The 57,671-nt window shown below is 67.5% G+C and carries 51 protein-coding genes, 1 tRNA gene and 1 other RNA gene (2 of these 53 cut by a window edge); 15 read left to right on the top strand and 38 right to left on the bottom strand.

Annotation, left to right across the window (positions count from 1 at the left end):
- From ACU6XJ_RS05725 to ACU6XJ_RS05805, 17 genes are all read right to left on the bottom strand, one after another.
- A protein-coding gene (locus ACU6XJ_RS05725; RefSeq protein WP_476307363.1) for a Pls/PosA family non-ribosomal peptide synthetase crosses the window boundary here: on the bottom strand, positions 1-1,196 show its 5' end (the start). The gene continues 2,974 nt to the left of window position 1, outside the view; the window shows 1,196 of its 4,170 coding nt (coding positions 1-1,196); its start codon is at positions 1,194-1,196; the stop codon falls past the left edge of the window.
- A 405-nt stretch (positions 1,197-1,601) separates the two neighbouring features.
- Positions 1,602-3,458 carry an ArnT family glycosyltransferase gene (locus ACU6XJ_RS05730; RefSeq protein ID WP_476307364.1) on the bottom strand — a complete coding sequence of 619 codons (1,857 nt, stop codon included), beginning with the start codon at positions 3,456-3,458 and terminating at the stop codon, positions 1,602-1,604.
- Positions 3,459-3,567: 109 nt separating this feature from the next.
- Complete coding sequence (locus ACU6XJ_RS05735) at positions 3,568-3,870, bottom strand: hypothetical protein (RefSeq protein WP_476307365.1); 303 nt, start codon at positions 3,868-3,870, stop codon at positions 3,568-3,570.
- A gap of 12 nt (positions 3,871-3,882) precedes the next feature.
- Positions 3,883-5,121, bottom strand: a complete 1,239-nt coding sequence (locus ACU6XJ_RS05740; protein ID WP_476307366.1) for an ATP-grasp domain-containing protein — start codon at positions 5,119-5,121, stop codon at positions 3,883-3,885.
- 25 nt (positions 5,122-5,146) lie between these two features.
- Entirely contained in the window at positions 5,147-6,454 is a 1,308-nt protein-coding gene (locus ACU6XJ_RS05745; RefSeq protein WP_476307367.1) for an MFS transporter, read from the bottom strand.
- Positions 6,451-7,671, bottom strand: a complete 1,221-nt coding sequence (locus ACU6XJ_RS05750) for an ATP-grasp domain-containing protein (protein ID WP_476307368.1) — start codon at positions 7,669-7,671, stop codon at positions 6,451-6,453. Before ACU6XJ_RS05750 ends, ACU6XJ_RS05745 begins: the two co-directional genes overlap by 4 nt.
- A 16-nt stretch (positions 7,672-7,687) precedes the next feature.
- On the bottom strand, positions 7,688-8,632 hold the full coding sequence (nudC, locus tag ACU6XJ_RS05755; RefSeq protein ID WP_476307369.1) for an NAD(+) diphosphatase: 945 nt from the start codon (positions 8,630-8,632) through the stop codon (positions 7,688-7,690).
- Complete coding sequence (ectB, locus tag ACU6XJ_RS05760; RefSeq protein WP_476307370.1) at positions 8,622-9,932, bottom strand: diaminobutyrate--2-oxoglutarate transaminase; 1,311 nt, start codon at positions 9,930-9,932, stop codon at positions 8,622-8,624. The genes nudC and ectB overlap by 11 nt, the downstream gene beginning before the upstream one ends.
- 5 nt (positions 9,933-9,937) lie before the next feature.
- Entirely contained in the window at positions 9,938-11,248 is a 1,311-nt protein-coding gene (locus ACU6XJ_RS05765; RefSeq protein WP_476307371.1) for an ATP-grasp domain-containing protein, read from the bottom strand.
- On the bottom strand, positions 11,245-12,597 hold the full coding sequence (gene purD / locus ACU6XJ_RS05770) for a phosphoribosylamine--glycine ligase (RefSeq protein ID WP_476307372.1): 1,353 nt from the start codon (positions 12,595-12,597) through the stop codon (positions 11,245-11,247). The genes ACU6XJ_RS05765 and purD overlap by 4 nt, the downstream gene beginning before the upstream one ends.
- Positions 12,598-12,602: 5 nt before the next feature.
- The gene (locus ACU6XJ_RS05775) at positions 12,603-13,619 is read right to left on the bottom strand and encodes a fatty acid desaturase (protein WP_476307374.1); all 1,017 of its coding nucleotides are present in this window, start codon (positions 13,617-13,619) and stop codon (positions 12,603-12,605) included.
- A 170-nt stretch (positions 13,620-13,789) separates the two neighbouring features.
- Positions 13,790-14,572 (bottom strand): HalD/BesD family halogenase, encoded by a 783-nt coding sequence (locus ACU6XJ_RS05780; protein WP_476307375.1) that lies wholly within the window; start codon positions 14,570-14,572, stop codon positions 13,790-13,792.
- On the bottom strand, positions 14,569-15,366 hold the full coding sequence (locus ACU6XJ_RS05785) for a methyltransferase (RefSeq protein ID WP_476307376.1): 798 nt from the start codon (positions 15,364-15,366) through the stop codon (positions 14,569-14,571). Before ACU6XJ_RS05785 ends, ACU6XJ_RS05780 begins: the two co-directional genes overlap by 4 nt.
- Positions 15,367-15,492: 126 nt before the next feature.
- On the bottom strand, positions 15,493-16,041 hold the full coding sequence (locus tag ACU6XJ_RS05790; protein ID WP_476307378.1) for an acylphosphatase: 549 nt from the start codon (positions 16,039-16,041) through the stop codon (positions 15,493-15,495).
- Positions 16,042-16,096: 55 nt separating this feature from the next.
- Entirely contained in the window at positions 16,097-17,107 is a 1,011-nt protein-coding gene (hypE, locus tag ACU6XJ_RS05795; protein ID WP_476307379.1) for a hydrogenase expression/formation protein HypE, read from the bottom strand.
- A 54-nt stretch (positions 17,108-17,161) separates the two neighbouring features.
- Positions 17,162-17,608, bottom strand: a complete 447-nt coding sequence (locus tag ACU6XJ_RS05800; protein WP_476307382.1) for a cysteine hydrolase family protein — start codon at positions 17,606-17,608, stop codon at positions 17,162-17,164.
- A 76-nt stretch (positions 17,609-17,684) separates the two neighbouring features.
- Positions 17,685-18,932 carry an APC family permease gene (locus ACU6XJ_RS05805; protein WP_476307383.1) on the bottom strand — a complete coding sequence of 416 codons (1,248 nt, stop codon included), beginning with the start codon at positions 18,930-18,932 and terminating at the stop codon, positions 17,685-17,687.
- A gap of 967 nt (positions 18,933-19,899) precedes the next feature.
- On the opposite strand from ACU6XJ_RS05805, the gene ACU6XJ_RS05810 reads away from it, so the two are divergent.
- Positions 19,900-20,781 (top strand): LysR family transcriptional regulator, encoded by an 882-nt coding sequence (locus tag ACU6XJ_RS05810; protein ID WP_476307384.1) that lies wholly within the window; start codon positions 19,900-19,902, stop codon positions 20,779-20,781.
- Here the strand turns inward: ACU6XJ_RS05810 and ACU6XJ_RS05815 are convergent.
- The gene (locus tag ACU6XJ_RS05815; protein ID WP_476307386.1) at positions 20,778-21,278 is read right to left on the bottom strand and encodes a nuclear transport factor 2 family protein; all 501 of its coding nucleotides are present in this window, start codon (positions 21,276-21,278) and stop codon (positions 20,778-20,780) included. The two genes, ACU6XJ_RS05810 and ACU6XJ_RS05815, sit on opposite strands and share 4 nt — an antisense overlap.
- A gap of 8 nt (positions 21,279-21,286) precedes the next feature.
- Positions 21,287-21,805 (bottom strand): nuclear transport factor 2 family protein, encoded by a 519-nt coding sequence (locus tag ACU6XJ_RS05820; protein ID WP_476307387.1) that lies wholly within the window; start codon positions 21,803-21,805, stop codon positions 21,287-21,289.
- 281 nt (positions 21,806-22,086) lie between these two features.
- Here ACU6XJ_RS05820 and ACU6XJ_RS05825 point away from each other — a divergent pair, with 281 nt between their 5' ends.
- Entirely contained in the window at positions 22,087-23,046 is a 960-nt protein-coding gene (locus ACU6XJ_RS05825; RefSeq protein ID WP_476307389.1) for a helix-turn-helix domain-containing protein, read from the top strand.
- Positions 23,047-23,720: 674 nt separating this feature from the next.
- The gene (locus ACU6XJ_RS05830) at positions 23,721-24,722 is read left to right on the top strand and encodes a metal-dependent hydrolase (RefSeq protein WP_476307391.1); all 1,002 of its coding nucleotides are present in this window, start codon (positions 23,721-23,723) and stop codon (positions 24,720-24,722) included.
- Between the two features lie 177 nt (positions 24,723-24,899).
- Here ACU6XJ_RS05830 and ACU6XJ_RS05835 read toward each other — a convergent pair.
- The 4 genes from ACU6XJ_RS05835 to ACU6XJ_RS05850 form a co-directional block, all read right to left on the bottom strand.
- Positions 24,900-24,975 (bottom strand) — tRNA-Ala (locus ACU6XJ_RS05835).
- A 108-nt stretch (positions 24,976-25,083) separates the two neighbouring features.
- Positions 25,084-25,851, bottom strand: coding sequence for a DsbA family protein (locus tag ACU6XJ_RS05840; RefSeq protein ID WP_476307393.1), 768 nt, complete (start codon positions 25,849-25,851; stop codon positions 25,084-25,086).
- A 174-nt stretch (positions 25,852-26,025) separates the two neighbouring features.
- Entirely contained in the window at positions 26,026-26,841 is an 816-nt protein-coding gene (locus tag ACU6XJ_RS05845; protein WP_476307394.1) for a DsbA family protein, read from the bottom strand.
- A 3-nt stretch (positions 26,842-26,844) separates the two neighbouring features.
- A complete protein-coding gene (locus ACU6XJ_RS05850) occupies positions 26,845-27,363 on the bottom strand; it encodes a DoxX family protein (protein WP_476307396.1) in 519 nt (172 codons plus the stop codon).
- A gap of 125 nt (positions 27,364-27,488) precedes the next feature.
- On the opposite strand from ACU6XJ_RS05850, the gene ACU6XJ_RS05855 reads away from it, so the two are divergent.
- Positions 27,489-28,208, top strand: a complete 720-nt coding sequence (locus ACU6XJ_RS05855) for a VIT1/CCC1 transporter family protein (RefSeq protein ID WP_476307397.1) — start codon at positions 27,489-27,491, stop codon at positions 28,206-28,208.
- Here the strand turns inward: ACU6XJ_RS05855 and ACU6XJ_RS05860 are convergent.
- Complete coding sequence (locus tag ACU6XJ_RS05860) at positions 28,205-29,521, bottom strand: MFS transporter (RefSeq protein WP_476307399.1); 1,317 nt, start codon at positions 29,519-29,521, stop codon at positions 28,205-28,207. The two genes, ACU6XJ_RS05855 and ACU6XJ_RS05860, sit on opposite strands and share 4 nt — an antisense overlap.
- Before the next feature lie 118 nt (positions 29,522-29,639).
- Here ACU6XJ_RS05860 and hrpB point away from each other — a divergent pair, with 118 nt between their 5' ends.
- Positions 29,640-32,042 carry an ATP-dependent helicase HrpB gene (gene hrpB / locus ACU6XJ_RS05865; protein WP_476307401.1) on the top strand — a complete coding sequence of 801 codons (2,403 nt, stop codon included), beginning with the start codon at positions 29,640-29,642 and terminating at the stop codon, positions 32,040-32,042.
- 410 nt (positions 32,043-32,452) lie between these two features.
- Here the strand turns inward: hrpB and ACU6XJ_RS05870 are convergent, their stop codons facing one another.
- Positions 32,453-33,445, bottom strand: a complete 993-nt coding sequence (locus tag ACU6XJ_RS05870; protein ID WP_476307404.1) for a helix-turn-helix domain-containing protein — start codon at positions 33,443-33,445, stop codon at positions 32,453-32,455.
- A 118-nt stretch (positions 33,446-33,563) separates the two neighbouring features.
- Positions 33,564-34,853: a DUF6801 domain-containing protein gene (locus ACU6XJ_RS05875; protein WP_476307407.1), complete on the bottom strand. Its 1,290-nt coding sequence runs from the start codon at positions 34,851-34,853 to the stop codon at positions 33,564-33,566.
- Positions 34,854-35,377: 524 nt separating this feature from the next.
- Here ACU6XJ_RS05875 and ACU6XJ_RS05880 point away from each other — a divergent pair.
- Entirely contained in the window at positions 35,378-36,058 is a 681-nt protein-coding gene (locus ACU6XJ_RS05880) for a TetR/AcrR family transcriptional regulator (protein ID WP_476307409.1), read from the top strand.
- Positions 36,059-36,062: 4 nt separating this feature from the next.
- Here ACU6XJ_RS05880 and ACU6XJ_RS05885 read toward each other — a convergent pair whose 3' ends face one another.
- Complete coding sequence (locus ACU6XJ_RS05885) at positions 36,063-37,214, bottom strand: lipase family protein (RefSeq protein WP_476307411.1); 1,152 nt, start codon at positions 37,212-37,214, stop codon at positions 36,063-36,065.
- Positions 37,215-37,481: 267 nt separating this feature from the next.
- On the opposite strand from ACU6XJ_RS05885, the gene ACU6XJ_RS05890 reads away from it, so the two are divergent.
- From ACU6XJ_RS05890 to ACU6XJ_RS05905, 4 genes are all read left to right on the top strand, one after another.
- Positions 37,482-39,770: a LuxR C-terminal-related transcriptional regulator gene (locus ACU6XJ_RS05890; RefSeq protein WP_476307414.1), complete on the top strand. Its 2,289-nt coding sequence runs from the start codon at positions 37,482-37,484 to the stop codon at positions 39,768-39,770.
- A 242-nt stretch (positions 39,771-40,012) separates the two neighbouring features.
- Positions 40,013-41,074, top strand: a complete 1,062-nt coding sequence (locus tag ACU6XJ_RS05895; RefSeq protein WP_476307416.1) for a serine hydrolase domain-containing protein — start codon at positions 40,013-40,015, stop codon at positions 41,072-41,074.
- A gap of 307 nt (positions 41,075-41,381) precedes the next feature.
- Positions 41,382-42,452 (top strand): oxygenase MpaB family protein, encoded by a 1,071-nt coding sequence (locus ACU6XJ_RS05900; protein WP_476307418.1) that lies wholly within the window; start codon positions 41,382-41,384, stop codon positions 42,450-42,452.
- An 8-nt stretch (positions 42,453-42,460) separates the two neighbouring features.
- Positions 42,461-43,285: an NUDIX domain-containing protein gene (locus tag ACU6XJ_RS05905; protein ID WP_476307420.1), complete on the top strand. Its 825-nt coding sequence runs from the start codon at positions 42,461-42,463 to the stop codon at positions 43,283-43,285.
- A 280-nt stretch (positions 43,286-43,565) separates the two neighbouring features.
- Here the strand turns inward: ACU6XJ_RS05905 and ssrA are convergent.
- The 4 genes from ssrA to ACU6XJ_RS05925 form a co-directional block, all read right to left on the bottom strand.
- Positions 43,566-43,934: a transfer-messenger RNA gene (gene ssrA / locus ACU6XJ_RS05910) on the bottom strand.
- 70 nt (positions 43,935-44,004) lie between these two features.
- Complete coding sequence (locus ACU6XJ_RS05915; RefSeq protein ID WP_476307422.1) at positions 44,005-44,889, bottom strand: EamA family transporter; 885 nt, start codon at positions 44,887-44,889, stop codon at positions 44,005-44,007.
- A gap of 105 nt (positions 44,890-44,994) precedes the next feature.
- Positions 44,995-45,471, bottom strand: a complete 477-nt coding sequence (gene smpB / locus ACU6XJ_RS05920; protein WP_476307425.1) for an SsrA-binding protein SmpB — start codon at positions 45,469-45,471, stop codon at positions 44,995-44,997.
- Positions 45,472-45,604: 133 nt separating this feature from the next.
- Entirely contained in the window at positions 45,605-46,516 is a 912-nt protein-coding gene (locus ACU6XJ_RS05925) for a threonine ammonia-lyase (protein ID WP_476307427.1), read from the bottom strand.
- A gap of 69 nt (positions 46,517-46,585) precedes the next feature.
- On the opposite strand from ACU6XJ_RS05925, the gene ACU6XJ_RS05930 reads away from it, so the two are divergent.
- A complete protein-coding gene (locus ACU6XJ_RS05930) occupies positions 46,586-47,080 on the top strand; it encodes an Lrp/AsnC family transcriptional regulator (protein ID WP_476307430.1) in 495 nt (164 codons plus the stop codon).
- On the opposite strand, the gene ftsX is transcribed toward ACU6XJ_RS05930, so the two are convergent.
- The 5 genes from ftsX to ACU6XJ_RS05955 all read right to left on the bottom strand — a co-directional run bounded on the left by ftsX (position 47,057) and on the right by ACU6XJ_RS05955 (position 51,988).
- On the bottom strand, positions 47,057-47,959 hold the full coding sequence (gene ftsX / locus ACU6XJ_RS05935; RefSeq protein ID WP_476307432.1) for a permease-like cell division protein FtsX: 903 nt from the start codon (positions 47,957-47,959) through the stop codon (positions 47,057-47,059). The two genes, ACU6XJ_RS05930 and ftsX, sit on opposite strands and share 24 nt — an antisense overlap.
- A 68-nt stretch (positions 47,960-48,027) precedes the next feature.
- Entirely contained in the window at positions 48,028-48,717 is a 690-nt protein-coding gene (gene ftsE, locus ACU6XJ_RS05940) for a cell division ATP-binding protein FtsE (RefSeq protein WP_476307433.1), read from the bottom strand.
- A gap of 116 nt (positions 48,718-48,833) precedes the next feature.
- Positions 48,834-49,943 (bottom strand): peptide chain release factor 2, encoded by a 1,110-nt coding sequence (prfB, locus tag ACU6XJ_RS05945; protein ID WP_476307436.1) that lies wholly within the window; start codon positions 49,941-49,943, stop codon positions 48,834-48,836.
- 53 nt (positions 49,944-49,996) lie between these two features.
- On the bottom strand, positions 49,997-50,494 hold the full coding sequence (locus tag ACU6XJ_RS05950; protein WP_476307439.1) for a PadR family transcriptional regulator: 498 nt from the start codon (positions 50,492-50,494) through the stop codon (positions 49,997-49,999).
- 129 nt (positions 50,495-50,623) lie between these two features.
- Positions 50,624-51,988, bottom strand: a complete 1,365-nt coding sequence (locus ACU6XJ_RS05955; protein ID WP_476307441.1) for an APC family permease — start codon at positions 51,986-51,988, stop codon at positions 50,624-50,626.
- Positions 51,989-52,156: 168 nt separating this feature from the next.
- Between ACU6XJ_RS05955 and ACU6XJ_RS05960 the strand changes: the two genes are divergently transcribed.
- The 3 genes from ACU6XJ_RS05960 to ACU6XJ_RS05970 all read left to right on the top strand — a co-directional run bounded on the left by ACU6XJ_RS05960 (position 52,157) and on the right by ACU6XJ_RS05970 (position 54,713).
- A complete protein-coding gene (locus ACU6XJ_RS05960) occupies positions 52,157-53,815 on the top strand; it encodes an ABC transporter family substrate-binding protein (protein WP_476307442.1) in 1,659 nt (552 codons plus the stop codon).
- 118 nt (positions 53,816-53,933) lie between these two features.
- On the top strand, positions 53,934-54,152 hold the full coding sequence (locus ACU6XJ_RS05965) for a hypothetical protein (RefSeq protein ID WP_476307444.1): 219 nt from the start codon (positions 53,934-53,936) through the stop codon (positions 54,150-54,152).
- Positions 54,153-54,242: 90 nt separating this feature from the next.
- Positions 54,243-54,713: an SET domain-containing protein gene (locus ACU6XJ_RS05970; protein ID WP_476307447.1), complete on the top strand. Its 471-nt coding sequence runs from the start codon at positions 54,243-54,245 to the stop codon at positions 54,711-54,713.
- A 13-nt stretch (positions 54,714-54,726) separates the two neighbouring features.
- Here the strand turns inward: ACU6XJ_RS05970 and lhgO are convergent, their stop codons facing one another.
- Complete coding sequence (gene lhgO, locus ACU6XJ_RS05975; protein WP_476307450.1) at positions 54,727-55,917, bottom strand: L-2-hydroxyglutarate oxidase; 1,191 nt, start codon at positions 55,915-55,917, stop codon at positions 54,727-54,729.
- Between the two features lie 109 nt (positions 55,918-56,026).
- On the opposite strand from lhgO, the gene ACU6XJ_RS05980 reads away from it, so the two are divergent.
- A complete protein-coding gene (locus ACU6XJ_RS05980) occupies positions 56,027-57,268 on the top strand; it encodes an MATE family efflux transporter (protein WP_476307453.1) in 1,242 nt (413 codons plus the stop codon).
- Positions 57,269-57,316: 48 nt separating this feature from the next.
- On the opposite strand, the gene ACU6XJ_RS05985 is transcribed toward ACU6XJ_RS05980, so the two are convergent.
- Positions 57,317-57,671: the end of a glycosyltransferase gene (locus ACU6XJ_RS05985; RefSeq protein WP_476307456.1), read on the bottom strand. The gene runs 539 nt beyond the window's last position; only the last 355 of its 894 coding nucleotides appear in the window; the start codon falls outside the window, past its right edge; its stop codon occupies positions 57,317-57,319.

Here is a 57,671-nt window from a genome sequence, read left to right on the forward strand (position 1 = left end):
ACGCATTCGGCGACGGTGGTGTTGACGGTGGCTTCCGTTGGTCCGTAGACGTTCAGGATGCGCAGATCGTCGCGGGCCCACCGCTGCACCAGTTCCGGCGGGCAGACCTCCCCGCTGAGCACCACCGTCCGCAGACTCGGCACATCCTCGGCGATGGTGGTCAGCATGGTCGGCACCGTGGAGAAATAGGTGATTCCCAGCTTCCGCAGATACTCGCCGAGGTCATCGCCGAAACGCGGCGCGTCCCGTTCGGGCACGACCAGCGTGGAGCCGTTCGAGAACGCCATCCAGATCTCCTCGACCGAGCCGTCGAAACTCAGCGAGAAGCCTTGGTAGACACGGTCTTCCGGCCCGGTCGCGCATTCGGCGTTGAAGGCGTCCACGAACAGCGAGACGTGCCGGTGTTCGGCCATCACGCCTTTCGGCCTGCCGGTGGTTCCCGAGGTGTAGATGACGTAGGCCAGATCCGCGGGCGACACCCCTGATTCGGCCCGATCCAGCCGGGTGTCCGGGAGCATGTCGATCTCGGGCCGGTCCTCGTCCAGGACCGAGATCTTCGCCCCGGTGAAGTACCCCTCAGCCCGCTCGGACAGTGCCCGTTCCGTGAGGCACAGCGATATCCCCAGCTCATCGACTATGTGCTGGATCCGCTCGCCGGGGTAGCTCGGATCGATCGGCACGTAGGCGACACCGGACTTGTGGCAGGCCAGGATCGCGACGACGGGCAACTCGGACCGCTCGAAATAGAGGGCGACGAAGTCACCGGGTCCCATTCCGTACTGTCGTATCCAGCGAGCCAGCCGATTTGCTTTCCGGTCGAGCTCGGTATAGGTGAGAACCGTGTCGCCACAGATCAGCGCGGGCCTTTCCGTGGATTTGTCTACTTGTCTTTCGAATAATTCATGAAGGCAGAGTTCGCCCATGCGACTCAAATGAAGCACTCCCTCCGTGCACACTCTATTCGCGCCCAGAAACCCCCCGGGGGCGCTAAAGCCCACGATCATCGGAGTAGCCACCACCAGCAATCCACCGGCCGGTCGACCGCCATCCGGTCGCCCGCCACTCGGGTGTACCGAAGGGAACCGATGGATGAGTGCGGTTCTTACGAAGCTCCCAATCGAGTTTCCTCCGACAAAACGACAATTGGACGTTTCAGCACACTGATTGTGGAAACAATCGAACCGCTCCACGGACATAAGTGCCGCAGCCTGCCCAAACAACACTTAACGATCGGTTGTGAATCCACTTATGCCTGCGTTGGAATTCCGTAATGCATCTCCACCAAATCGTGTCATGCCAGTGCAGGATAGGACGTCAATAATGTGAAACATGTGAATTGTCGCCACAGAATTGCGGTAACACGTCAGTTGCTACCCGCCACAAGGAGTAACGCCGCACATCGGTCTCTCCCCCTCCAGTCCTCGACGGGCCACGGGCAGCACGTTTCCCACTCGGATCGGCGCCTGCGGCCACACACCGCGTTGATCCGCCAGACCGATTGCCGAAACCGTCAAACGCCGTCGACGACGCAATTCGGCGCCCGCGCCGCATCGGCGAAGAAGCTGAATAAGAAATGGTGCGGATTCAGCGATCCAACGGCGTTACCCGGAAGTCCCAGTGGCCGAAACCGGGCGCGTCAAGTCGTAGACCGTGGTGTCGTCCACTGTGGATGACGTGAAGTTGCGGGCCACCCATTCGGCGATGCGCTGGGCGGCGTCGCTGCCGCCGGTGTCGACCGTCATCGGCATCGCCTCGCCGAGGAAGTAGCGGATCCGGCCCGCCGCGACGTGTTGTTGGAACTGCTCCAGCGTCGGCGCCGGATCGGTGCCGTTGAACCCGCCGACGGCCATCACCGGACGGCCCGAGGCCAACTGGTGGCTCGCCGCCGGGTTGGCGCCCACGGTGGCCGCCGCCCAGCGGTACCCGTCCGTGTTCTTCAGCAGCGACACCAGCCCGTCGCCGGGCGTGTGCCCGCTGAGCAGGCCGCCCATTCCGCCGCGCGTCCCGCCCTGCGATACCCCGCCCGGCCCCATGATCACGATGCCGCCACCGCGCGCCCCGAGACCGGGCCCCGCGGCGGGCAGCGCGCCCGAATGCGTCGTGGCCGCGGTCGCGACGGTGTACGCGCCGCTGCCCGCCACCACGGCGACCAGGGCCAGCACCGCCACCCCGGGACGGGCCTGCCGCGGCAGCCCGTCCACCACCGCGACCAACACGGCGGCAACACCGGCGAGGACAAGCACGGTGACCCCGAGCCACGGCAGCCACTCGTACTCGCGGTCCAGCAGCAGATACGCCGTCACCCCCGAAAGCCCCACCCCGCCCGCGAGCAGCCCCACCGCCACCGGATGGCTCCGGGAACGCCACAGCGGCGGCGCCGCCAACCCCACCAGCGCGGCGACGGCGGGCGCGAGTGCCACCGTGTAGTACGGGTGGATGATCCCCCGCATGTAGCTGAACACCCCTGCGGTGACCACCAGCCAGCCGCCCCACACCATGGCGCTCGCGCGCAGCGCATCGGTCCGCGGCCGCCGCCAGGTCAACCAGACCAGCGCGCCGAGACCCAGCACCGCCGCCGGGAGCAGCCACCCGATGCCGCCCGCCATCTGCCCGTCCAGCAGCCGCGCCCAGCTTCCTGAGCTCATCCCGCCGCCGAGGCTGCCCACTTCCTCACCGGTGAGCCGCCCGACGCCGTTGTAGCCCAGGGTGAGCTCGAGGATGCTGTTGCGCTGAGAACCCCCGATGTAGGGCCTGCTCGCCGCGGGCCACAACTCCACCGCCGCCAGGTACCAGCCCGCGGACACCACCAGGGCGCCCAGCGCCCCGCCCAGGTGCAACACCCGCCGACCCACCGAGACCGGCGCCGCGACCAGGTAGGCCAATCCGAACGCGGGCAGCACCAGAAATGCCTGCAGCATTTTGGTCAGGAACCCGAACCCCACCGCGGCCGCCGCCAGCGCCAACCACCACGGGTTGCCCCGCTGCACCGCCCGCACCGTGCAGTAGGCCCCGATCACCAGCAGCAACACCAGCAACGCGTCGGGATTGTTGAACCGGAACATCAACGCCGCCGCGGGCGTGAGTGCCAACAGCGCGCCCGCCAGCAGCCCCGCGCCCGCGCCGCCGACCCGCCGCACCGCGGCATGCACCACCGCGACCGAGGCGACCCCCATCAGCGCCTGCGGCACCAACACGCTCCACGCGTTCAGGCCGAAGAGCCGCACCGACAGCCCCATCACCCACAGGGCGGCGGGCGTCTTGTCCACGGTGATCGCGTTCGCCGGGTCGGTCGCCCCGAAAAACCAGGCCCGCCAACTTTCCGCACCCGCCTGGGCGGCCGCCGAGTAGTAGGCGTTGGCCCACCCCGAATCGCCCAGCTTCCACAGATAGAGCACCCCAGTGGCAACGAGCAGACAAATCAGGGCGGGCCGCACCCATCCCGCGTCACGGTCGGTCATGGCCCTCACCGTGGCCCCGGTACCTAGGCCACCGCTGAGCCCTCCCTGTGAGCGGGCTGTGCCCGGGCCGACCACCGCACCAAGCCCGCCAGAGGTGGTCGGCCGGGACTCACACTTCCGCCTTCACCGCCACGGCCAGCCTGCGGAACAGGGCGGCCATATCGTCAGGGCAGTCGTCGAGCTTGCCCGCCAGCGCCTCACAGGCCAGCTTGGCCGCCCTGGTGAGGAGCCGGTCCTTGGGCGGCTCGAGGTAGTAGTGGAACTGCAGGATCTCCAGCGGTGCGGCCGCAGCGACCAGCACGTGGTCGGGGACGACATCGAGCCAGGTGTCGAAGCCCGAGGCGTCCATCATGTCCCTGACCGCGGCCCGCACCAGCGAGTGGTCGATGTCCTTGTCGCGTCGAAGCAGCATGTGCTTTTCCGCTCATGCTTCCTTGTAGATGATGGGCGTGTAGGTCGCCAGCCGCTTGAAGTCGCGGTACGCGGTCTCATAGTCCTTGTTGAACACCAGGAACGTCCCCCCGTTGTCGATCAGCGAGGCGCCGTCGGCGATGACATCGCCCGGTGCCACCTTCCACTTCATCTCCACCCGGCTCTCAAGCTCGGGCTCCACCAGCTTCTCGATCACGCCCGCGCGCTTGGGGATCACACCGTCGTAGCAGTAGATCTGCTCCTGGTCCCACGGATGGCTCTTCAGGCCAGCCTCGATCTCGAAGGCCAGGTTGAGCAGCGCCACCTGGTAGTTGATCTGCATGCCCGCGAGCCCGGCCAGGCCCTTGAACCGCGCGCCGACCTCGAGGAAGACGAGTTCGTCCGCTTCGGTGTGGAAAAGCTCCAGGTGACACGCGCCGTCCAGCCAGCCGAGCGCGGCCAGCACCTGCTCGGTGAACTTGATCATGCGCGGCACCCGGGGGTCGCTGTCGATCAGGTTGATGTCCGCGTTGGGCCTGCACTCGTCCTGCACCTGGGTGGAGTTCACCAGGTACTCGGTGACGCCGCCGAAGATCGTCTTCTGGTCCTTGGACACCAGGTTGACGCTGAACATCGTGCCCTTGATGAACTCCTCGTACTCATACGGCCGACCGAGGTCCGCGGGCAGCGCGGCGAAGTCGTCGAACGAGCTGATCTTGTACACCCCGTCCGCGGAGGCGGCGTCGGTGGGCTTGAGGATGAAGGGCAGACCGACATCGGCGACGATGGCGTCCATGTACTGGGCCTGGTTCTCCGCGAACCGCGCGGGCTCGAACAGGCCGAACTTGGGCACCCGCAGGCCCGTGCCCGCGAGCTTCTCCTTCATCAGGCACTTGTCCCGGTACGGCAGCAGGTCGTTGTAGGTAGGACCCGGCAGCCCCAACTCCTCCCGCATGGAGCCGACCAGCAGCAGGTTCCGCTCGTCGAAGGAGTGCAGCGTGAGGTTCTCGGGACCGACCTCGGCGAAGACCTCGCGCACGATCGCCCGCGTCGCCGCCTCATCCACAATGGACGATTCGGTGTAGGAGGCGCCCGGCTTGCCACAAGGCACGGTGTGGATGCGGTGGAAGTAGGCGCGTTCCTCGGCGGTGACGTTCTTGGCGTCCTCCTCGGCGAAGATGCCGATGAACCGCACGCCGTCCGGGTCGATGAGCAGATCGTGGCGGAACACCCCGAAGCCACGAGTGGACACTACGATGACTGTTTTCATTGTTCCTTCACAGACTTTCCGGCTGGGTAGTGGACAACGCGGTGGCGGCGGCTTTGCGCTCGGCAACGCGCCTGGACATCCGCTCGAGCACCGCCGTCAACGGAATCGCCAGCGCGCTCAGTGCGAGCAGGAAGATCATCGGCAGGGTTGCCGACAGGGCCAGCAACGCGGTCAGGATCGTCGGCGCCACGACCTCACCGACGGTCCAAGAAAGCTGGTATACGGCGAGGTAGCGGCCGCGAATGTGCTTGGGGGCGAAGGAGACGCTGAGATTGTCGATCACCGGCAGCCCCACCATCTCGCCGAAGGTGAAGACGAGCATTGCGAGCACGAGCCCGGCGATCACGATCTCGTCGGGTGCGACGTAGAGCAGCGCGAAGATCGCGAAGGCGATCGCATTGAGCAGTGCGCCCAGCGCGAGAGCCCTGGTCGTCCGCATCGGCTCGATCTGCCTGCTCGTCTTGGTCTGCATCAGGGCGACCTGCACGGTGTTGAGCACCAGCAGCGCACCCGCGATCCAGGCGTCCAGCTTGAGCGCCTCCACGATGTAGATCGCGAGCAGGATCTTGATCAGCATCTGCGCGAACACCATGGAGACGTTGACCAGCATGAGCACCGCGTAGCGCCGGTCCCGCAACACCGTCATGTACCGCGCGGGCTCCAGTTCGGCGGGCTCCGCCGCGGTCGCGGCGGGCTCGGGAGCGTGCTGCGGCGGTCGCCACCACAGCAGCAGGCAGGCGGCCAGCACGAAGCTCACCGCGTTGCCGACCACGATGATGTGCAGTCCGGACACGTCGCCGATTGAGACGGCGAACGCGCCGAGGGCGCTGCCGATGCCCATGCCGGAGTTGCGCAGCGCGTGCACGAACCCGAACCAGCGGGTCCTGCGGTCCTCCGGTGAGGCCAGCGCGACCAGCGCCGCGTTGGAGGTCCAGTACGTGGTGTGGCCGACCTGCACCAGGAACACCACGAGCACGATGGACCACAGCTGGTCGGCGAACAGGAAGCCGACGTATCCCACGGTGGAGATCAGGTTCCCGCCCGCGGCCACCCGCTGCGCGCCGTAGCGGTCCAGCAGCGGGCCGACCGTGACCGAGGTCGGCAGCGCGAGCATCCTGGCGGCGGTCATGGCGACGCCGATCAGCGGCAGCGACACCTCGGTGGTCTTGGCGAAGTAGATGACGGTGAACGCCAGGATCAGGCCGGTGCCGATGCTGTCGATGCTCGCGGCGGAGACGAACTTGCCGTTGCCGGTCAGGCTGGGGATGCCCAGCCTCGACCACAACGGCTCACGCTGCTGCTGTCCGGTGGTCACGCCGCCCCCTCGCCGGTCACGATGCGGACCTTCGCCGCCAGCGTCTCGCTCAGCCGCACGGCCTCCGCCACGTCCTTGGCCCGCACCAGGATCTGGCCCGGCCGGTCGAAGTTGTCCCGCACATCCCGGACCTCGCCGCCGACCGCGGCGCTGACCTCCAGGTCGATCACGTCCGGATGGCCGCGCACCTCGTCGACACCCTCGACCGCTCGGACGGTGCCGGGTGCCGCGGCCAGGAAGCGGGTCGCCGCCGCGTCCCGGGGAGCGGGCCGCAGCGGGAGTTCGGGCACCAGGCCGAAGGGCAGCCCGACCGCGTACTGCTCGAGGTCGATGTCGTAGACCGCCCGCACTAGGTCCATGATCCGGTCACCGGCGACCCGGTCGTGCGACTCGATGATGCGGGGGCCCGCCGAGGTCAGCTTGAGCTCGGTGTGGGAAACCCCGTCGCGGAGTTCCATGGTGTCCAGGAACGCGCTCACGTAGTCGGCGATCTCGTCCGCGGCGGGCACGTCCGCCGGCATGGCGTGCCCGATCTCGATGGTGGCATCGGTCAGCTTCTGCGTGATCGCGATGATGCTGTGCTTCCCGGCGGAGGAAAACGCCTCGACGCTGTACTCGGGACCGTCCAGGTAGTACTCGGCCAGGTAGCGGTCCACCGGGTAGAACGTCGCCATCGGCAGGTCGTCCCTGCCGCGCAGGGCGCGGGCCTGCTCCCACACCCGGTCGATCTGCTCTGGCCCGTCGATCCGGCTCACTCCGCGGCTGGCGGTGCCGTCCGCGGGCTTGAGGATGAACGGATAGCCGTGTTGCGCACCGAACGCGCGCAGTTCCTCGGCGTCGGTCACCACCTCGGCGGGCACGTCCTCGAAGCCCGTCTCGGCGAGCCTGCGCCGCATCGCCCGCTTGTCGTGGAAGCGGCGCGCGACTTCATACGAGGTGCCCGTCAGGCCGAGCAGATCGTTGATCCGCCCGACCAACTCCATCGCCTGTTCGACCAGGGAGACGACGCGGGTGAAGCCGTAGGCCTCGTGGGCGGCCCGCACGATCGGCTTGGTGAGCTCCCAGTCCAGGTAGTCGACCAGCAGCAGCGCGTCAGCGGCTTCCGCTTGGCCCGGCAGAAGCCGCTCCTTGTGTTGCAGCAACACCACCCGCAGACCCAGTTCCTTGGCTTTCTGTACGGCTTGGAGCCGTCCCCCGATGATGAGAATCGTCTTCACAGCAGGAACTTCCTTCTCATGAGCTTTCCTCCGCCAGCCAGGAATTGAGCAGAAAACGGTCGATGGAGTCCGGGCGGCCCAGGGGACGGCCGTTCTGGGCACGCTCACGAAGCTCCGCGCGGGTGAACCACCGCGCGTCCAGCAACTCGGCCTCGTCCACCCGAATCTCGTCGGACAGGGCGGCTGCCCGGAAGCCCAGCATCATTCCCGCCGGGAAGGGCCAGGCCTGGGAGGCCTGGTAGTTCACGGTGCCGACCTGGACGCCCGCCTCCTCGGCCACTTCACGGCGAACCGCGTCCTCAAGGCACTCCCCCACCTCCACGAAACCGGCCAGGGTGGAGTAGGAGTTCTCCGTCGCTCCCCGGTGCCTGCCGAGCAGACACCGGTGCGGCTGTTCGGCCGAGGTGACCACCACGATCACCGCGGGCTCGATGCGGGGGAACAGCAGCTTTCCGCAGTGGGTGCCAAGGCATACCCGCAGGTGGCCGCCGTTGCGGCTCTCGGTGCGGTCCCCGCAGGCCCCGCAGAACCGCTGGTTGCGGTTCCAATGCGTAATGCCGCGGGCGTAGCCGAGCACAGCGGCCTCATCCGGTGACAGCACGCCGATCAAGGCGCGGACGTCACCGACGGCATCTGCCCCCGCGAGGGAGATCGCCGCGGCCTCGTCATGCGACGACAGGTCCGCGGCGAACACCCCGATCTCACCGTCCAGTCCCAAGAACACGACCTCGCCCGCCGCGGCGACCGCGTGCCCGTGCTCGCCGGTGAGCGTGACCGGTTCCGGCGTCTCCGGGGAGGAGACCAGGCACTGGTCACGCCACAGCGGAACGACACGCGCATCGCCACGGGCCAGCAGCGCCGCTGTCCACTGTGGATCGTCGCGGCGGGCGGAAGCTCGGTCGAGCGCCATCCCGTTGTAGAACAGCCTGCTCTCGGGACGCAGGACGGGCCTAACGGTCATCTGGTTGGTCCTCCACGGTGGTGCTGAAGTGACCGCTTACCGCGTCGTAGAGCGCTTCAACGAGAATGTCGAGCGCCGTAATGAGATTCGACTCGGTGATGGTCAGCGGAGGGATGAGCTTAATGACTTCCCCTTCTCGGCCACAGGTTTCCACAATCAGGCCGCGCTGGAAGCACAATTCGGAAAGTTTCGACGCCGAGGCCTCGGTGCCGCTGAGGTCGATTCCCCAGAGCAACCCGGTGCCGCGTACCACCGCGGAGAAGCGCTCGACAATGTGCCGTTGCAGGTAGTCGGCGACCAACGTGCTCTTGCGTGCGACGTCGGCCATGAGCGCGTCGTCGGACCAGTAGGTGCGCAGCGCCGCCGCCGCAGTGACAAACGCGAGCTGATTCCCGCGGAAGGTTCCGTTGTGCTGACCGGGCCGCCAGATGTCGTGCTCCGGCTTGATCAGCAGAATGGACATTGGCAGCCCGTAGCCGCTGATGGCCTTGGACAACGTGATGAGGTCAGGCTGGATGCCCGCCCGCTCGAACGAGAAGAACGTCCCCGTGCGGCCACAGCCTGCCTGGATGTCGTCCACGATCAGCAGCACCTGGTTGCGGTCGCACCAGTCCCGCAGGGCCCGCAGGAACTCGTCGGGCGCGAGGAACACACCGCCCTCGCCCTGCACCGACTCGATTATCACGGCAGCGGGCTTTTCCGTGCCCGAGCTGGGATCGGCGACCAGCCGGTTCAGCAGGTCGATGGTGTCGTAGCGACCCAGCGGCGAATCGGGATAGGGCAGGTGCGTGGTGTCCGGCAGCACCCCGTGCAGGCCCTGCCGGTAGTAGTCCGACGAGGTCACGGCCAACGCTCCCGTGCTGACCCCGTGGAACGCGCCGCTGAAGGACACGATGTTGTTGCGCCCGGTGACCAGTCGGGCCAGCTTCAACGCGGCTTCCACCGCGTTGGCCCCCGAGGGGCTGCAAAACTGGATTCGGTAGTCGAGCCCGCGCGGCGCGAGGATCAGACTGTCGAACTGCTCGAGGAAATCCAGCTTCGCGGGCGTGAACAGGTCGAGGCCGTGGGTGAGCCCGTCGCTGTTCACATAGTCCAGCAGGGCCCGTTTCAGCGGCTCCGGATTGTGGCCGTAGTTCAGCGTGCCCGCGCCGGAGAGGAAATCGATGTACCGCTCCCCGGTCGCGCTGTAGAGGAAATCTCCCTGCGCCTTGCTGAAAGACACCGGGAACGACCTCGAATACGACCGGACGGCGGATTCGTTCGTGTCGAAAACGGCTGCGATATCGGCGGTCTGGCTCACCGTCCTCACCTCCGTTCTCGCGCTGATACGAGGTCCTTGCCGATGTACTCGGAGAACGCCACCACGTTGTTGTCGTTCTTCCCGAGCGGAACCCCGTTGAACAGGACCTTCTCGCGGGCGGCCAGCGCCTTGCGGTGCACCTCGGACGCGGTGTCCGCGACGACGATGAACATCCCCACGATGTCAAGCTGATCGGCCCGGCCGGACAGCTGCTGCCCGATCTCCTTGGTGGGCCTGGCCGCGATGGCCTCCGGCGGGAACTCCAGCGAGACTAGCTCGGTGGCACCCGGCGGCGGCAGCACCAGCATCTCGGCCGCGTACCTGGTCTCTCCCTCGAGCACCGAGAGATCCGGTTCCTGCGCGCAGGCGACGTCGGTCAGCAGTTTCTCGAACGGAATGCCGAGCGCCTCGCCGAAGGTGACCACCGAGGCGAAACCGGAGAACCGGACGTTGAAGTCGATCAGCTCGACGGTGCCGTCCTCGTCGACCATCACCTCCATGTGGGTGGCCCCGTGCCGCACGTTCAGCGACCGGTGGATGGCCTCGGACGCCGCGACAAGCTCCGGCAGCCGGGGGTGGTGGTAGGGGAAGTACATGCCCTGCTCCACCACCGGGTCCTTGGCCAGCACATACCGGCCGTTCAACCCGACGAAGTTGACCTTCCCGTCGGTGACGAGGGACTCCACGGACAGCAGTTCGCCCTTGGCCAGGCCCTCGACCACGAAGTCGCCCTGCCTGCGGATGTAGTCCCGCATCAGCGGGTTGACCACCTCGCCCTGCGCGGCCTGCTCCGAGGCCGCCCGCAACTCGTCCAGATCGGACACCACGTAGCAGAGCGCGCTGCCCGTTCCGTGCACCGGCTTGACGATGGCGTCCCCGGGGAACGGCCATTCCGTCCAGGCCAGCGCCTCGGTGAGCGAGGCCGAGGTGAGCGCGGACAGCCCTTCCGCGTACAGCTTCCTGCGGACCTTGGCCTTGTCCAGGATGTCGCGGGTGCCGTCCCACCCGTTGTTCGGCAGGCCTGCCCGCTCCCGCACCACGGCCTCGAAGGGCAACGTCGGCTCGAAGACCGAGTACGTGCCCGCGATGTCGTGGTCCCGGCCGAGCGAGTCGAGGATCTCCCACAGTTGGGGGGTGTCGGCCCACTCGTCGATCTTGATGAGCCGGTCCACCAGCCCGTCCGGGACCGTGAACGGGCCCGAGGTCTTCAGCGGGTCGTGGTTGAGCGCGATGATCTCGTAGCCGCGGGCCTTGGCCTCCTTCGCCACGAGCACCATGGCATTCATCAGTTCGAAGAGGACGAACGCCTTTGTCATGCCACCGCTCCGTTTTCTAGTTGCCTGCCCTGATGCACCTCGAGGCCAGCACCGATATCGGACCGGTAGCGCATGCCAGGGAAATTGATCTTGGACACGTGTCGGTAGGCCACCTCGCGCGCCTCATCGAGGTCGGCACCCACCCCGACGACGTGCAAGACCCGCCCGCCACAGCTCGCGGGCACGCCTTCGGCGTCCGTACGCAGGTTCGCGTAGAACACCGTCGCCTCCGAGTCGGTCACCGCGTCCAGCCCCGTCACCTGCTGTCCGGTGGTGTACTCCCCGAACGGCCAGCCCGAGTCCGGGTCGTGGCCCTCCAGCGCACCCTGGACGAGGGCGACCGAGCAGCGCCGCAGCCCGTCGGTCTGCAACGACTCCCGACGCAGGTCTCCGGCGAGCACCGCCCGGCACACGGCGAGGAAGTCGTTGCGGACGCCGGGCAGCACCACCTCGGCCTCGGAGTCGCCGAACCGCGCGTTGATCTCGAACACCTTCGGCCCGTCCGCGGTGAGCATGGCACCGAGGTAGACGAAGCCGGTGAAGTCCAGCCCCTCCGCCCGCAGTCCCCGCAGCAGCGGCTCCACCAGCAGCGAGCGCAGGTATTCGCGCATATCCGGCGAGTCGGCGGGGTGCGGTGCGACCGAGCCCATCCCGTCGCAGTTCTTGCCCTGATCGCCCTCAAGCGTGCGCTTGTAGTCAAGGGCGGTCGGGAACACCATCGCGCTGTGCCCGTCCAGCAGCGCGAAGACCGAGATCTCCGTGCCGCGCAGCCGCTCCTCCACGACCACCGCGAAGTCCGCGCCGTGCTCGGCGGCGAAGCCCTCGATCGCCGCCTCGGCCTGCGCGGCCGAATCGCAGACGACCGAGCCGTCGCCGTCGGGCGTGAGCCGGTCGATCTTGACCACGCACGGCCGGTCCAGCGCACGGACATAGGCCACCGCCTCGACGGGGTCGGTGTAGACCCGGTGCTCGGCGACGGGAATGCCGTGGTCGACGCAGAACTGCTTGCCCCTGGCCTTGCTCACCTCCAGCGCGGCGGCCGCCGCGCTGGGACCGATCACCCGGTATCCGGCCGCGCGCAACTGGTCGACGTAGCCGATGGCGAGTGCGTCGATGTTGGAGACGAACACCAACTCCACCGGGTTGTCGGCCAGGAAGCGCAGCGCGGTGCCGGGATCGGTGAGCGAGATCGCGGGCACGGGCACGATCCGCTCCTGCCCGATCACATCGCAGCCAGGCCCGTAGAAGACCGTGACCGCCGGGTTGGTGCGGGTGAAGAGGTCACAGATGGCGTGACCCCGACCCGTGCCGTCGATGACGAGAACCCTGTTGTCCGCGCTCGTGGTCACCCCGCTCACCCGACCAGTACCGGCGTGCTGGGTTTCGAACGCTCGGGCTCCCAGCCGACGACGCTGTTGCCCACGTACACGTGCTCGAACAGGCCGCCCCAGACCTCGTAGTACCGGTCGGAGCCGCCAACCACGTCCTCGTTGCGCACATACGGCGAGTTCGCCCAGTCGCACTTGGGGCGGATGTGGTGCAGGTCGTGCTGCACGGTGTCGCCGACCAGAACGAACATCCGGTACGGCGAGTAGACGGTCAGCATCCGCAGCCACCACCCCGACCACAGCGAAAGCCGCTGCATCGCGGTCGCACCCGCGGTGTCCGGGATCGACTCGCCGCAGAAGCGGCCGAAGGTGAGCTGGTCACGCTGCACCTTGGTCAACCGCTCGGCGTTGTCGTACAGCCACCAGCGGTGCTCGCTGAGGGTGTAGAGCAGGGTCTGGTTCTGGAAGAAGAACGTCGCCGGGATGAACCAGAGCAGCAGGTACTCCAACCACCAGCCGGTCATCGCCAGCAGCGTGATCGTGCCCGCCAGGAAGATCACGGACATCACGAACCGGTAGGGCTGCTGCCGCGGCGTGAGGTTCGCCTTGATCCGGCTGGAGAAGAAGCTCCAGTGGTGGCGGGGAGAGAACACCGCCCCGAGCAGGTACCGGTTGAACTCCCGCTTGGTCATCCCCGGACGCGCGCCGGTGGACTGCAAGTACAGGGTGTCGCCGTCCTTCAGAGAGCACGGGTAAGCGTGGTGCAACAGGTGCTCTTCGCGGTTCGGGTTGTACGGCGGACGCCAGGTGATGGTCGTGATGATCTCACTGACGATCCGGTTGCCGAGGTTGCTCGGGGTGAACATCCGGTGCAGGGTCTGGTGCACCACAACGACATCCAGCCTGCGCAGGCCACCCCCGATGGCGGGCCACAGCAACAGCAGAGCGGGCAGCGAGACGTAGAGCGGCAGTTCGTTGAGTGCGTAGGCGCCGATCGCGATGGCGACGCTGGTCTGCACGATGCCCGCGATCAAGGCGAGCACCGGACGCCAGCGAACCTTCGGCCGGGTCCCCTCCAGCGGGACGCCCGTCACCCATGTCAAAAACGGCTGAACAATTCCAGGCAAACCGCGCATCGTTTCGCGTGGTTGCACTTTTCCTCCCCAGTGATAGTTCTGCCGGGTCGCGGCAGAATCGGACTTCGACGGCCGTGCTACGAGTCGGCGGCGCCGCCGAAAAGGGCCACGTTGGTTTCGTGGGTCATGTCTTTGCTGAGGTCGGATTCGTTGACCAGCGTCATGTTCACGATGGTGCGGCGGCCTTCACCGCGGATCGGGTAGACGCGGTGCATGGTGGTGTTCGTCTTGACCAGGTAGGCATCACCCGGCTCCAGCGCGTACGAGCGGACCTGGCTGGCGATCAAAGCCCCGTGGACGTCGGGGTTCTCCTTGTCCCACGAGGTGTGCGGAACCGCCTGGACGAAACCGCCCTCGCGGTAGTTCGGCGCCTCCAGGATCAGGATCAGCCCGTAGGTGTAGTCGTCCCAGTGCCAGCCGTGGGTGTCGCCGGACTTCATCAGCCTGCTGACGACGTAGTGCTCACCGGCGTAGGGGCAGGTGTACATCTTCTCGCCGACGATCTTCGAGAGGAACTCGAGCAGGATCGGCGAGAAGTAGAACGCGTCGATCAACGGACCGTGCTTCTTCACGATCGGCTGGCCCGCGGTCGTCATGCTGCGGGGTGTGCCGTCGGTGATCTCGAAGACGAGGTCGTGCGACTTGCCGAAATCGTCGATGATCTTGCACGCTTCCTGCCGAATCGCCTCGAGCAGGTCGGGCGGGCAGAAACCACGGAGCGGGACAACGTGCTCCTCGGTGTACTGCTCCCGCAGCTTGCGCAGCACGTCGTCGCCGAAGTTCGCCTCGACATGCGCGGTCATCAGGCCGCTGACGTCGGCTTTGGTGATACCCGCGACGGTTGTCGTTGCCTCCATCATGATCCTGCCTCCACATCGTTGTCAGTGCGTTGGAAAGCCATCGCGTGCACGGTGAAGCGGTCTCCCTCGAAGACCGCGCTGCCCGCCTGCTGCAACCGCAGCAGCTGGCTGAGAAGCTGCTCCCGGTGCTCGGCGTAGGCCAGCATCGGGATGTCCATCTCGAAGATCTCCAGCGTCCTGGCCTGGAAGCCCTTCGCCTCGAGTTCCCGCGTGGTGCGGGCGACGTCGGCGAGCGAGGAGTGCGCCATGATCAGGGTTCCGCCGGGGTTGAGCAGTTCGTCGACCCGGTCCACGATCACGTCGTAGAGCGCGCGGCCGTTCTCGCCTGCGACCAGCGCGGTCTCCAGGCCCTCCGTCTGCTCGTAGCAGGGGTCGTAGGGGAAGTGCGGCGGGTTCGACACGATCACGTCGAAACGCCGATCCGGTGAGTAGTCGGCCAGATCCGCGCTGACACAGGACAGCCTGCCGAGGTCGAGGTTGTTCAGCGCGACGTTGGCGGACGTCACCTGCGCCGAGGCTGCGTTGATGTCCAGCGCCGTCACGTGGGAGGCACCCGCCTGCAGCAGCGCCACCGTGTAGAGGCCAGACCCGCAGCCGATGTCCAGGGCGGTCACGCCCGACAGGTCCGGGGCGTCCGGGTTGCCCAGCGCGGTGACGACGCTCAGCCCGCAGTCGGTGGGAAAGAGCACCTCGGTCGGGTCCGGAACCTCGATGCGCAGCACCTTGCCCCGAAACTCGCACAGTCCGTAGGACGGTCGCACGGCCCACAGCGAGCCGTTCTGACCGGCGGGCAAAACACGGCGCCGCGGAGCCAAGGAAACATCACTGGTCATATTCGATCGGCCTTTCATGCCCACCAGAACAACCCCCAGCCGAGAGGGTTGACACGGAAGTAAAGGTGATAAGAATCAGGTATCGATTCACGCCGCTTCCCTGACATACCGACGGTATTCGGCGACCATCAACCGGCCGACCGAGATTCCGCCGCCATTACACGGAAGCCGGTCATGATGGTAAACGTCGAGACCTCCCCTTCGCAACGAAACAAGACAGTTCATCAGAACAAATTCATTGGCGATTACCCCGCCGGAAAGAGCAACGTTGTCGAAGCCCTTCCGCATATTCAGCTCGTCGCACACATCCGAATCGCTGGGCATGATCGTGCTCGGCTGCCCCTCCCGCCGGTCGCTGCGGAGAATGGTGAAACCCGTTTCGGCGTCGAGGGGGTCGATTTCCCTTGCGGCGACGTCATCCACCCGCGCAGGCGGAGGTGCCTTGCGGCGAAGATCGTCCACGAATTCCTCGACGGCGGCCCTCGTTCCCTGCGCCTCGATCACCACATCCTCGGGGTCATCGAGTACCCAGCCGGTCAACCCGTGGCCGACCGCCTGGCTGTAGACGAATGGACGGAACCCGACCCCCTGGACGATTCCGTTGACTCTGACAAGCCGGCGAACTTGTTCTGTCATTCCATGCCTCAATGATTGCTCCCGCCTGCCTCGGCGGGAGGGTGGTGATGTGACGTCAGCGCAGGCGGGGAAGTGCGGCGCCTTCCAACTCATCCAGTTCCGAAACAAAGCCGTCCTTGTTTCGGAGGTGCACCAGCGGCTGTGGTGCCGAGGTCACTTCACCGATGACGACCGCGTCTTTGCCACTTTCGTGACAACGCAGGCCTGCGAGTACTTGATCCACGGCATCCGGTGCCGCGAATACGCAGGCACAACCCTCGTTCGCCGTGTGAATAGGGTTGATGCCGAGTATGTCGCACGCCAGCCGAGTCTCGTGCTGAACCGGGAGAAGTTCTTCGTCGACCCGAATAGTTCGCTTGACCACGGAGGCGTATTCATGCAATACGGCGGCGAGCCCGCCGCGGGTGACGGCTCGCATCGACCGGATCGAGGTACGGGGAACCGCCCGCAGCAGAGCCGACAGCATCCCGTTCAGCGGTGCGCAGTCGCTGAGGACCCGCGACTCGAAACCCAGACCCTCCCGGATCGAGAGCAGGTGGACGGTGTGGTTGCCGATGGGCCCGGTCAGGATGACCTGGTCGCCCTCGCGTACATCCGTCATCCGCAGGGGCGACTCCTCGAACACCCCGATGCCGGTGGTGTTCAGGTAGATCTGATCGGCTTCCCCGGGCCCGACGACCTTGGTGTCACCTGCGACGATACGAACCTCGGCCTCGACCGCGGTCTTCCGGATCGATTCGAGCACCTGCCGCAGCCTGCTCAGGGGCAGCCCGGATTCCAAGATCATGCCCAGCGTGAGGTACTTGGGCTTCGCGCCCATCACGGCGAGGCCATTCACGGTCCCGCACACCGCGATCTTCCCGATGTCCCCGTTGCCGAAGAACGGCGGATCGGCGACGAACGAGTCCGTCGTCATCGCGATCTTCCCGGCAGGCAGCGTGAGGACCGAGCTGTCCTCCATCTCGCCGAGGAAGACCTCCCCCAATGTGGCGGTAATCGTTTCCACGAGAATCCGACTCAGCTTGGCCCCACTGCCGTGGTCAAGCACGATTTCGTCACCGGACACCGTTGTCCCCCAGGATCGAACACGTGTTGATTGCTGCGAATGCATCGGAGGGCCTCATCGAACCCTCGCCACTTCATGCGCCAGGAAGCCGCTTTCATCCAGCTGTCGAATAATTTCCGTCGATACAGCCACGGTCGCGCAGTATCCTGCGAGCCATTCCAGCGCTCGCTGGCGATCGGCTTCATGCGTCGACACAACACAGTCCGAGGCGACCCACCCATTGTAACCACGAAAGAAGGCGTCCGCGACGGTCGTTTGCACGCAAATCCGAGTTTGCATACCTGTAACGATCAGGGTTTCGACGCCGCGCTCCTGAGGTTTACCGTGCAGGTCAGTCTCGTAGAAAGCGCTGTCCTTGACCTTCTCCATGACAAGATCCTCTTCTTCGAGGAACTCGGGAAGGATGGCCGCACCAGGAGTTCCCCGCACCTCGACGCGTTCCGGCCTGCGGATGACGAGGTCGGACCACAAATCATTGGTCAGCACTGCGATTTTGGGCATGACCGTCTCCGTCGGTTACTGGAAAGAAAGTGTGCAGATATCCCGTGCAGATTCCCGTGAAACGGATTCAGCTACCTCAGCCTGGTTGCTTGACCTCCAAGGCCACTTGCGGAACGCGGACCCGGACCAGCCGCACGGTCACGAACGCACCGAGGGCCAACAGCAGCGGATAGAGCAGGAACACGCCGAAGAACAGCAGCACAACCGCCATCAGCACCGAGGCGACCACGGTCGCGTACCAGGCAGGCCTGCCGCGGGGAAGCAGTCGCACCGCGGCGAGCAGCCCGGACAGCGTGACCGCGAGGAAACAGGCGCCCGATGCCAGCATCAGGTCCTCCACCGTGAGACCGAGAGCGATCACGGCGCCGTACACGACCGCGAGGCCGACCGTGAGCACCGCGAGGCTGCGGCGCGGTTCGGCACCCGATGGCGCGTCGAACCACTTCGGCAGCGACCCGTCCCGACCGAGCGCACCGCCCAGCCTGGCCGCGGAGGCGATGTAGGCGTACATCGTGCCGAAGGCCAGCAGGATGGCCGCGAAGGCGGTGAGCCAGCGCGCGTCCGCACCCAGTTCGATGGTCAGCAACGCCTCCAGCGGAACCAGGTTCGCCCCGCCGTCGCCGCCGAGCGAGCCGACGGTGACCAGCGCGAGACCCGCGTACAGCACGGTGATGACGACCAGGGTCGCCGCCGAGACCCGCACCAGCTGACGGGCCGGGTTGGCGAAGTCACCGGACAGCTGCGCCAGCGCCTCCCAGCCCGAGAAGGAGAAGAACAACAGCGCGCTGGTCGACCCGATGGCCAGCCAGCCATGCGGGGCGAAGGGCTGGAAGTTGTCGGCTCGCATATGCGGGGCCGCCACCACCAACGTCACCATCAGCAGGGTGACGAGAATGCTCGCCATGCCCAGCTGCATCCTGCTGGACAGGCGCAGCCCGATCGCGTTGCTGCTGGTCGCCGCCAGCAGCAGCATCGCCGCGATCAGCAGCTCCAGACCGCGGCCACCGCCAAGGGCGCTGGCCGCGTACATGCCGCCGATCAGCGCGACGGAGGGCGCGCCCAGTGGGACCGCGAAGTAGAACCACCACCCGACGGCCGCCGCGGCGCGCCTGCCGAAGGCATGGCTGACAAACGTGGCGACGCCCCCGCGGTCGGGGTAACGAGTTCCGAGTGCGGCAAAGGACACGGCCACCGGAATCGACAGGGTCAGCAAACCGATCCACGCCAGGATCGAGGCCGGACCTGCCTGTCGGGCGGCCAGCGCGGGCAGCGTCAATACACCGGGGCCGAGCACCGCACCAACACCGAGTGCGACTCCCTGCATGACCCCGATTTTCCCGGAGGACGCCATTACGGTGCCCCGCACCCGTGCGCACGCAGCATGCCTGAGAGACCCCATCTTTCGGTGCAGGAAATACCGCCGGGCCTACCGGCCCATGAATCAATTTAATTCGTGTCCGCGATACGCGACCCACACATACCGGCTCGACACCACCCCAGTAGCCTGTCATTCACACCCAGCGCGCTGTGCTCGGCGAGTTTATCCAGGCATTCACACGAATGCCACCGATTCGAGCCAGGCTCGACTGGGACTCCACCGAAAATGCCGCCGGGAGAGAGCCGCCCAACCTGATGAGTTGCTTCGGACCTCACCGCGTCCGTGGGCTCACACCCCGCATACTTTGATCCCCCATGACTTGCACTTCTGACACTTCGAGAGTAAGTGGATGCTCACACGAACGTCAAGCTTGCGTTGCAAGTTGCTCACTCTCGTATATCTTCTCGGCGCCGGAAATATGTGTAATCGTCCGCCACGCTTATCGGACTGTCATGTTTGTTTCAGAAAATCGATATATTCGATCGGGACTTGAGCGTGACGCGAGGCCCATCCTGGAACATGTGCGCCCTGCGCGCCGCAATCGGACCAGGGCTACGGGGAAGCCCCAGGGTGTTCCCTGCGCCAACGCGGGTAGGCGGTATTGCGGGTGACCGCGGCTTCGTAAGCCTTCGTCGCGAAGCCGACGAGCGTGTGCGCTGTGGGCGTTCAGCGGACCGGTCTCGTGCCAGGTGATCGCGTTCCGGTAGTGCGGTGGGGTTCCTGCGAGCGGACGCACGACCGTTCCCGGGAACTCGTCGATCGTGGGGTGGACAAGGCGACGCCGTACCCGGTGCGCACCAGTTCGATGAGCAGGCGCCCGCCTCGTGCCGCGCCCGCATTCGATAGCCGGGGTTGCAGCTCCGGAAGGGCACCGCCTCCACTCCTGAGAGAATGGGGCCTAGGGGGTTGAGGCGTGGATGTGGACATTCGGGTGCTGCGGTACTTCGTGGCGGTCGCCGAACAGCTCAACTTCACCCGCGCCGCCGAACAGCTCTACGTCTCTCAACCCGCGCTGAGCCGCCAGATCCGCCAGTTGGAGAACGACCTAGGCTGCCCGCTGTTCGAACGCACCAGCCGCGAGGTCCACCTGACCGCCGCCGGTGAGGTTCTGCTAGCGCCCGCACGCAAGATCATCGCCGATTGGCAGCACGCGCAACGCCTGGCCCGCGCAGCCATCGCCGAGCGGGACCGCGTCCTGCGGGTCGGTTTCGAGGCGACCGGCGCGGGCTCACTGTCCACCAAGGCGCGCAAGGTATTCAGCGAGCGGAACCCCGGCATCGCGGTCGAGCCCAAGCGGTTCGACTGGGGCGGTGAGGCAGCCGCCCTGCGCGACGGCCTGGTCGACGTGGCGTTCCTCTGGCTGCCCGCCGACACCACCGGCCTGCACACCGAGATCGTCGCCACGGAGCCCCGCCTGGTCGGCCTGTCCTGCCGCCACCCGCTGGCGGACCACGACGAGGTCGGCATCCTGGACCTCCGCGACGAGCCGCTGGTCTGGACCCGCAAGGCGCCCCGGCCCTGGGTGGACTGGTGGGCGGTCAACCCACGCCCGGACGGCTCCAGCCCCAGGTGGGGGCCGGAGAACGACAACGTCGAGGAGATGCTGGAGCACGTCGCCGCAGGCGCGGCCGTCTGCATCGGCCCCCGGTCGATGGCGGGCTACTACGCCCGCCCCGACCTCGTCTGGCGCCCGATCCGCGACATCCCGCCGCTGCGCATCGCCCTGGCCTGGCTCGAGGACAACCCCAGCCCCACGGTCGCCGACTTCGCCGTCGTGGTCCGTGAGCTGGCCTAACCGATGATCGTGCGGTCACCGGTCTCCCAGACCGGCCGCATGGTCAGCGCACTGATCCGCCAGCCGCCGCGCTCGCGCACGAACCGGTACTCGTAGTGGCCACCCAGCGTCCACAGCCGACCGCCGACCACCGGGCCGAGCCGGTGAACGGCCTGGAAGTCCGCGGTGCCGGTGGCGGTGGGGCCGTCGACGGCGACACGCTGGTTGCACACCAGGTGCTGGGTCGCCGACAGCCGCCCCAGGCTCTGCCGCCACCCCTCCACCAGGTCCCGGGAACTCACCATCGCGGGCTCACCGCCGACGAGACCGGTGTAGTCGAGGAACACCTGATCCGCGAAGACCTCCCGCAACGCGTCCCACCGCCGCCGATCGAAGTGGACGGCCAACTCGATGGTGCGGTCGACGATCTCACGTTCGTCCACGACTTCCCCCGTCCCACCCCTGATCACCGGCACCGCGGCCACCGCCCCGGACGCGAGCACCACACGTCTGGACACCGTCCGCCTCATCGCCGCCGCAGCCGATCGGGAATCGGCGCCAGCTCGTACACCTTCCAGAAGAAGCTGTCGGCGGCGTGCTGGTCGGCGGCGAAGTTGACGGCCTCCACGATCTTCCGGCCGCGGATCCGAAACGCCAACGCCCACAGGATGTCCAGGCCCTCCGGCCGCGTGCTCCACCCACGGTGCAGATCGACCACCCAGTCGCCGTCCACCGCCAGGAACACCGGCTCGGCCTTGAAGCCCGCCCGCCCCAACTCCCGGAAAAACGCCAACACCTCGTCGACACCGACCTTCGTGCCCGACAACGGATGACGCCCCGGAATGACCCACCGGACGTCGTCGGAAACAAAGGGCCGCAACCGCTCGACATCACCGGAGGCGTAGGCCCGGTAGTAGTCCTTGACCAGCCGAAGATGTGGATGTTCACCACCCTCGGCCGACGCGACACCGGCACCACCGATCACAGAACCCGCCACCAGACCCAGCCCCCGCAACAACTCGGCTCTCGAAACCTTGGATGCCAACTCGGCCCCCTCTCACATCGAGACCGAACGTATGGCCGACCGGGAACGAAGGTCCAATACCTGCCGCGATAACCAGAAGGCATCGGTGGGTTCCGCAGTGGAAGGTGCCTGCTTGGGACAGCGACCGAAGACAGGGAGCCATGGCGCTGCCCCCCCCCCCCCCGACTCCCTAACAGGCAGGCCAATCCGAAAGTGACCACGTATGTCAGTACGCGGTGACAGGAGGCGTTCGACCAGGTAGTCATTGAGTCGCTGCTGGGGAAGTAATGGGGGGCTGAGGAGTGCTGGTCACCAGCCGGTTCCAGACCGCGGAAATGCCCGTGGTGCATCGTTTCGCCGCTTGGCACGACCTGACCGCGAACTCGCCGATGCCGATCCTGACGAGCAGTGAGCATGCCGCGGACTTCATCGCGGACGGCAGCGGGTTGAGTATCGGCGCGCTCCACCTGTTGGTGCTGAGCCATCCGCCGATGACCTGGCATCGGACGCCACGGCAGATCCGCCAGTCCGATCCCGAGCACTGCCTGTTGTCGTTCACCTGGGGAGGAACCTACGCATTCGCCCAGCACGACCGCGAAACCCTGGTCGGCGCAGCGACCACCACACTCGTCGACAGCTCGCGCCCGTTCACGGCACGCGCGACCGCGAATGGCGACCGCATGACCTCGGCCGCCCTCCAAATCCCCAAAAACCTGCTGCCCTTGCCCGCGAACAGCATCGAACGGCTGTCCGCACGACCGCTGTCCACCCACGAGGGCGTCGGCTCGCTGCTGAGCCACTTCGTGGCGCACCTGATCGACAACGCCCACCAGTACAGGGGTTCCGACGGTGTCCGACTGGGGGCAAGCCTGCGCGAACTGGTCACCGCCCTGCTCACCCGCGAGCTGGAGTCCCACGCCACCCAGCCGCCCCACGCCCTACTCGCGAACATGCAGGCCTTCATGGAGCGCAACCTGGGTGACCCGGCTTTGGACCCCGCCATGGTCGCCGCGTCCCACCACGTCTCCATCCGGACCCTGCACCGCCTGTTCCGCACACAGGGAACCACCGCGGCCGAGTGGATCCGCACCCAGCGGCTCCAACGCTGCCACGACGACCTGCTCGACCCCGCCTGGCGCCACCGTTCGGTACTGGACATCGCCAAACGCTGGGGATTCACCGACCCGGCCCACTTCAGCCGCCTCTTCCGCAAGGTCTACGGCATGCCACCCCGGGACCACCGAGCACGCACCCACCCCTGAAACGCGCGACGAAGGCGCCCACCTTTCACCACACACAGAGCCAACGGGCAGTGGCACGATCCGCCGCCCAGCGCGGACCAGTCTTACGAAAACGGATTTGGTACGACACAACCGAAGCGACCGGGCGGCAGGGCCGCCGACTCCGACACCTCGGTATCCCCTTCGCACTCATACCCTTGCTGATCGTAAGCAGACGGCGATCGGTGATGGATGAGCACCCATCATCATTGTGGTTCACCACCATGTTTTCACTGATCACCGCGTTCATAACCGCCCTCAACGGCTATCTCATCTACGGCCTATTCGCGGGATAAAGGACAGCCGATGTTTGAAGGGCCGTGGGTAGCGAAGTAAACCGCGACCACTCAGCGCTCAGGTTTGTCACAAGCGACCAAACGGATCAGATGATCCAACGCCCGCCAGACGGCGGTTTTCTGAGGCTGGAGGCGGACCACTCCCAGCGTCGAGTCCGGAACTCCGGTGCCACGGACGATCAAGGGTTGGACCGGCTCGGATCTCCTTTCACGATCTGCCGACGCTCGCCCATCCGGGTGAGGCAATCCACGCTCATATTGACTGTTACTTCGAGTTACACATACGTTGCTGGCACGAGCAGGCGTGGTCGCTCCGCCGAGCCGAGGACAAACCTTCGGCCGCGGTCGTGGACACGCCGGATGTACACCGGTTCTCAACGACGCCTTCCGGTCGCATCGAGGTCGTGCGGAGCGTTTCGCATACCGAATCCATCGGATCGAAGCCGCCCGCACGCTAGGACATCACCCCGCACCTTGGCTGAAGGAGTCCGCGTGGCGTCAAAGAAGGCATTGCAGGGGCCGGTTCCCCAACGCACTGTCCGCACCCGCCGAATTCGTTTCAACTACCCCTCCGGAGCTCTCCGACGGCACTACGTCGACGGCGACCTCGTCATGAGCCACGCGGTCGCCGTTCTGTCGGCGATGTTCCCCGAAGGCGAAGACTTCTTCGTGCGCAGTGTCCGCAACTTCAACAACGACGTTCGCGATCCAGAACTCAAAGCACAAGTCAGCGGGTTCATCGGCCAAGAAGTCACGCACGGACGAGAGCACCGAGCGCTGAACGAACGCCTCCAGGAAATGGGTTATCCCACCCGGCGCGTCGACCGCATGGTCCGCAGAATCTTCATCGTCGTCGAACGCCTGCTGCCGAAACGCACACAACTGGCCGTCACCGCCGCGCTCGAGCATTACACCGCAACCCTCGCCGAGACCCTGCTGCGCAGCCCACGAGCCCAAGCACTCCTCGGGACAACAGAAGTTCGATCCATGCTGCTCTGGCACGCCCTCGAGGAATCCGAGCACAAGGCAGTCGCCTTCGACGTCTACCGCACGGTCGGCGGCACCGAATGGATTCGGATCTGGACGATGCGAGTCACCACCGCCATCTTCATCCTCGCCGTGGTCGGCCACACCACACTGTCCTTGCTCGCGGACCGGGCCACCTACAACCCCCGCCGCCTTGTGCGCAGCCTCGCCGCACTGCGTCACTCACCGTTCCTCAGCCGCGACGTCCTACGCCTCATCCGGACCTACAACAAGCGAGGCTTCCACCCCGACGACATCGACAGCTCCGACCTCGTCGAGCGCTGGCGCACCGAACTGTTCGGCAGCGACGGAGTACTCACCGACCACTTGAAGTGATCACCCCCATCCAGCTCCCCCTGTTCGCCACCCCACCGGCGATCTCCGCCGCCCATGCGGCGGGATCTCGACCCCTGCTTCAGAAATGGGGCGCACTGTCCACTCGGGATGCTGAAACGAGATCGGCCTCCGACCCGGTTTTCCCAGGTCAGAGGCCGTATCCCAATTAACGAATGATGGTGGAGCTGAGGGGACTCGAACCCCTGACCCTCACACTGCCAGTGTGATGCGCTACCAGCTGCGCCACAGCCCCATGGAGTGGGTCACGGCTTGTGGGAAGTGCCCGTCGCCGTGTGCTTGCATACCGTACATGATGGGGGTGCGATCTTGGAAATTGGGGGGTTGCACCGGGGGTGAGCTGCTAAGACGGGAGTCTGGTTAGCCAGTCGGGGCTGCGGGTGTCGAGGACCTTGTCGCGGTGGAGGACGGTGGGGGCGCCGCGGAAGACGGGCTGGCCGGTCTTGGGGTCCAGCCAGGGGGTCTCGTCGGCCTGGCGGAGCTGGAGGGCGGGGTTGCGGTGGAGGGAGTTCATCGCGTCGATCAACTCCTGGTCGAAGTGGTTGTCGGTGACGCAGGCGGCGAAGTCGGGGGCGGTCGCGCCGAGGTCGGCGGCCAGTTGGATGAGCTGCTCGTTGGTGTAGCCGGGCACGCCCTCTTCGGGCTGGTCCTGGAAGAGCCTGCGGCGGAAGTCCGTGAAGATGCCCGCGTCCGCGGCGCAGAGGACGGCGTTGGCGGCGTCCAGGGAGTAGCCGGGGGGCGCGGACAGGGCGACCAGCAGTGGCAGGGGGTGGTAGCGGACGCGCAGCTCACCCGCCTTGATCTTGGCCTCGATGGTGGGGCCGTCGCGGCGGGCCAGGTCGCCGCAACTGGGGCAGAGCAGGTCCTCGTAGATGTCCACCATGGGGGCCGTGGCGAGGCCTGCGACGACGGTGACGCCGTCTCGGGCGGGGATGGGGACCACTGCGGGCGGCGGGGTCGGGTGGCGCCGCCAGGCGGGCAGCAAGGCCACGACCACCACTCCGGCCAGGATGGCCACGGTGATCAGGATGAGCACGGTCTTGCGGCCAAGACGGCGCCGGGGACGGTTTTCCGCGTCGGGGCGCGTATCCGTCGACTGCGCAGCGCTCACCCTGGCTCGTCCTCTCTCGGTGCCGCCGCTGGAACGGGAGCGCATCCGGCGGGCGCCGCTTCGTGGCAACGGTTCCCGCTTCGATGCGGCAGCAAGATTCTGCCCTGTGCGCATGACGCTACCCGCGCCGGCCACCCCCATTCGGGGGAGCCGACGCGGCTGTACAACTGAGCGTCAGGGGCGAAGGTTCTCCAGCCAGCCGGAATCCCGCCAGTCGACGGCCTTGCCGTTGACCAGAACGGTCGGGGTGCCGCGGAAGTAGGGCTTGCCGGTCTGCTCGTGGAGTTTGTCGCTGCCGTCCTCGTTCTTGGCGCGCAGTGCGGGGTCCTGGTCGGCGCGGTCCATCTCCGCGTTCAGCACCTGGTTGTGCTTGCCGTCGCGGACGCAGGCCGCGAACGTCGGATCGGCCTCGTCCTTGCCTTCGGCCTTGATACCCAGCTTGCGGCCGAGGTCGATCAACTGGTCCTTGGTGAAGCCCGCGCCCCCCTCTTCGGGCTGGTCGGCGAAGAGGCTGGCGTGGTAGCCGACGAACTTGCCCGCGTCGGCGGCGCACAGGGCGGCGTTGCCCGCGTCGAGCGAGTAGCCGGGCGGGTTGCTCAGCCGGACCAGCATCGGCAGCGTGTGGTACCGGACCTTGATGGCGCCTTCCTTGATCTTGCCTTCCAGGTCTTCGGCGAACTCCTTCTCGAAGGCGCCGCACGCCGGGCAGAGGAAGTCCTCGTAGACATCCACCACGTTCTTCGCGTCGTCCCTGCCCACGGTGACGATCGCGCCGTCACGCTTGGAAGGCAGGTCCGAGGCCGCGGCGACGGTCGGGTCGCCCGAGCCCCTGGTGAAGTACAGGGCGCCGCCGATCACCGCGACCGCCACGATCACGACGGCCACCACGCCGATGGCAACACCCCGGCTGCCGCTGTTGTTGCCGCGCGCCGCGGCCACCGATTTGGCGCTCTTGGGCTTGCGCCCGCCTGCGTTGCCCTGCGATGCCACCGTCTACCGATCCTTTCCGGAAACCATTGCGTTCTCGTCCGACTGCTCGTCCTCGGGTGCGGCCGCCAGCCTGTTGTCGACGGCGAACAGGGTGCGTGGCCGCACGACCAGCCACACCGACATGGCCAGGAAGCCGACGTCGACGAGCATCTCCTGCGGGTAGTTCGTCTGCTCCACCTCGCCACCGCCGCCGAGGCAGCCGCAGTCGATCTTCAGGCCGCGGGCCCATGCCTGGCCGATGGCGATCATGAAGGCCACCAGTGCCAGCACCGAGAGGACCGCGGTCACCCGGGTGCCGATGCCGACCAGCAGGAGCAGGCCGAACGCGATCTCGATGTAGGGCAGGAACGCGGCGGTCAGGTCGGACAGGCTCGCGGGCACCAGCTGGTAGCCCTGGATGGCCACGTAGAACTGCTCGGGGTCGGCGGCCTTCACCACCCCGTAGACGAGCCACACCGCGGCGAGTCCGATGCGGACCGCCGTGCCGATGATGTCAAGCGTTCGCGAAGATACCCGGGCCACGATTTGAGCCTACCGAGCCACAAATGTGTCACGAATAGGTGACCTCTCAATCTCAGGCTTATCTAAGGAAAGAACGTTCGGCGAAGTCGCTCGGTGGCGCGGCGGTCAACTCTTAAAGTCATTGTGTGAGCATCGGTCCAGCGGGCAGCGCTGAAGTCGGACACACCCACGGCGATGTATCCGGAGGCTGGCTCCGACCAGCTGTTTTCGGCGCAATGGATGGCCTTGTCACCAACATCGCATTAGTCGCCGGTGTCGGCGCCGGCGGTGCCGACGAGCGGCTGATCGTGTTGTCCGGAATGGCGGGTCTGGTGGCGGGCGCCTTTTCCATGGCTTTGGGCGAATATGCCAGCGTGGAAACGCAGAATCAGTCGGTCCGCGCCGAGGTCGCGGTCGAGCGCCGGGAGCTTGTCGAGAATCCGCGGGCGGAACAGGCCGAGTTGGTCGAGATGTTCACCGAGATGGGCTTGTCCCAGGGCACCGCAGAACGGGTCGCCGCCGAGGTTCACGCCGATCCGGAACTGGCCGTCCGCGTGCACCTCACCCAGGAACTCGGCGTCGATCCGGACGAGCAGCCGTCGCCGGTGGTCGCGGGCGTCTCGTCCTTCCTGTGCTTCGCCGTCGGTGCGTTGTTCCCGCTACTGCCCTACCTGCTCGGTTACGGCTCGCTGTTCGCCGGTCTGGCCGTCGGTGGCGTCGGCCTGTTCGGCGCGGGAGCCCTGTTCGCGCGCTTCACCACCCGCTCGTGGTGGTTCAACGGCCTGCGCCAGTTGGGCTTCGGCGCCGTCGCGGCAGGCGCCACCTACCTGGTCGGCTCGCTGATCGGCATCACCATGGCGGGCTAGTCGGACTGGCCGGGCTTGCCGCCGATGCGGACCCCGGTGGGCACCTCGGCTTCGACCTGGCAGCCGCATTCGGCCGCCACCTCCGCCGCGGTGTGCTCCTCGGGCGGGGCGGGCTTGGGGAGCGTCTCGGGTGCGAACACCCACACCAGGGCGGCCACCGCGAGCACCCCGCCGGTGACGGCGAACGCCGCCTGGTAGCTGATCACGTCCGCCACCACGCCCGCGACCAGCGGCCCCACGATGGCCCCGAGGTCCCCCGCCATCTGGAAACCCGCCAGCGCGGGTCCGCCGCTGGATCGGTTGCCGATCACGTCGGCCACCGCCGCGGTGTGCGGCGGGTTGAGCAGTCCCGACCCGATGCCACCGATCGCGGCGGCGACCAGGAACACCCACACGCTGTCGGAGAATCCGATCAGCACCGTGCCCCCGGCACCGATCACCAGCCCGATGATGGTCAGCGGCTTGCGCCCGTACCGGTCGGCAAGCCGCCCCGCCAGCATGAGCACCGCGACGTTGCCGACGGCGAACACCGACAGCGAGGTGCCCGTCAGGGTCCCGTCCCGGTGCAGCACGGCGATCACGAACAGCGGAATCAGCGACACCCGAACACCGAACACCGCCCACCCGTTGGCGAACCCGGACACCAGCGCCGCCCGGTAGGCCTTATGCCGCAACGCCTCCCGCACGCTGACCGGGTTGGCCGCCGACTTCTCGATCGGCGCCGCCAACGTCGACTTGCGGAGGAACACCCAGGTCACGCTCGCCGCCAGCACCAGGCCTACCGCGTACACCAGGAACGGCACCGCGGGCGAGAACGTCACCAACAGCCCGCCCAGGATCGGCCCGGCGATGCTGCCGGTCAGGAAGCTGGTCGACCACAGCCCGGAGGACTGCGCCCGCAGATGCGGGGGCGACAGCCGCACCAGCAGCGCGATGGCCGACACCGTGAACATCGTCGACCCGATACCGCCGACGGCGCGGAACACGAGCAACTGCCAGTAGGTGGAGGCGAACGCGCACGCCCCGGTGCTGATCGCGACGATCAACACGCCCCAGATGTAGATCCGCCGCTCCCCCAGCGACGCGACCAGCCGTCCGCTCGCGGGTGCGAAGGCCAACCGCATGAACGCGAAAGCGCTGATCACCAGCGACGCGGCGGTGATACCCACATCGAAGCTCTTGGCGAACACCGGCAGCACCGGCGCCACGATCCCGTATCCCACGGCGATGATGAAGCTGCCCGCGACCAGAACCCAGATCTCGCTGGGAAGGCGCGGCTTGGGGCTGTCGTCCGACCGGGCCACGTCGCCCACACACGCCTCCCAGTGGATCATTAGCTGAACTAATCATATCGCCGTAAGCAAGCGAATTCCGGACGCAACAACCTCGCCCACCACCCGAAGAATTCCCGCATCGAGCAAGATTGATCGGGTGTTCCCCGCCGAGTTGCCCGACCTCCCAGTCCGCGCCGCACTGGGTGAGCTCACCGCCACCCTCCGCACACACCGCAGCGCCGTCCTGGTGGCCCCGCCCGGCACCGGCAAGACCACCCTCGTCCCCCTGGCTCTGGCCACCGACGCCAAGGTCGTGGTCGCCGAACCCCGCAGAATCGCCGCCCGCGCCGCCGCCACCCGCATGGCCCACCTCCTGGGCGAACCGGTGGGCCACACCGTCGGCTACGCGGTCAGAGGCGACCGCAAGACGTCCAGGTCCACCCGCGTGGAAGTCGTCACCACCGGCCTCCTCCTGCGCCGCCTCCAGCACGACCCAGAGCTACCCGGCACCGACGTGGTGATGCTCGACGAGTGCCACGAACGCCACTTGGACGCCGACCTCCTGCTGGCCCTGCTCATGGACGCCCGCGCCGCGCTGCGCCCCGACCTGCAGGTCCTGGCCACCTCCGCCACCCTGGCCACCGACCGCCTGAGCGACCTTCTCGGCAACGCCCCGGTCCTCACCGTCGAAGCCACCGCCCACCCGGTCGACCTCCGCCACGTCCCCCCGAACCGCAACGAGCCACCGCACCTCTGCGTGGCCAGAGCAGTCCGCAAGGCACTGGCCGAAACCGACGGTGACGTCCTCGTCTTCCTCCCCGGCGCCGCCGAGATCCGCCGGGTCGCCGCCCGACTCGGCGACGTCAACACCGTCACCCTCCACGGCCGCCTCCCCGCATCCACCCAGGACGCCGCCCTCCGCCCGTCGGCCGAACGCCGAGTGGTCCTCTCCACCGCCGTGGCCGAGTCCAGCCTGACCGTCCCCGGCGTGCGGGCCGTGGTGGACAGCGGCCTGTCCCGAGTCCCCCGCATGGACCACCGCCGCGGCCTGGCGGGCCTGGCCACCATCCGAGCAGCCGCCGCCACCGCCGACCAACGTGCGGGCCGAGCGGGCCGCGAAGCGCCCGGCAAGGCCTACCGCTGCTGGCCGGAACACGAACACAGCACCCTCAAACGGTTCCCCGACCCCGAGATCACCACCGCCGACCTGACCCAACTGGCCCTGGAACTGGCCATCTGGGGCACCCCCGACGGCACCGCACTCACCTGGTGGGACCCACCACCGCCAGGTCCGCTGGCAGCAGCCAAAACCACCCTGCACACCCTGGGCGCCCTGCACCCCGACGGCACCGCGACAGAACGCGGCCGATCCCTCGCCGACACCGGCCTGCACCCCCGCCTGGCCAGGGCCCTACTGGACGGCGCCCAGCACCTGGGCACCCAAGCCGCGGCCGAGATAGTCACCCTGCTGGACGACGACACGCTCACCGGCAACACCGACGACCTGACCGCAGCCCTCAAGACCCTCCGCAACGACCCCACCGCCACCCGCTGGCGCCGAGAATCCCGCAGGCTCGCCGCCCGAATCCCCACAGTGGACAAACAGAACCCACCCGACCCCGCCCTGATCGTGGCCTTGGCCCACCCCGAACGCCTGGCCCGCCGCAGAACCCCGACCAGCCCCGTCTACCTCATGGCCAACGGCACCGCAGCCGAACTTCCCAAAGGCTCCCACCTCACGGGAACCGAATGGCTGGCCGTGGCCATCACCGACCGAGCCCCCGGCCACACCCACAGCACCATCCGCTTGGCCGCCCCCGCCGACGAACGCCTGGCCAGAACCGCGGCCGCGCCCCTGCTGACCACAGTGGACGAGGTGACCTGGCACAACGCCGACATCACCGCCAGGACACAGGAACGCCTGGGCGCCATAGTCCTCACCACTCGCCCCTTGAAATCCCCAAACCCTCAAGCCCTCCGAGCAGCCGCCATCGCGGGCCTCAACACCGAAGGCCTGACCCTCCTGACCTGGTCGACCGCCGCCACTCACCTTCGCCACCGCCTCAACTTCCTGCACAAGACCCTCGGCGCCCCCTGGCCCCCGGTAGACGACGCAGCTCTTCTGGCTTCCCTGGACACCTGGCTGGAACCAGAACTCGGCAGGGCAACCCGCAGAGCAGACCTCGAACGAATCGACACCCTCGCGGCACTGCGCCGCCTGCTCCCCTGGCCAGAAGCAACTCACCTGGACACCCTGGCCCCGCCCAAGCTGAAACTCCCCACCGGCCGCCAGGCCACAGTGGACTACGCAACCGAAGAGCCGGTCGTGGCAGCGAAAGTCCAGGATTTTTTCGGCACCACAACCACACCGACAGTCGCCAACGGCAGGGTCCCGGTGAAACTCCACCTCCTGAACCCCGCGGGCCGCCCCACCGCGATCACCACCGACCTCACCACCTTCTGGCAAACCGGCTATCCGCAGGTACGAGCCGAACTGAGAGGCCGCTACCCCAAACACAATTGGCCGGAAGACCCCACCGCTACGACATTCGGGCCATAGCCACCCCTCCCTCTGGCGCACGCCCCTCGGCGGCCGCATCATCGAAAGATCTCCATCGAACCCCGTACGTGCACGTCAGGCCCGGACCCACTGCGAGGACGTAGATGATCAGCTCCTGGTACCAGCTCCCCCGGCGAAGCGACAGAACTCCCCACCGCCACAAGCCCACCAAGCCAAGGGACCAACACCAGTCCAAGGAGCCCACGAAACGGGACCATCGCCCCGAATCCTCGAACTGAGCGCGAAACGGGGCGCTGTCTGTTTATTGGGTGTCGTAGGCCAGAAAACCGGTGAGGTGGCAGGCGCGGCAGCAGGCGGCGCCGCGGGGCGGCTACGACGGGTCGCACGCAACCGGTCGACACGGATACCGGAAACCAGCAGGATGCGGAAGGTCATTGCCGCTCCACGGCTCAGGTGAGCGTCCGCAATTCCGATCGGTCGAAGCGGACCTTGGCCAAGGGCTGCTGGTCAGCGGTCCACTGGAACGATTTGCGGTTGTTCAGGTGGACGAATGCGTCCACGAGTTGTCTGACCGGGGTGAATGTTCCTCGGTGAATGGCCTGTCGCGTGATGGGCTCGAACCAGGTGTCGAGTTGGTTGGGCAGCGACGTGCCGGGCGGAGCCAGGTGCAGTGTGATGCCGGGGTGCCGGGTGAGCCAGGCTTGGACACCGCTGCTGAAGTGGGTGTCGAGGTCGTCCACGACCACGTGCAGGTCGCTGCCGCCGTGGTTGGCCGCCACGGCCCGCAGGAAGCGCAGGAAGTCCTCGGAGTCCCGTCGGTTCCCGGCGGAGACCTGGGTGGGGATGTCGTGTCGGTCGAATGCCATCGGCAGCGGAGGGGTGCTCTTGCGGGAGCGCGTGCCGGATTCCTTGTTGGGCAGCAGCACGATCGCACCCGTCGGCGGGCTGAGGTGCAGCCCGATGATGTCGGCGCCCTGCTCGGTGAACGGCGAGGTACCGGGGCTGCCGTGGGGGCGGATGCCGTGTTGGCGCCACAGTTCGTTGACGAACACATGCGAGACCGTGATGGTCTCGTGCTGCCGCAGGTAGTTGGCCAGCGCGCGGCTCGACCAATAGGGCAGACCGGAGTCGGCGGGCGGGGACTGCTTGCTCAGCGCCATGATGCGGGCTCGAACCCTGCCATCGTGGATTCGCGGTCGGCCGGTGTTGGGGACTCCGCGCAGGCCGCCAACGCCGCCTTCGGCGTAGCGCTGCGGCCACAGCCGCGCGGTCTTGTCGGTCACGCCCGCCCAGCGGCAGATCTGGTTGACGGGATGGCCTTCGTCCCACCACAGCACCAGCCGGGCGCGGAGGGCGAGCACGGCGTCGGCCGATTCGTTCCAGACCAGTTGGTCCAGTTCACGCCGCTGTTCTGCGGTCAGCACACCACGGGGCGCGGTCATCGCCTGAGCACCTCCACGTGTCTGCTCACTACCGGGGAACGGACTGGCCCCTCCCTCGCGGGAGGGGCCAGTCTTCTTTCTGATCAACCGCGTGCCACGGTTGCCCTGCTGTCCGACGTCACTTCTTGGTGAGGGTGATGTCGATGGTGTTGCCGGTGCTGGTCACGAACGGGGAGATCCAGTCGTTCAGGCCACCGCAGTCCTTGGCGCCGGAGATGTCGTACTTGCCGACGAGGCGTCCGCCCTGGAACGGGTCGAACCCACCCTCGCTCTTCAGCACGATGTCGGTCGGGGTCGTGGCCTGGCAGGTGTCGGTGCTGGTGAGCGGAATGCCACCAAAAGCCGTGATCTTCGGCAGCTTGATGAGGATCTGGCCCTTGTCGACGTTGAGGCCGTTCGGGGGCAGGGTGCCCGAGAACTTGCTCACCTGTTCGAACGCGACCTCGGCGGTGATGTCGATGAAGCCGAAGATCTTGAAGCCCTTGCTGGTGGTCCGGTCCAGCTTCAGGTCACCGACGAAGGACTTCTGGAGGACGTTGGCGTTGGCGTCGAACCCGCCCGTCAGCGGCAGCGATCCGCCGAAGTTCACCAGCTTCGACTCGCCTGCCAGGCTGTAGTTGATCTGAACACCCTGCCCCGGCGGCGGGGTGGTCGTGCTCGGCGGAGCAGTGGTGGTGCTGCTCGGCGGAGCAGTGGTGGTGCTGCTCGGCGGAGCAGTGGTCGTGCTGCTCGGCGGAGCGGTGGTCGTGCTGCTCGGAGGAGCAGTGGTCGAGGTGGGGCCGCCGCCGCCAACCACCTTGACGGTGTGGAGCAGCCGGGGCTCGCTCTCGGGCAGCTTGCACTCCGAGTTGAACGTGCCGAGGCCGGTCAGCGAACCGTCCGCCTTCTTCGGCGCCAGGTCGCGCAGCAGCAGGCCGTTGACGAAGATCTTCAGGTCGCCCGCGGTCGGAGGCACCAGCGAGACGGTGTCACCCAGGGCGATCAGTTCGAACGAACCCTCGGCGGGGATCTTCACCGGGGCGATGGTCACCTTGGTCTCGGCGGGCACCTTCATGCCATCGGGCATGTGCACCTCGTCGAAGGACGTCGCAGCGCCCTCCAGAGTCGCGGCGCCGACCAGGTTCAGGCCTGCGGTGGCCTCGGGCGGGACCGTGGCGGTTGCCTTGATGCTGATCTTGCCGGTCGGCTTGCCGACCTCGACCTGGTCCGGGATGGTGCTGGTGATGACCACCTTGATCGGCTGCTCGCCGATCAACGGGAACGGACAGGTGTAGGTCTGCGTCAGCGATACATCCGCCGCATTACCGCTACCCGCACCGAGCAGCAGGCCCGCGGCGATCAGCCCAGGCGCGCAGACGGCGGTGATACCCGCCGTCAGCGCTCTCCTCAAGTTCTTCCGACTACTCACGATCATCCTTCTCTCAGCTAGGCAGGGAAACGCAGGGCAGACCCACGCTGTCCGGTGTCCTATCGAAACCGCAGGTCACAGCCTCGTGACGAGCATTGGCACGATGCATGCCCGGTCTTGACGTACCAGTCAATTCTTCGAGAACTGGCCCGTACGGCGAGAACGGTAAGGTACTTGGTGATGGCCGCAAAGAGCGTTGCCGCGGGACCGTGGAGACGGCTCTGGAGTGTGTCGTCCAGGTGACAACGTTGTGGTCGGCCTGTTGCGGCCCCGCCACAAATCCGCCCGTTCGACGGAGCGAGGGCTTGCTCACAGGACGGGCGCAGCCGCTTCACCGACAGTCGATTTGTCCGGCTCCGCACCCGAGGAATGGCCTGACACTCGCGACGGAGACCCGGTTTCTTTGTCATACGGCGCGATGCGGAGTCCGTTCGTTTACAGCCGAGTGCGCTGTTTCGACAGCGGTGATCAACGGCTGTCGCGGGGCGCCACCGGACAAACGCCGTCCCATATAAAATGCGGCGATGAGCGAGCCCAGAGTCCCCTCGGTGACACAGGCCTTCGCCCACGTCGGTCAGCGGCTGCCGAGCAGGCACCGTCTCACGCGCCAAGAGGTCGAGGCCTCACAGCGCATGCGGATCGTGAGCGCATTCCTCGAAACCGTGGCGGAGAAGGGCTACTCGGCAGTCACCATCGGTGACATCGTGGAGCGCGCCGGCGTCTCCCGTCAGGCTTTCTACCAGCAGTTCTCCTCCAAGGAGGACTGTTTCCTCACCGCGTTCCGCCGAGGGTCCAAGGCGGCACTGAGTGAGATGAACCCCCCGCTCCAGGAAGTTCCCTACACCGACTGGCGGACCGGCGTCCAGGTCTCGATACGTGCCTACCTGGAGGTGCTCGCCAGCCACCCGAAGGCGACATGGACGCTGCAGATCGAAGTCTTGGCCGCGGGCCCCAAGGTGGTCGCTCTGTACATGGAGCGGGAGTCGCAGCTCGCCGACCTGCTCCGGGTCACCTACAACCGCGTGGTGCGCAAGGAATACCCGGACCGCCCGGAACTGCCCGACGAAGCGTTCAACCTGCTCGTCGGCGGCCTTGGCGCACGGATTCGAGCCTGCCTCTACGACAAGGGCGCCGAGGCGATCCCCGAGCTGGAACCGGTCTTCATCACGACCATCCGCGTCCTCTTCGGCGACAAGCTCGATTAGAATGTCACTCCGCCACCAGCTTGCGGACGAACACCGTGGTGTCCGGAAGCGAGGCGGCCATCGTGCCACCGTGGTCGGCGGGATAGGTGCGGTAGGTATAGGGCTGCTCGTTGGCGGCGAGGTCGGAGACCAGATTGTTCGTCAACGCGGGTGAGGCGACGGTGTCCTTCTCGCCTTGGGCGATGAAGAACGGCCGGTCATAGCCGGTGGTCGGCAGGGTGTAGATCGTGTCCCAGGCCTGGCGGAACGGTTCGCCGAGCTGCTTGGTGAACATCTCGCCGAGGTTGACCGCCGCCATCCGCTCATTCATCTTGGCGTAACAGAACGCCTCCGCGTCGGCCACCACGGACCGGCCGAGCGGCGTCAGGTAGGAATCCAGGTCGAAATCCGGCCGCGCGGCCCGCAATCCGGCCAAAATGTAGGCGATGTAGGTCTTGATGTCGGTACGGAACAGCGAGGGCGGGACCGTGGGGCCGACCACGGGCACCAGTCCCTGAAGATTGGCGGGAACACCGGTCGCGACCGCGCCGCGGAAGTCCAGTTCGGGGGCGTACCGGGTGGCGAGGTTCGCCGTATACAGGGCGGCGTGTCCGCCTTGGGACTGCCCGACAACGACCCAGCGCTTCGACAACCCCGGAATCAACGCGCGCGCCGCGCGCACCATGTCGATCACGCCATGGGCCGCGGTCGGACCGTCGAGGTACGGATGGACGCCCGCGGTGCCCAGCCCGTGGTAGTCGGTCGCCACGACCGCATAGCCCTGCGCCAGCCACGCGCCGAGGTACTCCATGTCCCGCTGGCCTCGGCCCGCGGATGACGGCGCGCACCCATCGCCCAGCCCGACCGTGCCATGCGCCCAGGACACCACCGGCCACCCACCGGTCGGAGGCTGCCCCTTCGGCAGGTACACCGCGCCGCTCACCGTGGCAGACGCCCCGCCGACGCCCGTCGACCGGTAGGTGAGGTTGACCGCCGCGCCCGACCCGGGAACCCACCTGTCCATCGGCAAGATGCTGATACCAGTCAGCGTCCCCGGCGCCGGGTCGAGCCGCTCGATCACCGCCGGACCCGATCGCGGTACCGCCTGGGCCGCGCCCGCGGTCACCACGGAAGCGAGGACGGCCACCAACGCCGCACACCCGAGAAATCTGGACACGGTTTCCCCTTCCCCACCGACGGCCACGGCACGGTACGGCGGCTCGGCCCGGAGTCCCTGATTGGAGGGAAGCAGTCTCCGGCAACCGCCGGCTTTCCCGGTATCCGCGAATGCACCGAGTCCGCCAACGCGTGCAGCCCCGAGACAGATTTGGCCGAGGTCACCAGCAGCATGTGACAACCCGCGAGCCGGGGCCGCTCCGCTGCTCCGCTGGGTAACCGCCGCTACACTTCGTGGCCCTGATCGTCGGCGCATGGGTGGCGAGTGGTGAGTTCAGCACTGGTGGATCGTGAACCCACCGAGGTGACCAGCTATGTGGGCCGCACCGCCGAGATCGCGGCCACACTGCGGCTGCTGGGCGCCAATCGCCTGGTGACGCTGGTCGGGCCGGGCGGCGTTGGCAAGACCCGGCTGGCCAGGCGGGTGATGACGACCGCAGGGAAGCGGTTCGCGGACGGGACGGCCTTCGTCGGGTTGGCCGACCTCCGCGAGTCCCATCTGCTGGGCAGCGTGGTGGCGTACCGGCTTGGCCTGTCCGATCAGTCCACCCGCACCGGCACCCAGGTCGTGGTGGACCACCTGCGGGACGAGGAGTTCCTGCTGGTCCTGGACAACTGCGAGCACCTGGTCGCCGCCGTCGCGTCCCTCGTCGGCGAGGTTCTGCGGCAGTGCCCGCGAGTGGTCGTGCTGGCGACCAGCCGACAGTCCCTGGCCGTGATCGGTGAGCAGCTGCTCCCGGTCCCCCCGCTGGAGGTTCCCGGCGACGACGCGGCACCGCCGGAGATGCTGACTCGCTACGACGCCGTGCGGCTGTTCGTGGACCGGGCGGGCGCCGTGCTGCCGACGTTCGCGGTCACCGAGGCCAACAGCCCCGACCTGGCTCGGCTGTGCCGGAAGCTGGAAGGTCTGCCGCTGGCGATCGAACTGGCCGCCAGGCGGGTGCGGTCGCTGTCCCTGGCCCAGATCGCCGACCGGCTCGACAGCAGGCTGTCCCTGCTGACCGGCGGCATCCGCACCGGACCGGAGCGTCAGCTGACGTTGCGCAGCATGATCGACTGGAGTTACGAGCTGTGCTCGGAGACCGAGCGGCTGCTCTGGGCACGAGCCTCGGTGTTCTCCGGCGGGTTTGACCTGGCCGCGGCCGAACAGGTCTGCGGCGGTGACGGGATCACCCCGTCGGACATACTGGACATCATCGACAGCCTGATCGACAAGTCGATCTTTCTTCGGCTGGACACCGACGGCGTGGTCCGCTACGGGATGCTGGAGGCCGTCCGGGAGTACGGCCAGGACCGGCTCGCGGCCGAGGGCGACCGGCTCCGGATCGCCCGCCTGCACCGGGACTGGTGCCACTCGCTGATCGGCGAGTTCCTGTCCCGCTGGATCGGCCCCGACCAGGTCGCCCTGCTGGCACGGCTGCGCAGGGAACACGCCAACCTGCGGATCGCGCTGGACTTCTGCTTCTCCTCGGGCGAGGCCCAGCGCGGCGCGCTCATGCTCAGCCAGCTGGACGTGTACTGGTCCGTCCGGGGCGGGTACAGCGAGGGCCGGTTCTGGGCGGACCGTGCGCTGGCCGCGTTGCCCGCCGATGCTCCGGAGCGCCTGCTCGCGCTGCTGGTCCAGACCCTGTGCGCGGTCCAGCAGGGCGAGATCGACTTCGTCCACACGCAGCTCGCCACGCACGAGAACCTCCGGGCAGCGGTGGCGAATCCCTTGATCGACGCGTACTTCGCCATAGTCCGCGCCACGTCGGAGGTGTATTGCCGCAACCAGGCGCAGGCGCGAGAGCTGGCCGAGCAGGCGCTGACCACCCTCCGGGACCTCTCCTACCAGCCGGGGGAGTACTACGCGGCGAACCTGCACGGCGTGGCCACCTTCCTGGCAGGAGACCACGAAACGGGCAGGCGCCTGCTGCGGGAGGCCATCGCCGCCAGCGAACGCATCGGCGAGGTCTTCTGGCGGACCATCGGGCTGTGCTTCCTGGCCATGATCGAAGTGCTCGACGGCAAGGCGGCCGCCGCCACCGAGCCCGCCAGAGCGGCGTTGCGGCTGCAACAGCGGATCGAGGATCGCTTCGGCGAAGCCACTGCCGTGAGCGCACTCATCGGCGTGGCGGTCCACGACCAGGACTTCGCCGCCGCGGCGACGTTGATCGGCGTGTCCGACACGCTGTGGGAGGCCATCGCCATGGACCCGATGCGGACCGGCGAGTTCGGTGTCCTCCGCCGCCGCTACATCGAGGACGTCCAAGCGGCGCTTTCGGGGTCCACGTACGCCTCGTTGGTCGCCAAGGGCCAGACCATGCCCAAGGAGCGGTGGCTGCCATTCGCGCTGGGCGAAGCGGAGTCGGCCCCCGAGACGAACCCGCTGACTCGGCGGCAGACCCAGATCGCCGACCTGCTCACCCAGGGACTGACCAACCAGGAGATCGCCACCAGGCTCGTCATCTCGAAGCGCACCGTGGACACCCACGTCGACCACATCCTCGGCAAGCTCGGCCTGCGCAACCGAACCCAGATCGTGGCCTGGGTGGCCGCACAGCGCGCCACCGACTGACGGGAAACCGGCCGAATACCTCGTCACAACGACAGTGTCACAACCGCGGACCAACCATTATCGGGAAACGTTTCGGCCTGAGGTGACAAATCCCGGCCGCCGCTCTGGACGCAATTGACAGCCGTCCCGCCAGGACACAATATTTTTCTCGAATCCGCGGAACATTCCCTGCCCGGAGGTCTGCCATGCCGTTTTTCGCGCGTCACAAATTGGTCTCCGCGATCGCCGTAGCGGCGATATCGATGACGGTGCCCCTGTCGGTGGCTGCCGAGGAACCGGGAGACTATCCCGGCCGCGAATGGGAGCGCGTGGACGCGGCGACCGCCGGGTTCGACCCGGCCAAGCTGGAGGCGATCGCCGCCGAAGCCAAGGCCGACGGCTCCAACTGCCTGGTGGTGATCCGCCACGGCAAGCTGGTCGCCGACTGGTACTTCAAAGGCACCGGCCCGGCCTCCGCCCAGGACGTGTGGTCGGTGACCAAGTCCGTGGCGAGCACCCTGGTCGGCATGGCGCAGGCCGAAGGCAAACTGAACATCGACGACAGTGCCGCCAAGTACATCCCGGAGTGGAAGGGCACGCCTGCGGAGGCCGTGACCGTGCGGGATCTGCTCAGCAACGACTCCGGCAGGCACTGGGACGCGACCACCGACTACCTCGGGCTGTTCAACGCCCCCGACCGCACCGCCTTCGGCGTGAAGCAGCCCCAAGACGAGCCGCCCGGCCAGCGGTGGGCGTACAACAACTCGGCGATCCAGACCCTGGACGCCGTCCTCGGCACCGCGACCGGCAAGGAGCCCGCCGACTACGCACAGGCGGGGCTGCTGAACCCGCTCGGCATGCGCAACTCGGTCATGACCAAGGACAACGCTGGCAACACCGGCATGTTCGCGGGCCTGCGCTCCACCTGCGAGGACCTTGCCCGCTTCGGCCATCTGTTCCTGCGCGAGGGCCGCTGGATCGACTCCCAGATCGTGCCGAAGGAATGGGTCAAGGAGGCCACCGGCAAGCCCTCGCAGGAGATCACCACCGCCTACGGCCACCTGTGGTGGCTCAACCACCTCGGTCCGGTCGCGGGCCCGCTGGCGCCCATGACGCTCAAGGAAAGCCAGACCGCCCCGCGCACCAGGGTCGTCCCGTCGGCCCCGGAGACGATGTACTGGGCGCTCGGCCTCGGCGGCCAGGTCGTCCAGGTCGACCCCGGCTCCGACACCGTCGTGGTCCGCCTGGCACCGGGCACCCTCAACGGCACCCCCTGGACGTCGAAGGCGACCAAGGTGGTCACCGAAGCCCTGGTCCGCCCCTGATGGGTCCACGCGGCGTCTGAGAACCCATGGCGATCACCGGTGCCTGCTCGCACAGCCAGGCACCGGTGACCATGCCATGAGCTCGACGAAAGTCTCCGAGGTCGCGATCCGGCTGGCGCCGCCGCGTTTTGTCGCCGGACAACAGTAGGTCCATCTCAAGTCTGTAACGCCGCGCACACGTCGTGCCGCGACAGGCAATCGGCGGTTGCGAAGGTCCGACGCACCCTATCGACTTGAAGTACGTCTCAGTACTTCATTGCCGAAGCATCGCCGGTGACCACAGTGGATGGCCCAAGGAGCAGAGCCCATGGCCGAACGTTTCGCGTTTCCTCGCGGCAAGGACCTCGAACCCGCCGAGGACTACGGGTTCTTCGGGCCCGACTCCGTCACCTGGAAGGTATGGAGCTACCCCACATCCGTGACCGTCGGTTTCCAGCGGGCCGTGGTGATCGAGGAACTCGACCCGGCCTTGGTCGCCGCGGTCACCGAGACCTACGACATCTTCAAACGACCGCGCACCCGCTACAGCCGCACGCTGAGCTATTTCGCCCTGGTCGCCTTTGGTGACACGCGCACCACGACACGCACCGCCGATGTCCTGGTCAAGGTGCACTCCAAAGCGGTGGGGATCGAGCCCTACAGCGGCAAACCCTACGACGCCAACGACCCGCACTCCCAGCTGTGGATCCACCTGACCGCCTGGCATTCGATCCTGTACGCCTATGAGAAGTACGGCCCAGGCAGGCTGTCGGCAAAGGACGAGGCCCGCTACTGGGAAGAGTGCGCGATCGCGGCCGAACTGCAGACCTGCGATCCGGCGGATGTCCCCAGGACCCGCGAGGGCATCCGGGAGTACTTCGAGCGGATGCGCCCGCAACTGTCCGGCTCGGAGATGGCCCGCCACGCGATGCAACACCTGCTGGACAGCAAGGTCATGATGCCCGACATGTGGTGGCCGGTGAAGGGGGCGCTCAACGTGGTCAACTCCTTCATCGACACGGCAACCCTGGCCTCCATGCCCCGGTGGATGCGGGAGATGGCCGGACTGCCCACCTCCCGCCTGGTGGACACCCTGATCGTGCCGGTGATGCGGATGGGATTCGCCTTCGTACACCTGAGCAAGCGCCTAGAACTGCTGCTGCTCGCCCTGATCGCCCCCGGCACGATCCCCACCGTCGGTCCGGTCCTGCTGCGCATCCCACCGAAGAACCGCGAGACCCTGACCCCAGCACAGGCACGAGAACGCTACGGCTACGACCGCCCCGCCACCGCCCACCCGGAACTGCGACAGAAGCAGAAAGACAAGGTCCGCGCAGGCGAGCGCACCAGCGATGTGGGTCTACGCGAGTCCGAACCCGTCCTGGGCTTCACCGGCTGAGTCAACCAATGGGCTGGCGGGATCCCCCGATTCGCTGCACGCGCGGCCACCTGCACCGGGATCGGTACGGCGCCGCCGGCCTGCTCCCCGTGCACGACGGGCACGTACTGCTGCAACGCCGCGCCCGGGGAACGCCCGGCGGCGGCAGGTGGGGCTTGTTCGGCGGAGCCCGGCACAGTCACGAGGAACCGCTGGCGGCGGCACTGCGCGAGACCTCCGAGGAGTGCACGCTGGACGTAACGCGCGTCCGCCCCCGTGGCGCACTGGTCGAGGATCACGGCGGCTGGTCCTACCACACCGTGATCGCCTCGGCCGACACGTTGCTGGAGGTGCGCCCGGACACCCGCGAGTCGGCCGAGGCCGCGTGGCTTCCGCTCGACGCGGTCGACAAGCTGCGGCTACACGCCCCGTTCGCCGCGGCCTGGCCACTGCTGCGAGCGCGACTCGCGCCGGGTTTGCGTCCATGGACAGTCGTGGTCGACGGCACGGCCGTGATTGCCTCGCTGCCCAGCGGCTGCTGGCCCGACGCCGCAGGCGCGACCCGCGGCCTGCGCGACAGCCTGGCCACCCTGACCAGGACGGGAATCGCCCGCCTGTCCCACCTGGACCTGACCTACCCCGAAATCCTGCTGGTGGGCGAAGCCACGAACATCGAATCGATCACCGGCGTGACAATCCTGGACGCCCCAAACCACGACACGATCGTCGCCTGCCTAACCAACCGCGCAGACCGTGCGGTAGTAGTGACAGCGGATCATGACCTACGCACCCACTGCACCGCCGCCGGAGCCACGGTGCACCCTCCACACTGGCTGCTCGCCCAGTTCAAATAACCCACACGCCCGCCGCTTCGATGAAACCCACACCACAAAACCCACCACAGAAACCCAGACCCCACCCAGACATCCGGTGAGACTGCCAAACTCACACCACCCCAACAAAAACCAGCCACCAACAAACCCAAGCGACCCAAACCACCACCCACCCCAAACAAAGCGAGACGGGGGTCCGGGGGCGCAGCCCCCGGCGTGGGGGTGTGGGGGGCTCGGCCCCCCACAAGATACTCCGATCATGAGGACCCAGTCTGCGCGTTCCGCAGACATGGGTCCCCCCGAGTGGAGGTGCCGGGAATCGAACCCGGGTCCTCTGTCGCATCACCAGGACTTCTCCGTGCGCAGTTCGCTATGTCTCTACTCGGCTCCACCGGTCACGCGAACAAGCCGGTGTGACAAGCCCAGCCGCTGTAAGGCTTCCCGCCACCACCCGCGGCCAACGGTGGCGGTTGAGCCTCCTAGCGATGCCGGAGTCTGGGCCGGAGGCACTCCCAGTCCGACAGAGTCGCTCCTCGCTTAGGCAGCGAGGGCGAACTCGCGCTGACTGTTGTCGGCGCTTATTGGTTTGCGGCGACGCTCAAGGTGGTCCTCCGCCTGCACCTGCACGCTTCTCCTGACTCAACGTCCAGAGTCGAAACCGTTCACCCCCTCCTAGGGTGTTGCTGTCCGCAACCTGACAAGCATAACGGTCGCCGGGCGCGGGTTCTTCCCAATATCCCTCAGGCCGAGGAGGAGATGAGGCCCACGGAGACCAGCGCCAGCGCGACGCCGGTTCGCTGGGCCCAGCCGGTGCGTTCGCCGAGCACCACCCTGGCCAGCAGCACCGTCACCGCCGGGTACAGCGAGGCGAGCACGCTGACCAGCGAAATCATCCCGTTGTAGAGGGCGTAGAGCAGGGCGACGTTGGCCACGATGTCAAGCAGGCCCGCGAGCAGGGCGTAGCCGATGACCGGCTTGGGCACGCGGTGCAGGGTGACTTTCCAGAACAGGGCGGCGGCGACGGCGATGATGCCGGTCGCCATCACCCTGGACAGCAGCAGCGGCCACATGCCGCTGTCGCGCTCGACCTGGCCGAGGAGCACGAAGTACAGGCCGAAGGCGAGACCCGCGCCGACGGCGGTGAGGAAGACCTTGGTGGTGAGTTGGGGCCAGCCGCGGCGGCCTAGGCGCTTGTATTCCCAGGAGTGCTTGCCGGGTCTTCGCTGCCTGCTGACGAGGACCACGGCGACCAGGGCGAGCGCGGCGCCCGCGGCGGCGTATGGCCCGAACCGATCGCCTGCGATCAGGCCGAAGATGACCGGAACTCCCGCGGAGAGCACCGCGGTGAGCGGGGACACGACCGCCATCGGGCCGTTGGCGAGCGCGGAGTAGAGCCAAACCACGGCGGCGGCGATCATCACGCCGGACAGCAGGCCGTAGACGATGCCGCCGGTCGTGAGGAAGCCGCCCGCAAGCGGTGTCAGCGCGGCTACGCCGATGAGACCCACCGGGTAGGACAGCAGCACCACCTGAAGCGCGGAAGCCTTCTTCGCTGCCAGTCCGCCGACGAAATCGCTCACCCCGTAGCTCGCGGCAACCACCAGCGAGAGCAGTAATGACCCCACGCGAAAGGATGATGCCCTATACGGCTGAACAGTGCAGCTACCAGGGCCGTTATCTTCAGGTTTCTATTACGGTCCGCAACAATTTTGCACCTTTTCAGGTGAACGCTACTGCCAGCCTTTGCGGGCGCGGCCCACGGCCTTGGCGATTTCGCGGTCGGCGTCCCGTTTGGCCAGGTCCTGGCGCTTGTCGTAGGACTTCTTGCCTCGGGCCAGGGCCAGTTCGACCTTGACCTTGCCGTCCTTGAAGTACATCGACAGGGGTACCAGGGAGAGGCCGCTTTCCCTGGTCTTGCCGATGAGACGCAGGATCTCGTCGCGGTGCAGCAGCAGCTTGCGGGCCCGCCGGGGCTCGTGGTTGGTCCAGGTGCCCTGGTCGTACTCGGGGATGTGCACCCCGCGCAGCCACACCTCGCCCTCATCCACGGTGGCGAACCCGTCCACCAGGGACGCGCGGCCCAGACGCAGGCTCTTCACCTCGGTGCCGACGAGCACCACGCCCGCCTCGAAGACGTCCAGCACCGCGTAATCGTGTCGCGCCTTGCGGTTCGACACGATCACCTTCTGCCCGCGTTCCCTTGCCATGGGACGCAACTTTACCCAGTGTGCGCACCTGTTTTTCCTGGCGAGCCGGTCGTCGGCGCGCGAGGGCGTCAGGCGGTCCGCGGCGGGTTCCCGACCAGCCAGGCGCGCAGGCCGGGAACCTCGCGATTCGTCGTCAGCGCGCGAGAGCCGCCAGCTGGTCCTCGCGCAGGTTGCTCCCGGTCAACACGGTGGCCACCCGCTCCCCCGGCACCAACGAACCGGCGATGGCCGCGAGCCCCGCCGCGCCGGAGGGCTCCACCAGCAGGCCGAGCGTCCGGGCGGCCAGCGCCATCGCGTCAAGCAGGGCCTGTTCGGAGACGAGCACCATGTCGTCCACCAAAGCCCGTAGCCGCTCGAAGGACTCGGCGACCGGGTGGCTGATGGCGAGGCCGTCGGCGATGGAGTCGGCGGCTGCGGTGACCACCCGGCCCGCGCGGAAGCTGTGTGTCATCGCGGGCGCGGCCTCGGAACACACGCCGATCAGGCGGGTCGCGGGGGCATGCGCCTTGATCCACCGGCCCATGCCGGTGATCAGCGCGCCGTCGCCGACCGGCACGGCGATGGTGTCGAATGGCCCGGACTCGAGGAGTTCCACCGCGATGGTGCCCGCGCCCTCGGCGATGGCGGGCTCGTGGCCGTCCTCCACGAACGTCCAGCCCTCCTCCGCGCGGGCGGCCTGCTTGGCGTTGCCGTCCACCAGCCGCACCTTGGCCCCGAGTTCGGCCATCCTGGCCAGCTTCGCGGGGTTGGCGCCGACGGGGGCGAAGACCTGCACCGGGATGTCGCGCCGCCCGCAGCCGTAGGCGATGCCCTGCCCGAAGTTGCCCGAGGACGCGCACACCACGCTGCCGCCCTCGAGGCCGCTGGCGAAGAAGTCGGTGCCGCGTCCCTTGAAACTGCGCAGCGGGTTGGCGGTCTCCACCTTGACCACCACGGAGCGGCCCAATGCCGCGTCGAGCAGCCGGTCGGAGTACTGCGGGGTGTTCAGGAACACTGGGTCGATGACGGTGCGGGCGCGCTCGATGTTCTCCAGGCTCAAATCCATGCGGCCACGCTAACCAGGCACGATGTGATCGCGATTGAAAGTTTTCGCATGATCACGCAAAAATGTTGCGTGCCGAAACGCGTTGAGCTGGACGAGTTGGACCACCGCCTGCTGGACCGGTTGCAGCAGGATGCCGATGCCACGCTGCGGGACCTCGGCGACGAGTTCGGCCTGTCGCCGAGCGCGGTGCAACGCCGCATCACGCGGTACCGGGAGAGCGGGCTGCTGCGCGGCCGAATCGCGCTCTTGGACGCCGCCGCGCTCGGCGGCACCGTGCTGGCCGTGGTGCTGGTGACGCTGGAGCGGGAGTCCACCGCGCACCACGGCGCGTTCCGCCGCCGCATGCTCGCCGAACCCGCGGTGCAGCAGTGCTACGACCTGGCCGGACCGTGGGACTACCTGGTCATGCTGGCCACCGGGGGCATGCCGCACTGCAGGGCGCTGGTCGACCGGCTGTTCATGGACGACGACAACGTCAAGCGCTTCGAGACGCTGCCGGTCTATGAGGCGGTCAAACTCGGCCTGCGACTGCCGACCAGATCAGATGCGGACGTAGAGCCGTAGCGTGACGTAGGCGGTGGACGCGGCGACAAGGATTCCGCAGAGCAGCAGATAGGGCGCCACGAGTATCACGTCGGCCATGCCGATCGAGGGTATGAGGCCTTGCGAGAAGACCTCGGAGAACAACGCGTCGATGAACGCGAGCTTCATCCCGACCAGGCCGATGACGCCGAGCAGCGAACCGATGATGCCGGTGACCACGGCCTCGATGAGGAATGGCAGCTGGGTATACCAGCGCGTCGCGCCGACCAGCCGCATGATGCCCACCTCGGTTCGGCGGGTGAACGCCGAGATCTGGATCATGTTGGAGATCAGCAGTACGGCCGCGATGGCCTGCACGATGGCCAGCACGAACGCCAGGTTCCGCACGAAGTTCAGGCCGTCGAAGAGACTGCCGAGGTACTGCCTCTGGTCGATGATCTTGTCGATACCGGCCTTGCCGGTGAACTCCTTCTCGATGGCCGGGAAGTTGTCCGGGTTCTCCAGCTTCACCCGGAACGACGCGGGCAGCGCCTCCGGGCGCGCCAGCGCGACAAGTTCCTTGTTGTCGGCGAAGATCTGCTTGAACTTCTCGTAGGCCTGCTGCCGGTTCTCGAAGACCACCGTCCGCACCAGCGGCGTGGAGTCCAGCTCCTCCTTGAGCTGCTTGCACGGGTTCTGGTTGCAGTCGGGGTCGGTCGCGCTGACGTCATTGGTCAGGTGCAGCGCCACCTCGGACTGGCCGTGGTAGAGGCTCTCCATCTTGCCGACGGTCTTGATCGCGAGCAGACCGCCACCGAGCATCCACAGCGAGACACCCGTGGTGAGGATCATCGCGATCGTCATCGTCACGTTCCGCTTCAGGCCGGTGACGACCTCGCTGAATACGAAGCTCGCGCGCATGTCCTCGGACGTTCCTCACGTTGTGTGTGCCGGTCGGGGCACCGGCGGGTGGTTCTTCGGGATGGCCGTCAGCGCCCTACGCCGTACACGCCGCGACGGTCGTCGCGGACGACCTTGCCGAGTTGCAACTCGACGACCCGGCGCCGCATGGAGTCGACGATGGAGTGGTCGTGGGTGGCCATCAGCACGGTGGTGCCGGTGCGGTTGATGCGCTCCAGCAGCAGCATGATGTCCTGGCTGGTGTCCGGGTCCAGGTTTCCGGTCGGCTCGTCGGCCAGCAGCACCAGCGGGCGGTTCACGAACGCCCTGGCGATCGCCACGCGCTGCTGCTCGCCGCCGGAGAGCTCATTCGGCATCCGGTCCGCCTTGCCTTCGAGGCCGACCAGGTCGAGCACCTCGGGCACGACCTTGCGGATGGTGTGCCGCGGCTTGCCGATGACCTCCAGCGCGAACGCCACGTTCTCAGCGACGGTCTTGTTGGCCAGCAGGCGGAAGTCCTGGAACACGCAGCCGATGCGCTGACGCAGGCGGGGCACCTTGCGGCGGGGCAGCTTGGCCACGTTCCAGTCGGCGACGTAGACCATGCCCTTGCTCGGCACCTCCTCGCGCAACAGCAGGCGCAGGAAGGTGGACTTGCCGGAGCCGGACGGTCCGATCAGGAACACGAACTCGCCCTTGTCCAACTGCACCGAGACGTTGTCCAGCGCAGGACGGGTGGAGGTCCTGTAGACCTTGCTTACGTGTTCGAGCCGGATCACGATGCGCGAGTGTACTCGGGGCATGTTGGGACGGCGTGTGGTCACCCACTAAGCGCAACCCGATTTCCGCCAGTAGCCACCGGTAGGCCACCCAGGTGACGCAAAGCCGCCTGGCGCTACACCGCGAGTTGTTGTTGGCGGCGCCAACGGATGCCCGCCTCGAGGAACTGGTCGATGTCGCCGTCGAGGACCGCGGCGGGGTTGCCGACCTCGTACTCGGTGCGCAGGTCCTTGACCATCTGGTACGGGTGCAGGACGTAGGAGCGCATCTGGTTGCCCCAGGACGAGCCGCCGTCGCCGCGGAGGGCGTCGATCTTGGCTGCCTCCTCCTGGCGCTGGCGGTCGAGGAGCTTGGCCTGCAGGACCGCCATCGCGGTGGCCTTGTTCTGAAGCTGGGAGCGCTCGTTCTGACAGGACACCACGATGCCGGTGGGGATGTGGGTGATGCGCACCGCGGAGTCGGTGGTGTTGACGCCCTGACCGCCGGGCCCGGAGGAGCGGTACACGTCGACGCGGAGTTCCTTCTCGTCGATGTCCACCTGGTCGGACTGCTCGACCACGGGCACCACCTCGACGCCCGCGAAGGAGGTCTGGCGGCGGCCCTGGTTGTCGAAGGGCGAGATGCGCACCAGGCGGTGGGTGCCCTGTTCGACGGAGAGGGTGCCGTAGGCGAAGGGCGCCTTGATGCGGAAGGTGGCCGACTTGATGCCCGCTTCCTCCGCATAAGAGGTGTCGTAGACGTCGGTGCCGTAGCCGTGCCGCTCGGCCCAGCGCAGGTACATGCGCATCAGGGTCTCGGCGAAGTCGGCGGCGTCCACACCGCCCGCCTCCGCGCGGATCGTGACCAGCGCGTCGCGCTCGTCGTACTCGCCGGACAGCAGGGTGCGGACCTCCAGCGAGGCGATGGCCTCGCGCAGGCGGGCGCGCTCGGCGTCGGCCTCGGCGATGCTGGACTCGTCGCCCTCGGCCTCGGCCAGTTCGTAGAGCACCGGCACGTCCTCAAGCTGCGAGCGCAGCTCACTGACCTTGCGAAGCTCGGCCTGCTTGTGGGACAACGCGCTGGTGACCTTCTGGGCGTTGTCGGTGTCGTCCCACAGACCTGGAAGCGAGGCCTCCCGCTCCAGCTCCGCGATCTCCCTGCGCAGCCCATCAAGGTCCATCACCGCCTCGACGCTGGCGAGGGTGTTGGACAGTTCTTTCACATCGGCTGCGATATCCGGGTTCACGGCACGTCAGGTTACGCCACCTCACCCTGGTGGCGCGCGATCCGGGCCGAGTCTCAGCTGATGGCGTCGAGCGCCTTCAACGCGGCGCGGACGTGCGCCACCCCGAAGTCGGCCGCCGCCTTCGCGTAGGGGTCGCCCGCCGCCGCCTTGGCCGCCGCCTTCGCGGCGTCCAGCTTGGCCGAGTACTGCTCCTTGGCCGCCTCGACCAGGTTGTTGCGCTGCTTGTCGGTCAGCGAACCGGCGTGCAGCAGGCGCAGGATGAGCGGGCTGCGGAGGTGATCGGGCCCCGGCTCGTCGGCAAGCCAGCCCTTGAAGGCCTTCTTGCCCGCCGCGGTGATCACATACTGTTGGCTGGATCTGGGGCCTTGTTTGCCCAGTCTGAGCAGGCCGGCGTTCGCCATCGCCGGTAGCTCGCGGTACACCTGGCTGCGGGTCACGCTGAAAAAGCCGCCGAAGCGCTCGGCGGCGGCCGCAACCAACTGACCACCCGTCATCGGACCGTCGTGCAGCAGGCCCAGCAGGGCCGCGGCAGTCGCATTCAGCTCGGACACCACTTCACCGTGCCACGCATCCGCGTGGCTGTCCACAGTGGCCATCCGAGGTGTCCACAGTGGCGGGAGGCGTTGCGCCGAGTGGACCCATCGCGATCACCCGATCGCTGGATAGCGGGCCTTCCCTACTCACTGACCGCTACCGCTGCCCGCTTTCTGGCCGCTACCGCCGCCCCCGAATGCCACCAGCACGCCCAGCGCAAGCCAGGTCAGGCCGAGCAGCTGGGCGGCGTGCTGGGCGCGCAGCAGCACCCCCACCAGTGTGACCAGTCCGATCAGGGGCAACACGGCGTGACGCAGCCAGTTGCGGCTGCCGTTGCGGAAGACGAAGTGGACGATGACCGCGATGTGCAAGAGCGCGAACGCGGTCAGCGCGCCGAAATTGACCAACGTGGACAGAAACGGTACGCCGTGGTCCGGCCCGGTGCTCGCCGCGAGACCGACCACAAGGGACAGTCCGGCCACGAGCATCGTGGAGTGCAGCGGCACCTGCTGACGCGGGTGCACCCGCGCGAGCGCGCCGGGCAGCTTGCCGTCGCGGGCCATCGCGAACAGCAGGCGGGCGCTGGCCGTATGCGAGCCGAGCGCGCAGGCGAAGCCCCAGGACACCGCGGTGGCCAGGGCCGCGGCCACCGCGAGCGGGTGCCCGCCCGCGATCTCCGCGGCCCGGTAGAAGGCCGATCCGTCGGGGTCACCCCCCGCGACCAGGCCGCCCGGGTCGGCGACCAGCAGCGCGGCCACCCAGTTCTGCGCGATGAACAGCGCCCCGATCACGCCGAGGGAGGCGAGCATGGCGAAGCCAAGCCGCCGGGCGCCACCGGCGTTCTCTTCGGCCAATGTGGACACTGCGTCGAAGCCGAGGAAGGACAGCGCGGCGATGGACACCGCGCCGAACACCCCGCTCACCGTGTGCGTGCCGGAGAACACCGGGTCGACCGGCGTCATCCCGTTGCCCGCCCCGCCGACCAGCGCGAACACCCCGAGCAGCAGGAACGCGGCGAGCACCGCCAACTGCCCGAGCAGCACCAGTCGGTTGACGCGGGCGGTCAGCCGGATGCCCAGCGAGGTGACGGAGGTGTTGAGCAGGACGAACCCGGTCACCCACAGCCAGACCGGCACACCGGGCAGGAAGGAGTGCAACGCGAGCGCGGAGATGAGGTAGAGCAGAGCGGGTGCGAGCACGTAGTCGAGCAGGATCAGCCAGCCCGCCACGAAGCCCACCGCGGGCGCGAGGCCGCGACCGGCATAGCTGTAGACCGAGCCCGCGACGGGGAAGGCCCGCGCCATTTCGGCATAGGACAGTGCGGTGAGGCCCATCACGATGAGCGCCACCAGGTAGACCAGCACCACGCCGCCGCCCGCGGCCTGAAAAACGCTGCCGAAGATGCCGAACGGCGCGATCGGCACCATGAAGATGAGACCGGACACCAGCAGATCCCTGCCTGACAAGGATCGGCGCAGTTCCTGGCGGTAACCGAATTCCTCCACCGACACGGTTCGCATCGTCGCGACCCGGACTGTGAAGGACAAGAACATTCACAGTTGTTATACGCCCGTGCTCCAGTTCGTGAACGCTGGGCTTTTACGGTCCGGTGGGGCCGCCACAGGGGTTGATCGGAAGGGGCGACGGGCTTGTTCGTGCGCTACGCACGGGGTTCTCGCATGGCAGTGCTCGCGGTGGCGCTGAGCCTGGTGGCCGCCTGCGGTGGGAGCGACCGGGACACCGAGCAGGATCAGGACCGGCTTCCCTACGCGGTCGGGCAGAACGACATCAATCCCGCAGAACCCGCCAAGCTGCGCGACGGGGGTCAACTCCAACTGCCGATGACCACCTTCCCCGAGCAGCTCAACTACCTGCACGCCGACGGCGCGACGCGGACCACCCTGGAGGTGATCGCCGCGCTGCTGCCCACCCCGGTCACCTACGGCGCGGACGGCGCCGCGAGCCCCAACCCGGACTTCCTGGCGGGTATGGAGCTCACGTCGACGGACCCGCAGACGGTGGTCTACAAGCTGAACCCGAAGGCGCGGTGGAGCGACGGCACGCCGATCGGCTGGCAGGACTTCCAGGACCAGGCGCAGGCCCTGGCGGGCGCGAACCGCGCGTTCCAGCCACGGTCCACGGCGGGCTACCGGGATATCGCCGAGGTGCGCCGCGGCGAGGCCGACGGCGAGGTCAAGGTGACCTTCCGGCGGCCGTTCGCGGACTGGAAGAGCCTGTTCAACGTGCTCTACCCGCGCTCGGCGACGGACAGCCCGGCCGAGTTCAACAGCGGTTGGAAGGGCAAGGTGCCTGTGACGGCCGGTCCGTTCGAGGTGGACGAGATCAGCAAGGGCACCGGCACGATCACGTTGCGGCGCTCGGCGAAGTGGTGGGGCGAGAAGCCGAAGCTGGACGCGGTGGTCTTCCGGGTGATCCCGCAGCAGGAGCAGGCCGACGCGCTCGCCGCAGGCGATATCGACGTGCTGGACATCGGCACCGATGAGGGCGCTTACCAGCGGACGAAGACCATCGGCGGGGTCACCCTGCGGCGGGCGGCCGCGCCTAACATGCGTCAGCTTGTGTTCAACGGCGTCGGCGATTCGCTCCTGGGCGACGCCGAGGTGCGCACGGCGCTCATGCGGGGCATCGACCGCAAGGCGATCACCGCCGCGGTGCTCGGCAGGATCGAGCCCGACCAGCCGGTGCTGGACAACCACCTGCTGGTACCGGGGCAGACCGGCTATCAGGACAACTCGGGGCCGTATTCGTACTCGCCGGAGGCCGCTAAGAAGCGACTGGACGAGTTGGGCTGGCGCGAGCAGGGCGGGGTGCGGACCAAGAACGGCAAGCGCCTGGTGCTGCGCGACATCATCCCGGCCGGGGCGGCGGACGCCCAGCGCGAGGCTGCGCTGGTGAAACAGCAGCTTGCGCAGATCGGCGTCGAGGTCACGATCAGCGCCGTCGCCGCGGAGGAACTGGTCCGCAAGTACCTGCGGCCCGCCGCGTTCGACCTGACGCATGTCGCGTGGGCGGGCACCCCGTTCCCGGTCAGCGGCAAGCAGCCGATCTACGAGCAGGGCGGCGCCACCCAGCAGAACTTCGGCCGGGTCGGCAGCCACCGGGTGGACACGCTGTTCGAGGAGGCCGCCGCCGAACTGGACGACCGGCGCAAGACGCAGCTGATCAACGAGGTGGACGAGGAGATCTGGGCGCTGGGCCATTCGCTGCCGCTGTACCAGCGGCCGAACATCGTCGCGGTGCGACGGAGCCTGGCGAACATTGGTGCGTTCGGTTTTGCCGGTCCACCCTCTTATACGAAGATCGGACACGTCTCGTAATCGAGCTGTTACACGATGTGCTGATAGTTGTCTGGACCTCTGGTCTGAACCGGTTCGCCGTGCCGAACATGTCCTTGCCCGTGTCTCCCAGCGGGAGTTCAGCAGGAGGTCGTCGATCATGCACACCAGTTGGCTGCGCAAGCAGCAGCGCAACCTCGCCACCAAGGCGTCCACGAAGGCAAAGGCCTGGGTGGACTCGAAAATCCCGAAACCCAACCCTGACAAGACAGACGAATGCATGATCTGTGGCAAACGCTTGAGGCGGGCCCGCAACATCAGCGGTGACGGCCGAATCTGCTCGCCTATCTGCGCCGAACTCTGGGCGGAGAAGCTGTAGCCAGACGGTCCAGGTCGAGCCACTGCCGCCTCACCGCGGCAGTGGCTTTTGTCGTGTGACGCGTTGTAGTTTTCGGTTACTCTGAGATACATGGATGTTGAGGTGCGGGAGGCCCCGGGCAAGGGACGTGGAGTGTTCGCGGTGCGAGACTTCGTGCCGGAGGAGTTGGTGGTCGCGACCACGGTGTTGCGCGATCTCCCCCACCGCACTCGACATTCGGTGCAGATCGGCTGGCAGCGCCATGTGGAGTTGGACGAGCCGGGCATCCTGATCAACCACTCCTGCGAGCCCAACACCGGCATCCGCGACAACGCGGGCGGCGCCTACGACTTCGTCGCGGTCCGGCCGATCGCGGTGGGCGAGGAGATCACCTGCGACTACGCCGCCTGTGAGGCGGTGAGCGTCGCGGTGTTCAACTGCCGCTGCGGAAGCAGGCACTGCCGAGGCGCTTCGCTGGGCTACCGGCACCTGACCCCGGCCCAGATCGCGAGGCTGCGGGGTTACACGGCGAACTACCTGTCCACCACCCCACCCGACGCGGAGGTGCCCGACGTGGTCTGACGCCTCGTCCACGTCAGGCCAGCTGCGCGACCACCTGGTCGGCGATGTGCTTGGCGATCTCCAGCGAGCAGGTTGCCGCCGGTGAGGGCGCGTTGAGCACGTGCACCTGGCGGGGCGCGATTTCGATGAGAAAGTCGTCCACCAGCGCGCCGTCGGAGCGCATGGCCTGGGCTCGGACGCCCGCCTCGGCACGGACCAGGTGTTCCTCGCGGACAGCGGGGACCAGGCGGGCGAGGCTGGCGGCGAAGCGCTTGCGGGACACCGAGCGCAGGACCTCGTCCACGCCGACCCGACCGAAGCGGCGGGCCAGCTTCCAGGTGCCGGGGAACCTCGCGACCTCGACCAGGTCGGTCGGGGAGATCTGGGACCAGCGGTAGCCCTCGCGGCGCAGCGCCAGCACGGCGTTGGGTCCGGCGTGGACAGAGCCGTCGAGCATGCGGGTGAGATGCACGCCGAGGAAGGGCAGCGTCGGGTCCGGCACGGGATAGATCAGGCCGCGGACCAGGTGCCTGCTCTCCGGGGTGAGCTCGTAGTACTCGCCGCGGAACGGCACGATCGTGGCCGACGGGGTGAGGCCCGCCAGCCGGGCGACCCGGTCGCTGTGCAGGCCCGCGCAGTTGACCAGGGCGTCGGCGCGAACGATGCCGCTCGCGGTGGCGACCTGCACTCCCCCGCCCGCGCCGGGGCGGATGCCGAGGGCGGGGCTGGACAGGCGAAGGTCGGCGCCCTTGTCGGCGAGCAGGCGGACCAGGGCGGCACAGATGCCGGGGAAGTCGATGATGCCGGTGCTGTGCACCCGCAGCGCGGCGACGCAGGCGATCTCGGGCTCGTACTCGCGGGCTTCGGCGGCGGAGATCATCGCCGCCGGGACGCCGTTGGCTTTGGCCCGCTCGGCGAGGACGTTCAGGCGGGGCAGTTCTTCCTCCGCGGTGGCGACCACGAGCTTGCCGCAGACCTCGACATTGACGCCGTGTTCCTTGGCGAAGCGCACGATGGAGTCGTTTCCCGCGACCGACATGGTGGCCTTCAGCGAGCCCGGCTTGTAGTAGAGGCCCGCGTGCACGACGTTGCTGTTGTGGCCGGTCTGGTGCGCCGCCCAGTGGCCTTCCTTCTCCAGCACGGTCACCCGGTGCCCGCGCCGGGTCAGTTCCCAGGCCGAGGCCAGGCCGACGATGCCGCCACCGATCACCACTACATGTCCCACGGGCGACCACCCTACGCACGCGCCCGAAGCGCGCCGCGGGGAGTTCCCTACAGTTGTGGCCGTGTCGTCACCTACCCGTACGCGCCGGGCACTGGGGTCATCGGCCCAGATGATGATCGGCCTGGGACTGTTCGGCCTGGCCGGGTATGTCTATGTCGCGCTGGCGGGCTTCGCCCTCAGCGAGGGCCAGAAGATCCTTGCGACCACGCTGTACTTCATCGTCGCGGTGGTTGGTCCTGGTGTCTTCTACGCGTTGGAGCAGGTCACCAGTCGTTCGGTCAGCTCCGCTGCCGTCGAAGGACGGTCGCTCGCTTCCGCCGCCCGCAAGCCGCTGAAGGCCGGTCTCGTCCTCACCGGAGCCGTGACGGCGCTGTTGGTCCTGCTGGCTCCGATCATGTTCGACCGCACACTCCGCGGTGATTGGGCGGTGTTGGCGTTGGTGCTGGCCACGCCGGTGATCTCGGCCGCTGTGAGCGCGGTGCGCGGCATGCTCGGCGGTCGGCAGCGGTTCGGCGCCTACGCGGGCACCTTGGCGGTGGAAGGCATCGCGAAGCTCGCGCTGTGCGGGCTGGTGGCGCTGGCGGGCCTGGACTCGGCCTGGCTGTACGGCACGGCGTTCCTCGGCGGAACCGTCCTGGCCACTCTCGCGGGCGTGTTCTGGCTACGCTCGGCACCCGCAGAGCCTGTCTCGCCGGACCTGGCCGAGGCCGCGGCCACGCAACGCTCGGTGGGCCTGAGCCTGGCGACGCTGGCATTGGCCACGCTGTTCGCACAGTTGCTGCCGAACGTCGCGCCGCTGGTGGTCGGCTCCCGGGTGCTGGTGGAGACCCCGCTCATCGCCGCGTTCGGCCAAGCGGTGGTGCTGGCCCGGACCCCGATGTTGCTGTTCATGCCGGTCCAGACAATGCTGCTGCCCGCGCTGAGCGCGGCCGTGTCCCGGGGCGACCTGGCGTTCGTGGCGCGCAGGGTGCGTCTCACGCTGGCCGCCATCACCGGCGTCGGCGTGGTCGGAGCGCTGCTGTTCGTACTAATCGGTCCGTGGGTGCTGCGCACGTTCTTCAACACCCGCACCGACCTGGGGCTGCTGGTCATGACCCTGCTGGCGGTGAGCACGGTGGTGATGATCGCGGCCTACGCGGTGCAGCCGGCCTTGGTCGCCCTCCACCATGACCGCACGGTGACTCTGGGCTGGGGCGTCGGCTCGGCGCTGACGGTAGGAATCGCCCTGCTTCCCGGCGACGCGATCCTGATGGCCACGATCGGCCAACTCATCGGCCCGGCGGTCACCCTGCTGATCGTCCTGCTGGGTCTGCGCAGCGCTCTGAAGAGCACGAGCTTTACAGAGGTGTAAAGACTCCCGATGAGTTGAAGAGCAGGCGGGCGCGAAAGTCCGTGGAGATCAGGCGCTGCGCCGGACGGCGCGGCCTGCGAGTGCGCCTGCCAGCTTCACGTCGCGGGAGGCCAAGGCGCCGAGCGCCGAGCGCACGGCGTGCAGGCGCGACAGCGGGTGCAGGCGCGCCGCCCTCGCCGCCCGGTGCCAGCCGTGCTCAGCCAGCTGCTTGGCCGCCGAGAAGTAGTAGCGCTGCTCCTCGTCGAAGCGCACGACCTCTTTCGCGTGCGTGGACGAATGGCTCGCCGCGTGCCGCCGATACCGGAAAGCAGGCGTCGGGTCGATTGCCAAGGTGCCGCCGCCCAGCAGCATGTCCGCCACCCACGCCAGATCCGCGATCGACTTGAACTCGCCGAGCTGCGCG

The organism is Actinorectispora metalli (assembly GCF_056323685.1).

Excerpts from the sequence above, each read along its gene's own strand:
- ACU6XJ_RS05730 (WP_476307364.1), bottom strand. The coding sequence starts at position 3,458 with ATGACCGACCGTGACGCGGGATGGGTGCGGCCCGCCCTGATTTGTCTG.
- ACU6XJ_RS05735 (WP_476307365.1), bottom strand. The coding sequence starts at position 3,870 with ATGCTGCTTCGACGCGACAAGGACATCGACCACTCGCTGGTGCGGGCC.
- nudC (WP_476307369.1), bottom strand. The coding sequence starts at position 8,632 with ATGACCGTTAGGCCCGTCCTGCGTCCCGAGAGCAGGCTGTTCTACAAC.
- ACU6XJ_RS05765 (WP_476307371.1), bottom strand. The coding sequence starts at position 11,248 with ATGACAAAGGCGTTCGTCCTCTTCGAACTGATGAATGCCATGGTGCTC.
- ACU6XJ_RS05780 (WP_476307375.1), bottom strand. The coding sequence starts at position 14,572 with ATGATGGAGGCAACGACAACCGTCGCGGGTATCACCAAAGCCGACGTC.
- ACU6XJ_RS05790 (WP_476307378.1), bottom strand. The coding sequence starts at position 16,041 with ATGACAGAACAAGTTCGCCGGCTTGTCAGAGTCAACGGAATCGTCCAG.
- ACU6XJ_RS05800 (WP_476307382.1), bottom strand. The coding sequence starts at position 17,608 with ATGCCCAAAATCGCAGTGCTGACCAATGATTTGTGGTCCGACCTCGTC.
- ACU6XJ_RS05805 (WP_476307383.1), bottom strand. The coding sequence starts at position 18,932 with ATGCAGGGAGTCGCACTCGGTGTTGGTGCGGTGCTCGGCCCCGGTGTA.
- ACU6XJ_RS05830 (WP_476307391.1), top strand. The coding sequence starts at position 23,721 with ATGTACACCGGTTCTCAACGACGCCTTCCGGTCGCATCGAGGTCGTGC.
- ACU6XJ_RS05870 (WP_476307404.1), bottom strand. The coding sequence starts at position 33,445 with ATGACCGCGCCCCGTGGTGTGCTGACCGCAGAACAGCGGCGTGAACTG.
- ACU6XJ_RS05880 (WP_476307409.1), top strand. The coding sequence starts at position 35,378 with ATGAGCGAGCCCAGAGTCCCCTCGGTGACACAGGCCTTCGCCCACGTC.
- ACU6XJ_RS05895 (WP_476307416.1), top strand. The coding sequence starts at position 40,013 with ATGACGGTGCCCCTGTCGGTGGCTGCCGAGGAACCGGGAGACTATCCC.
- ACU6XJ_RS05900 (WP_476307418.1), top strand. The coding sequence starts at position 41,382 with ATGGCCGAACGTTTCGCGTTTCCTCGCGGCAAGGACCTCGAACCCGCC.
- ACU6XJ_RS05905 (WP_476307420.1), top strand. The coding sequence starts at position 42,461 with ATGGGCTGGCGGGATCCCCCGATTCGCTGCACGCGCGGCCACCTGCAC.
- smpB (WP_476307425.1), bottom strand. The coding sequence starts at position 45,471 with ATGGCAAGGGAACGCGGGCAGAAGGTGATCGTGTCGAACCGCAAGGCG.
- ACU6XJ_RS05925 (WP_476307427.1), bottom strand. The coding sequence starts at position 46,516 with ATGGATTTGAGCCTGGAGAACATCGAGCGCGCCCGCACCGTCATCGAC.
- ftsX (WP_476307432.1), bottom strand. The coding sequence starts at position 47,959 with ATGCGCGCGAGCTTCGTATTCAGCGAGGTCGTCACCGGCCTGAAGCGG.
- ACU6XJ_RS05960 (WP_476307442.1), top strand. The coding sequence starts at position 52,157 with ATGGCAGTGCTCGCGGTGGCGCTGAGCCTGGTGGCCGCCTGCGGTGGG.
- ACU6XJ_RS05965 (WP_476307444.1), top strand. The coding sequence starts at position 53,934 with ATGCACACCAGTTGGCTGCGCAAGCAGCAGCGCAACCTCGCCACCAAG.
- ACU6XJ_RS05970 (WP_476307447.1), top strand. The coding sequence starts at position 54,243 with ATGGATGTTGAGGTGCGGGAGGCCCCGGGCAAGGGACGTGGAGTGTTC.
- ACU6XJ_RS05980 (WP_476307453.1), top strand. The coding sequence starts at position 56,027 with ATGATGATCGGCCTGGGACTGTTCGGCCTGGCCGGGTATGTCTATGTC.